This is a genomic window from Comamonas sp. 26 (assembly GCF_002754475.1).
Classification (GTDB): Bacteria; Pseudomonadota; Gammaproteobacteria; order Burkholderiales; family Burkholderiaceae_C; genus Comamonas.
Map to the genome: position 1 here is coordinate 516,060 of NZ_PEFL01000003.1, position 54,157 is coordinate 570,216.

Annotated in this window: 58 protein-coding genes (2 of these 58 only partly in view); 34 read left to right on the plus strand and 24 right to left on the minus strand. The window is 59.9% G+C overall.

From position 1 onward, the window contains the following. Window positions 1–49: the 3' end of an aldehyde dehydrogenase family protein gene (locus CLU84_RS20480; protein WP_099739835.1), read on the plus strand. The gene continues 1,400 nt to the left of window position 1, outside the view; only the last 49 of its 1,449 coding nucleotides appear in the window; the start codon falls outside the window, past its left edge; its stop codon occupies window positions 47–49. A gap of 100 nt (window positions 50–149) precedes the next feature. Here the strand turns inward: CLU84_RS20480 and CLU84_RS20485 are convergent, their stop codons facing one another. From CLU84_RS20485 to CLU84_RS20495, 3 genes are all read right to left on the minus strand, one after another. Next, complete coding sequence (locus CLU84_RS20485; RefSeq protein ID WP_099739836.1) at window positions 150–494, minus strand: DUF4148 domain-containing protein; 345 nt, start codon at window positions 492–494, stop codon at window positions 150–152. Between the two features lie 266 nt (window positions 495–760). Then, on the minus strand, window positions 761–1,456 hold the full coding sequence (locus CLU84_RS20490) for an LrgB family protein (protein WP_099739837.1): 696 nt from the start codon (window positions 1,454–1,456) through the stop codon (window positions 761–763). Window positions 1,457–1,459: 3 nt separating this feature from the next. Then, complete coding sequence (locus CLU84_RS20495; protein ID WP_099739838.1) at window positions 1,460–1,936, minus strand: CidA/LrgA family protein; 477 nt, start codon at window positions 1,934–1,936, stop codon at window positions 1,460–1,462. A 76-nt stretch (window positions 1,937–2,012) separates the two neighbouring features. Between CLU84_RS20495 and CLU84_RS20500 the strand changes: the two genes are divergently transcribed. Together CLU84_RS20500 and CLU84_RS20505 are read left to right on the plus strand one after the other, a co-directional pair. After that, window positions 2,013–2,927: a LysR family transcriptional regulator gene (locus tag CLU84_RS20500; RefSeq protein ID WP_099739839.1), complete on the plus strand. Its 915-nt coding sequence runs from the start codon at window positions 2,013–2,015 to the stop codon at window positions 2,925–2,927. An 86-nt stretch (window positions 2,928–3,013) separates the two neighbouring features. Next, the gene (locus tag CLU84_RS20505) at window positions 3,014–3,655 is read left to right on the plus strand and encodes a pseudouridine synthase (protein WP_099739840.1); all 642 of its coding nucleotides are present in this window, start codon (window positions 3,014–3,016) and stop codon (window positions 3,653–3,655) included. A gap of 6 nt (window positions 3,656–3,661) precedes the next feature. On the opposite strand, the gene CLU84_RS20510 is transcribed toward CLU84_RS20505, so the two are convergent. The 3 genes from CLU84_RS20510 to CLU84_RS20520 form a co-directional block, all read right to left on the minus strand. Continuing rightward, on the minus strand, window positions 3,662–4,756 hold the full coding sequence (locus CLU84_RS20510; RefSeq protein ID WP_099739841.1) for a hypothetical protein: 1,095 nt from the start codon (window positions 4,754–4,756) through the stop codon (window positions 3,662–3,664). Window positions 4,757–4,877: 121 nt separating this feature from the next. Beyond that, window positions 4,878–5,357 (minus strand): hypothetical protein, encoded by a 480-nt coding sequence (locus CLU84_RS20515; RefSeq protein WP_199173813.1) that lies wholly within the window; start codon window positions 5,355–5,357, stop codon window positions 4,878–4,880. A 96-nt stretch (window positions 5,358–5,453) separates the two neighbouring features. Further along, entirely contained in the window at window positions 5,454–6,092 is a 639-nt protein-coding gene (locus CLU84_RS20520; RefSeq protein WP_099739842.1) for an MBL fold metallo-hydrolase, read from the minus strand. Between the two features lie 338 nt (window positions 6,093–6,430). Between CLU84_RS20520 and CLU84_RS20525 the strand changes: the two genes are divergently transcribed. Both CLU84_RS20525 and pntB read left to right on the plus strand, forming a co-directional pair. Beyond that, window positions 6,431–8,044: a Re/Si-specific NAD(P)(+) transhydrogenase subunit alpha gene (locus CLU84_RS20525; protein WP_099739843.1), complete on the plus strand. Its 1,614-nt coding sequence runs from the start codon at window positions 6,431–6,433 to the stop codon at window positions 8,042–8,044. 21 nt (window positions 8,045–8,065) lie between these two features. Beyond that, complete coding sequence (pntB, locus tag CLU84_RS20530; RefSeq protein WP_099739844.1) at window positions 8,066–9,478, plus strand: Re/Si-specific NAD(P)(+) transhydrogenase subunit beta; 1,413 nt, start codon at window positions 8,066–8,068, stop codon at window positions 9,476–9,478. A gap of 111 nt (window positions 9,479–9,589) precedes the next feature. Here pntB and CLU84_RS20535 read toward each other — a convergent pair whose 3' ends face one another. Next, window positions 9,590–10,210, minus strand: coding sequence for a LysE family translocator (locus CLU84_RS20535; protein WP_099739845.1), 621 nt, complete (start codon window positions 10,208–10,210; stop codon window positions 9,590–9,592). A gap of 105 nt (window positions 10,211–10,315) precedes the next feature. Between CLU84_RS20535 and CLU84_RS20540 the strand changes: the two genes are divergently transcribed. Further along, window positions 10,316–10,771, plus strand: coding sequence for an Lrp/AsnC family transcriptional regulator (locus CLU84_RS20540; protein WP_099739846.1), 456 nt, complete (start codon window positions 10,316–10,318; stop codon window positions 10,769–10,771). Between the two features lie 161 nt (window positions 10,772–10,932). Here the strand turns inward: CLU84_RS20540 and azu are convergent, their stop codons facing one another. Continuing rightward, window positions 10,933–11,388, minus strand: a complete 456-nt coding sequence (gene azu / locus CLU84_RS20545; RefSeq protein WP_099739847.1) for an azurin — start codon at window positions 11,386–11,388, stop codon at window positions 10,933–10,935. A gap of 201 nt (window positions 11,389–11,589) precedes the next feature. Beyond that, window positions 11,590–12,393: an exodeoxyribonuclease III gene (locus CLU84_RS20550; RefSeq protein ID WP_099739848.1), complete on the minus strand. Its 804-nt coding sequence runs from the start codon at window positions 12,391–12,393 to the stop codon at window positions 11,590–11,592. Window positions 12,394–12,403: 10 nt separating this feature from the next. Between CLU84_RS20550 and pyrE the strand changes: the two genes are divergently transcribed. Beyond that, on the plus strand, window positions 12,404–13,105 hold the full coding sequence (gene pyrE, locus CLU84_RS20555) for an orotate phosphoribosyltransferase (RefSeq protein ID WP_099740086.1): 702 nt from the start codon (window positions 12,404–12,406) through the stop codon (window positions 13,103–13,105). A gap of 8 nt (window positions 13,106–13,113) precedes the next feature. Continuing rightward, a complete protein-coding gene (locus CLU84_RS20560) occupies window positions 13,114–13,788 on the plus strand; it encodes a DUF4124 domain-containing protein (protein WP_099739849.1) in 675 nt (224 codons plus the stop codon). Window positions 13,789–13,818: 30 nt separating this feature from the next. Here the strand turns inward: CLU84_RS20560 and CLU84_RS20565 are convergent, their stop codons facing one another. The 5 genes from CLU84_RS20565 to CLU84_RS20585 form a co-directional block, all read right to left on the minus strand. Further along, a complete protein-coding gene (locus CLU84_RS20565) occupies window positions 13,819–14,178 on the minus strand; it encodes a hypothetical protein (RefSeq protein WP_099739850.1) in 360 nt (119 codons plus the stop codon). Between the two features lie 95 nt (window positions 14,179–14,273). Beyond that, window positions 14,274–14,492, minus strand: a complete 219-nt coding sequence (locus tag CLU84_RS20570; RefSeq protein WP_099740087.1) for a hypothetical protein — start codon at window positions 14,490–14,492, stop codon at window positions 14,274–14,276. A 90-nt stretch (window positions 14,493–14,582) separates the two neighbouring features. Continuing rightward, complete coding sequence (locus CLU84_RS20575; RefSeq protein ID WP_233210323.1) at window positions 14,583–15,713, minus strand: HPP family protein; 1,131 nt, start codon at window positions 15,711–15,713, stop codon at window positions 14,583–14,585. A gap of 134 nt (window positions 15,714–15,847) precedes the next feature. Beyond that, the gene (locus CLU84_RS20580) at window positions 15,848–16,414 is read right to left on the minus strand and encodes a nitroreductase family protein (protein WP_099739851.1); all 567 of its coding nucleotides are present in this window, start codon (window positions 16,412–16,414) and stop codon (window positions 15,848–15,850) included. Window positions 16,415–16,506: 92 nt separating this feature from the next. Next, the gene (locus tag CLU84_RS20585; RefSeq protein WP_099739852.1) at window positions 16,507–17,538 is read right to left on the minus strand and encodes a hypothetical protein; all 1,032 of its coding nucleotides are present in this window, start codon (window positions 17,536–17,538) and stop codon (window positions 16,507–16,509) included. 262 nt (window positions 17,539–17,800) lie between these two features. Here CLU84_RS20585 and serA point away from each other — a divergent pair, with 262 nt between their 5' ends. Next, window positions 17,801–19,030: a phosphoglycerate dehydrogenase gene (gene serA / locus CLU84_RS20590; RefSeq protein WP_099739853.1), complete on the plus strand. Its 1,230-nt coding sequence runs from the start codon at window positions 17,801–17,803 to the stop codon at window positions 19,028–19,030. Between the two features lie 80 nt (window positions 19,031–19,110). On the opposite strand, the gene CLU84_RS20595 is transcribed toward serA, so the two are convergent. The 5 genes from CLU84_RS20595 to gatC form a co-directional block, all read right to left on the minus strand. Next, the gene (locus CLU84_RS20595; RefSeq protein ID WP_099739854.1) at window positions 19,111–19,914 is read right to left on the minus strand and encodes an alpha/beta hydrolase; all 804 of its coding nucleotides are present in this window, start codon (window positions 19,912–19,914) and stop codon (window positions 19,111–19,113) included. Window positions 19,915–20,535: 621 nt separating this feature from the next. Further along, window positions 20,536–21,231 (minus strand): excinuclease ABC subunit A, encoded by a 696-nt coding sequence (locus tag CLU84_RS20600; RefSeq protein ID WP_099739855.1) that lies wholly within the window; start codon window positions 21,229–21,231, stop codon window positions 20,536–20,538. Between the two features lie 148 nt (window positions 21,232–21,379). Continuing rightward, complete coding sequence (gene gatB, locus CLU84_RS20605) at window positions 21,380–22,837, minus strand: Asp-tRNA(Asn)/Glu-tRNA(Gln) amidotransferase subunit GatB (protein WP_099739856.1); 1,458 nt, start codon at window positions 22,835–22,837, stop codon at window positions 21,380–21,382. A gap of 25 nt (window positions 22,838–22,862) precedes the next feature. Further along, window positions 22,863–24,353 carry an Asp-tRNA(Asn)/Glu-tRNA(Gln) amidotransferase subunit GatA gene (gatA, locus tag CLU84_RS20610; RefSeq protein ID WP_099739857.1) on the minus strand — a complete coding sequence of 497 codons (1,491 nt, stop codon included), beginning with the start codon at window positions 24,351–24,353 and terminating at the stop codon, window positions 22,863–22,865. 27 nt (window positions 24,354–24,380) lie between these two features. Then, a complete protein-coding gene (gatC, locus tag CLU84_RS20615) occupies window positions 24,381–24,680 on the minus strand; it encodes an Asp-tRNA(Asn)/Glu-tRNA(Gln) amidotransferase subunit GatC (protein ID WP_099739858.1) in 300 nt (99 codons plus the stop codon). 212 nt (window positions 24,681–24,892) lie between these two features. On the opposite strand from gatC, the gene CLU84_RS20620 reads away from it, so the two are divergent. The 4 genes from CLU84_RS20620 (at window position 24,893) to mrdA (ending at window position 29,744) form a co-directional block, all read left to right on the plus strand. Beyond that, a complete protein-coding gene (locus tag CLU84_RS20620) occupies window positions 24,893–25,939 on the plus strand; it encodes a rod shape-determining protein (RefSeq protein WP_099739859.1) in 1,047 nt (348 codons plus the stop codon). Window positions 25,940–26,106: 167 nt separating this feature from the next. Beyond that, window positions 26,107–27,126 (plus strand): rod shape-determining protein MreC, encoded by a 1,020-nt coding sequence (gene mreC, locus CLU84_RS20625; protein WP_099739860.1) that lies wholly within the window; start codon window positions 26,107–26,109, stop codon window positions 27,124–27,126. After that, window positions 27,123–27,641 (plus strand): rod shape-determining protein MreD, encoded by a 519-nt coding sequence (gene mreD, locus CLU84_RS20630; protein ID WP_099739861.1) that lies wholly within the window; start codon window positions 27,123–27,125, stop codon window positions 27,639–27,641. The genes mreC and mreD overlap by 4 nt, the downstream gene beginning before the upstream one ends. A gap of 150 nt (window positions 27,642–27,791) precedes the next feature. Next, window positions 27,792–29,744: a penicillin-binding protein 2 gene (mrdA, locus tag CLU84_RS20635; protein WP_099739862.1), complete on the plus strand. Its 1,953-nt coding sequence runs from the start codon at window positions 27,792–27,794 to the stop codon at window positions 29,742–29,744. A 52-nt stretch (window positions 29,745–29,796) separates the two neighbouring features. On the opposite strand, the gene CLU84_RS20640 is transcribed toward mrdA, so the two are convergent. Further along, window positions 29,797–30,555: a TSUP family transporter gene (locus CLU84_RS20640; RefSeq protein ID WP_099739863.1), complete on the minus strand. Its 759-nt coding sequence runs from the start codon at window positions 30,553–30,555 to the stop codon at window positions 29,797–29,799. 578 nt (window positions 30,556–31,133) lie between these two features. Beyond that, entirely contained in the window at window positions 31,134–32,807 is a 1,674-nt protein-coding gene (locus tag CLU84_RS20645) for a GMC family oxidoreductase (RefSeq protein WP_099739864.1), read from the minus strand. Between the two features lie 335 nt (window positions 32,808–33,142). On the opposite strand from CLU84_RS20645, the gene CLU84_RS20650 reads away from it, so the two are divergent. From CLU84_RS20650 to CLU84_RS20670, 5 genes are all read left to right on the plus strand, one after another. Next, the gene (locus CLU84_RS20650) at window positions 33,143–34,270 is read left to right on the plus strand and encodes an ABC transporter permease (protein WP_099739865.1); all 1,128 of its coding nucleotides are present in this window, start codon (window positions 33,143–33,145) and stop codon (window positions 34,268–34,270) included. 124 nt (window positions 34,271–34,394) lie between these two features. Continuing rightward, window positions 34,395–35,255: an ABC transporter ATP-binding protein gene (locus CLU84_RS20655; RefSeq protein ID WP_369826892.1), complete on the plus strand. Its 861-nt coding sequence runs from the start codon at window positions 34,395–34,397 to the stop codon at window positions 35,253–35,255. Then, window positions 35,255–36,208: an MlaD family protein gene (locus CLU84_RS20660; protein ID WP_099739866.1), complete on the plus strand. Its 954-nt coding sequence runs from the start codon at window positions 35,255–35,257 to the stop codon at window positions 36,206–36,208. Before CLU84_RS20655 ends, CLU84_RS20660 begins: the two co-directional genes overlap by 1 nt. 27 nt (window positions 36,209–36,235) lie before the next feature. Then, a complete protein-coding gene (locus CLU84_RS20665) occupies window positions 36,236–36,913 on the plus strand; it encodes an ABC-type transport auxiliary lipoprotein family protein (protein ID WP_099739867.1) in 678 nt (225 codons plus the stop codon). A 171-nt stretch (window positions 36,914–37,084) separates the two neighbouring features. Next, window positions 37,085–37,585, plus strand: coding sequence for a hemerythrin domain-containing protein (locus CLU84_RS20670; RefSeq protein WP_099739868.1), 501 nt, complete (start codon window positions 37,085–37,087; stop codon window positions 37,583–37,585). A gap of 51 nt (window positions 37,586–37,636) precedes the next feature. Here CLU84_RS20670 and CLU84_RS20675 read toward each other — a convergent pair whose 3' ends face one another. Further along, entirely contained in the window at window positions 37,637–38,284 is a 648-nt protein-coding gene (locus CLU84_RS20675) for a MarC family protein (protein ID WP_099739869.1), read from the minus strand. Window positions 38,285–38,584: 300 nt separating this feature from the next. Between CLU84_RS20675 and CLU84_RS20680 the strand changes: the two genes are divergently transcribed. Further along, a complete protein-coding gene (locus CLU84_RS20680; protein WP_099739870.1) occupies window positions 38,585–39,277 on the plus strand; it encodes a dienelactone hydrolase family protein in 693 nt (230 codons plus the stop codon). 249 nt (window positions 39,278–39,526) lie between these two features. Here the strand turns inward: CLU84_RS20680 and CLU84_RS20685 are convergent, their stop codons facing one another. Together CLU84_RS20685 and hemB are read right to left on the minus strand one after the other, a co-directional pair. Beyond that, window positions 39,527–40,738: a magnesium transporter CorA family protein gene (locus CLU84_RS20685; protein ID WP_099739871.1), complete on the minus strand. Its 1,212-nt coding sequence runs from the start codon at window positions 40,736–40,738 to the stop codon at window positions 39,527–39,529. 131 nt (window positions 40,739–40,869) lie between these two features. Beyond that, complete coding sequence (hemB, locus tag CLU84_RS20690; protein WP_099739872.1) at window positions 40,870–41,880, minus strand: porphobilinogen synthase; 1,011 nt, start codon at window positions 41,878–41,880, stop codon at window positions 40,870–40,872. A gap of 131 nt (window positions 41,881–42,011) precedes the next feature. Between hemB and CLU84_RS20695 the strand changes: the two genes are divergently transcribed. The 15 genes from CLU84_RS20695 to rpsS all read left to right on the plus strand — a co-directional run. Then, entirely contained in the window at window positions 42,012–42,428 is a 417-nt protein-coding gene (locus CLU84_RS20695) for a CopD family protein (RefSeq protein ID WP_099740090.1), read from the plus strand. 72 nt (window positions 42,429–42,500) lie between these two features. Beyond that, complete coding sequence (locus CLU84_RS20700) at window positions 42,501–43,589, plus strand: VanZ family protein (protein WP_099740091.1); 1,089 nt, start codon at window positions 42,501–42,503, stop codon at window positions 43,587–43,589. A gap of 21 nt (window positions 43,590–43,610) precedes the next feature. Continuing rightward, window positions 43,611–43,967: a ferredoxin gene (locus tag CLU84_RS20705; protein ID WP_099739873.1), complete on the plus strand. Its 357-nt coding sequence runs from the start codon at window positions 43,611–43,613 to the stop codon at window positions 43,965–43,967. 162 nt (window positions 43,968–44,129) lie between these two features. Beyond that, the gene (locus CLU84_RS20710; protein WP_099739874.1) at window positions 44,130–44,768 is read left to right on the plus strand and encodes an alpha/beta hydrolase; all 639 of its coding nucleotides are present in this window, start codon (window positions 44,130–44,132) and stop codon (window positions 44,766–44,768) included. A 140-nt stretch (window positions 44,769–44,908) separates the two neighbouring features. Continuing rightward, window positions 44,909–46,081, plus strand: coding sequence for a D-alanyl-D-alanine carboxypeptidase family protein (locus tag CLU84_RS20715; RefSeq protein WP_099739875.1), 1,173 nt, complete (start codon window positions 44,909–44,911; stop codon window positions 46,079–46,081). A 207-nt stretch (window positions 46,082–46,288) separates the two neighbouring features. Then, entirely contained in the window at window positions 46,289–46,666 is a 378-nt protein-coding gene (gene rpsL, locus CLU84_RS20720; protein WP_012202325.1) for a 30S ribosomal protein S12, read from the plus strand. 167 nt (window positions 46,667–46,833) lie between these two features. Next, window positions 46,834–47,307, plus strand: a complete 474-nt coding sequence (gene rpsG / locus CLU84_RS20725) for a 30S ribosomal protein S7 (protein WP_099739876.1) — start codon at window positions 46,834–46,836, stop codon at window positions 47,305–47,307. Window positions 47,308–47,454: 147 nt separating this feature from the next. Beyond that, entirely contained in the window at window positions 47,455–49,563 is a 2,109-nt protein-coding gene (gene fusA / locus CLU84_RS20730) for an elongation factor G (protein ID WP_099739877.1), read from the plus strand. 177 nt (window positions 49,564–49,740) lie between these two features. After that, window positions 49,741–50,931: an elongation factor Tu gene (gene tuf / locus CLU84_RS20735; RefSeq protein WP_099739878.1), complete on the plus strand. Its 1,191-nt coding sequence runs from the start codon at window positions 49,741–49,743 to the stop codon at window positions 50,929–50,931. 24 nt (window positions 50,932–50,955) lie between these two features. Next, window positions 50,956–51,267 carry a 30S ribosomal protein S10 gene (gene rpsJ / locus CLU84_RS20740; RefSeq protein WP_003059431.1) on the plus strand — a complete coding sequence of 104 codons (312 nt, stop codon included), beginning with the start codon at window positions 50,956–50,958 and terminating at the stop codon, window positions 51,265–51,267. A 200-nt stretch (window positions 51,268–51,467) separates the two neighbouring features. After that, the gene (gene rplC, locus CLU84_RS20745) at window positions 51,468–52,142 is read left to right on the plus strand and encodes a 50S ribosomal protein L3 (protein ID WP_099740092.1); all 675 of its coding nucleotides are present in this window, start codon (window positions 51,468–51,470) and stop codon (window positions 52,140–52,142) included. Next, window positions 52,142–52,765, plus strand: coding sequence for a 50S ribosomal protein L4 (rplD, locus tag CLU84_RS20750; RefSeq protein WP_099739879.1), 624 nt, complete (start codon window positions 52,142–52,144; stop codon window positions 52,763–52,765). Before rplC ends, rplD begins: the two co-directional genes overlap by 1 nt. Continuing rightward, the gene (gene rplW / locus CLU84_RS20755) at window positions 52,762–53,076 is read left to right on the plus strand and encodes a 50S ribosomal protein L23 (protein ID WP_099739880.1); all 315 of its coding nucleotides are present in this window, start codon (window positions 52,762–52,764) and stop codon (window positions 53,074–53,076) included. Before rplD ends, rplW begins: the two co-directional genes overlap by 4 nt. Before the next feature lie 2 nt (window positions 53,077–53,078). Then, window positions 53,079–53,903, plus strand: coding sequence for a 50S ribosomal protein L2 (gene rplB, locus CLU84_RS20760; protein ID WP_099739881.1), 825 nt, complete (start codon window positions 53,079–53,081; stop codon window positions 53,901–53,903). A 10-nt stretch (window positions 53,904–53,913) separates the two neighbouring features. Next, window positions 53,914–54,157, plus strand: partial view of a 30S ribosomal protein S19 gene (gene rpsS, locus CLU84_RS20765; RefSeq protein WP_099739882.1) — the 5' portion only. The gene runs 32 nt beyond the window's last position; 244 of the gene's 276 nt are visible here — the first part of the coding sequence; its start codon is at window positions 53,914–53,916; its stop codon lies off the right edge, out of view.

Below are 54,157 nucleotides of genomic sequence, written 5' to 3' on the forward strand. Positions count from 1 at the left end.
TGCCCAGGAGTTCTACACCACGGTGAAGACGGCCTACACCCTGGCCTGAGTCTTCTCAAAGCCAAAAAAGCACCGCTTCCTCGTCTGGATTTGGTGCTTTTTCCGTTGCCCCTGCCACCCTACCAGTTAGGCCTTGGGGGCTGCAGCCATTAACCGGCCATGGCCCGGTTTCTAGCTTCACGCGCTGCTGGCGTTTCGTTGTGCAGTTCTCGGAGTACTTCTTCGCGCGTTTTGCTGGGTCCCGTGACGGTGGGAGGCATGGGTAAATTGCTTTCACCGAAGGACAGACGACCTTCTCGCATGGCGGCCTCTGTCTCAGCCTTGACCTGTTCGCGTGTTTTCTGGCTGATGAAATGCTCTGGATACACCGCAACGCCTGCTTCAGTGTTGGTCGGATGCTCGTAGGCCGCAGAAGCCATCCCGGGCAAAGCCAGGGCCAGCACGGCGCCAGCATTGGCGAGCAGCAAAGAAATGGACAGACGACGTTGGGACATGGCGCAATCTCCTGATGGAAGTGGATAAGACCTAACTCCCACATGCCTTGGCGATGGGTGAGTAGATGGCTTCATCGTAGAAACCCGAACCCAACAGAATCAGGACAGCGAGGTGATATTCCTGTCAGTTTTCATAGCGCAGGAAAGTTCTCGATACGACCATGAAAAAGGCAGCGCCTCTGGAGCAGGAAGCGCTGCCTTTTTTCTGAATATTTAGGTGTTTTCGGCCGCTAACGCAGACCGGATATACGCAAACAGCTCCTGTTTTAGAAAAACAGCAGGCGCACCCAAGGCGCTGCCATCACGTTCAGCGCACCGGCAATCATCATCACCAGCGAGGCCATTACGGCCTGAACCTCACCCGATTGGCGGGCACGGGCCACGCCGCTGCCGTGGGCGGCTCCGCCCCAGCTGGCACCGGTGGCGAGCTTGCTGCGAATGCGGGGCAGAACGCGCAGCACGGTTTCGCCCAGCAGCATGGCGCTGACGCCGGTCAGCAGCACAAACAGCGCGGCCAGATCGGTGGGGCCGCCCAGCACTTTTTCGGCCTCAATAGCGAAAGGTGTGGTGATGCTGCGCACGGCCAGACCTTTTTGCAGCGCCTCTGACAGGCCAAAGGCCTCGGCAAACGCAATGGTGGTGGAAATGGACACCACGCTGGCCACCAGCACACCGGTGGCAATCGACATCCAGTGCTTGCGCAGCAGGGCGCGGTTCTCATGCAGCGGCAGGGCAAAGGCCACGGTGGTGGGGCCCAGCAGCCAGACCAGCCAGTGCGTCTGGGCGATGTACTGCGGGTAGCTCACGTGTGTGAGCAGGGACAGGCCGATCAGCACCATGGGTGTGGCGACGATGGGCATCAGCAGCGGGTGCGGGTGCTTGCGGTAAAGGCGTTTGTTGACCCCGTAGCAGGCCACGGTGGCCAGCAGCGACAGCAAGCCAATCACTTCATTGGAGAGCATGGCTTACTCCTTGCCCTGCGCCGCAAAATCACGGCTGGATTTGCGCCGTGCCAGCCACAGCTCGAAGCGGTAGACGCGGTCCACGGCCAGTGCGGTCACGGCCATCACGCAGGCGGTGCTGGCCACGATGACGGCCAGAATGCGCAGGCCTTGATGGCGGATCAGGTCGGGGTACTCGGTTACCACCAGCATGGCGGGCACGAAGAACAGCAGCATCTCGGCCAGCAGCCAGTTGGTGCCGGTCTGCAGCCAGCGGGCCTTGACCAGGCCGCTGAAGAGACCCACGGCCAGCAGCGCAAAGCCGATCAGCCCGGCCGGCATGCTCCAGCCAAAACGCTGGCGCAGCACATCCATGGCAATCCAGATAGCGCTGAGCAAGGCGACTTGCAGCACGGCTTTGGCCATTTGCCAAAGTGTCTGCTGGAGGGTATGGCTGCTGCCCTGAGCGCTGGGGGCAGCAGCTTCGGAAATCGATGACATGGGTAAATTCTAGGGTTTTCACTCATATTCTTGAAATGACTTATTCTCATTTTTTGCATGCAAAAAAGGAATCTCTATGGACTTGCGTGCCCTGCGTTATTTCATTGAAGTCGTGCGCCAGAACGGCTTTACCCGTGCGGCTGAAGCCCTGCATGTGACCCAGCCCACCATCAGCAAGATGGTCAAGGCGCTGGAAGACGAATTCGGCGGCCAGTTGCTGCTGCGCGAAGGCCGTGGCGTGCAGCTGACCGATGCCGGACAGGTGGTGTACGACCGGGGGCTGGAGATCCTTGAGCAGGCTCAGCTGCTGCGCAGCCAGGTGGCCGAGGTGGACAACATTACGCGCGGCGACTTGTCCGTGGGCATCATGCCAACCGCCGGGCACTACATGGCCCCGGTGATTGCGCTGTTTCAGCAGCGCTATCCGGGTGTGAACCTGCAGGTCGACGAGCAGGGCGCACGTGCCCAGTACCAGTTGATTCAGGAAGGCAAGCTGGACATGGCGCTGGGCCTGTTCTCGGAACCCGATCCGGCACTGGAGCGCTACACCGTGGCACGCCAGAAAACCCGTGTGGTGCTGCCCGCCAACCGCGTGAGCGACCCTGAAGAGCCCATGCACTGGAGCGATCTGCGTGACCTGCCCTTTGTGCTTTACACCTCTGACTTTGCCCTGCACGAGCATGTGCTGCAGCAGTGCGAAGCGGCAGGTTTTACGCCCCAGGTCAAGCTGCAGACGCGTTACTGGGACTTCATCGGTCACCTTGTCGCCGCCAACGTGGGTGTGGGCGTGATGTTCGAGCATGTAATCGCGCACTACGACCCGCAGCGCGTGGCCAGCCGCCCGCTGGTGGGGCCAGAGATCACCTGGGATGTGGCCCTGATGTGGCGGCCAGGCTATCTGTCGCGTGCCGCGCAGGCATGGCTGGACTGCGTGCGCAAGGTGTATCCGCAGCCACTGGTGGGTGCGGCCATTCCTGAATTTCAAAATTGATAGCTGCTTGCGTTTATCCAGTAGGCGCTACAAAGATTTTTGACCTAAAGCGCAGGCCTGTGCCGCTGGCGCTAAGCTTCTGAACCATGCCCCGTCCGTTTTCATCCAATCGCCCCAGCACCGCAAAGCCCAATACGGCGCGCCGCAGCAACGTGGTGCGCCTGAGCGCGCCCCGGCCCGATGTGACTCGCCTGCTGTGCTTTCACAAGCCCTATGGAGTGCTGAGCCAGTTCACGCCCGAGGGCAAATGGCAGGGCCTTAAAGACTGGATAGATGTGCCCGGCGTGTACGTGGCGGGCCGGCTGGATGCCGACAGCGAAGGCCTGCTGCTGCTGACCAATGACGGCCAGTTGCAGGCGCGCATTGCGGACCCGCGCCACAAGATGGAAAAAACGTATTGGGTGCAGGTTGAGGGCACGCCCGACGAAGCTGCGCTGCAGCGCCTGCGCGATGGGGTGGAGCTGAACGACGGCAAGACCCTGCCCGCCAAGGCCCGCCTGATAGCGCCGCAGCCAGAAATGTGGCCGCGTAACCCACCGATTCGCGTACGCCAGAACATTCCTGATTGCTGGATAGAGCTCATCATCCGCGAAGGCAAAAACCGCCAGGTGCGCCGCATGACGGCGGCCATCGGCCACCCCACGCTGCGGCTGGTGCGCATGGCCGTGGGGCCATATTCCATCGAGGGGCTGGAGCCGGGACAGTGGGTGGATGTGCTGCCCACCTGAGGCGGCTTAGCGCAGGCTATCGAGCTTGAGCAGCTCGTCTTCGTCTTCAGGTAACTCCACGGCCTGCCAGTGTGGCCAGCTCAGCCACGGACGAAACACATCCCAGCCAAACTTGACCTGCTGCAGATTACCCTTGAGCAGGGGCAGCGCCGCATTGAGCGCAATCTGGCGGCTGTGCAGGCATTGCCGCAAGGCTTGCATGCTCTGCGAACCATGACCCAGAAAGCGCTGCCGTGCCAGCCACTGCGCTGAAGGCTGGCACTGGGCATAAGCCAGCTGTAGTCCGTCAATGCTTTGATTTTCGACAACGGCCACCAGCGCCTGCAGATGGCGCTGCAGCTGTGCTTCATCCATCAGCCCGCCCAGTCGCAGCTCCAGCACGCCAGCCTGAAAGCGGTAGCGTGCAGGCAAGGCTGCACGCAGGGTGTAGCTGCTGCCGCTGCGCGAGCTGGCGCGGTGGCTGAAGACCTGGCTGCCCTGCTCAAGCAGGGGCTGCACCAGCGTCAGCAGGGCTTGGCGGTGCTCTGCGTCATCGACCATCAGCGCAATATCAAGCTGAGTGCTGGCATAGCCGCGCAGCTCCTCGCGCAAGACCATCCAGCCTGCCGCATGGGGCGATGCGAACATCATCAAAGGCATGGAAATAAAGCCCAGAAAGCTGGCTGCGAGTCCCCATGCCTCGCGTGTTTGTGCGGCCTGCTGGGCAGGTTTTTTGGTGCTCAGCACATTGCCTGTGGTGTTGATAAAGGTACCCAGTGCAATCGCACATGCAATGCCTGAAGCCAGCGATAGCATGTCGGGCGAATACAGGCCGCGGGGCAGCAGCAAAAAGGTTGCCATGCCCGCCGCGCAGCCTGCCCAGATGACCAGCAGCGTCAGCAGATAGTGCATGGCAGGGTGCTGCTGCGCCGCCTGCCGCGAGTCCAGTGCCGGGTTCTGTGCCAGCTCGCGCATGACCTGTTTGCGCCGCCACAGGCGCAAGGACAGCCAAAGGGTGGCGCAGACGATGAGCCCGGCAGCGAGACTGATGAACAGCGCCGAAAACGCCCACATCAGCAGCAGTGCCACCAGTAGCATGCCAATCCCGGCAATCCAGTTCATCCATCTTCCTTTTCTATAGCGGGTAGCGCTTGATACATCAGTGCAAGAGTGTGTTTTAGCGGATCATAAAAAAGCGCCTGCTTTGGCAGGCGCTTTGGGGGCAAAGGTTTGAAACAGTCGTTCAGGAGCAGGTTTTGTTATTGGCTCCGTGCATGCCAGCAGCCTTGGCTTCGGCCTCACTCATGTACTTGCCGTTTTTGGTCTGGCCGTAATAGCGGGTTCCGGGGCAGTGGTAGACCTTGCTGTCTTCATTGGCCCAGACCTTGCCTGCTCCCCCACCAGGTGCGGCCATCTTGGCGCCCGCAGCGGCCTTGGCGGTTGCGTCCTGATCGATACCCTTGCGGCCCGAGCAGGCTCCCTTGGAGGAGGCAGCGCTCATGCTCGATCCATCCTTGCAGACAAAGGTCTGCATGTCTGGCTTGGCTGCCGCTGGGGCCGGTGCCGGAGCAGCCTTTGCTGCTGGCTCTGCGGCAGGTTTGGCGGGCATCGGTGCCGTTTTTGCAGCCGGGGCGGCAGGAGCCGTTGCCGGAGCTTGGGCGAAGCTGGCAAACGAGCTGCCGACCAAGGCTGAAGCCAGCCAGACTTTCCATGAGTTGCGCATACGAAGGCCCTCCGAGTGGTGTAGCGTCACAAAGAGCGTGACACGCGCATGCTGCTACGGAAGGAGCGAATCCGCAAGAGCCGAGCGCGTCAGGGCTCAGGTGCCGCTGACGTAGGGGTTCACCTTGCGCTCCCGGCCAAAGCTGCTTTCGGGGCCGTGGCCGGGGATGAAGACTGTCTGGTCGCCCATGGGCCACAAGCGCTGCACGATGGAGTCAATCAGCTGCTGGTGGTTGCCCTGGGGGAAGTCGGTGCGGCCAATGCTGCCGGCAAAAATCACGTCGCCCACAAAGGCGCGGTCAATCTGCGCCGAGTGGAAGACCACGTGGCCGGGCGTATGGCCGGGGCAGTGGCGCACGTTCAGCGCCTCGTTGCCAATCGTCACCGTATCGCCGTCATGCAGCCAGCGTGTGGGTACAAAGGGATCTGCATGTGGAAAGCCAAACATCGCGCCTTGCTGGGGCAGGCCGTCAATCCAGAACTGGTCACCTTCGTGCGGGCCGATGATGGGCAGGTTGTGCTTGGCCGCCAGCTCGCTGGTGCCGCCTGCGTGGTCAATGTGGGCGTGGGTAATCCACAGCGCTTTGAGGTTCAGGCCCAGGCGCTCGACTTCCCATTCGATCTGCTCGATATCGCCGCCGGGGTCAATGACGGCGGCGTCCATGGTCTGGTCGCACCAGACGATGGAGCAGTTTTGCTGGAAGGCGGTGACGGGAACGGTGTGGTATTGCAACATCTGTGACTTGTATTTTTCGTGGGATGACGTAGTCTCGCGCGACGCGAACCCCGCAAGCATGACACGGCAGAGCCGAGGCATCAAAAGTGCCCATTCAGATTTTGGCGTCATCCCTCATTTGAGCTAGCAAAAATGCGCGTGCCCTATTTTGGTGCGTGCTGCTAACGTATTTGTGCTGCAAGGCAACGGGTAATGGCTTCATGGGAAGCGGCCCGACCCAGTTTCAAGATCATTCCGGCCGTGCCCATGCCTGCGTAACGCACTGTCCTCCCACTGGAGGAGTGGTTAGGGGTGGGTGAGCGTCTGGAAAACCGTTTTCAAACTCCAGGAGACTTTTCATGTCTACCCCTGCCAACCAGTCGACCAGCGCCCAGCGCATCGGCATCCCACGGGAAACCTTCCCGCTGGAAAAGCGCGTGGCCACCGTGCCCGAAGTGGTCGAAAAACTCATCAAGCTGGGTTTTTCGGTCTCGGTCGAATCCGGTGCTGGCGATGCGGCCAATTTCAGCGATGACGCTTACCGCGCAGCTGGCGCGGAAGTGTTGCCTACCGCCGCCGCTGTCTGGGCCGCTGCCGACATCATCTTCAAGGTGCGTCCGCCCACCACGGAAGAAGTGGCGCTGATGCGCGAAGGCCAGATTCTGCTGGACTTCATCTGGCCCGCCCAGAACCCCGATCTGATGCAGCAGCTAGCCGCCAAAAAGGTCACGGTGCTGGCGATTGATTCGCTGCCCCGTACCTTGTCGCGTGCCCAGAAGATGGATGCGCTGACATCCATGGCCGGTGTCTCGGGCTACCGAGCCGTGATTGAAGCCGCCAACGCGTTTGGCCGCTACTTCAACGGCCAGATCACGGCTGCGGGCAAGGTGCCCCCGGCCAAGGTGTTTATTGCTGGCGCTGGCGTGGCTGGTTTGTCGGCGATTGGCACGGCAGCTAATTTGGGCGCCATCGTGCGCGCCAACGACACGCGGGCTGAAGTGGCCGATCAGGTCATCTCGCTGGGCGGCGAGTTCGTCAAGGTCGATTACGAAGAAGATGGCGCGGGCGGCGGCGGTTACGCCAAGGTGATGAGCGAAGGCTTTCAGGCCGCGCAGCGCGCCATGTACGCGCAGCAGGCCAAGGATGTGGACATCATCATCACCACGGCCCTGATTCCCGGCAAGCCCGCGCCCAAGCTGATTACGGCCGAGATGGTGCAGAGCATGAAACCCGGCAGCGTGATCGTGGACATGGCTGCCGAGCAAGGCGGTAACTGCGAGCTGACCGTGCCTGACCATGCGGTGGTGCGCCATGGCGTCACCATCATCGGCTACACCGACCTCGCGTCGCGCCTGGCCAAGCAATCGTCCACGCTGTACGCCAACAATCTGCTGCGCCTGACCGAAGAGCTGTGCAAGGCCAAGAACGGTGTGGCCGTGGTCAACATGGAAGACGACGCGATTCGCGGCCTCACGGTGGTGAAGAACGGTGAAATCACCTGGCCAGCTCCCCCGCTGGCGCAAGCGCCAAAGCCTGCCGCCAAGCCCGCTGAAGCGCCGGTGGTGCAGAAAAAAGGCGGCCACGGTCATGGCTCCAGCGGCCCGTTGCCTGCCAAGACGCTGGTCATCATCTTTGCGGTGGCGGCTGCGGTCTTCTGGTTGATTGGGGCTTATGCGCCAGCGGCCTTCCTGGGGCATTTCACCGTCTTCGTGCTGGCCTGCTTCATCGGCTATATGGTGGTGTGGAACGTGACGCCTGCGCTGCACACGCCGCTGATGAGTGTGACCAACGCCATCTCCAGCATCATCGCCATTGGTGCGCTGGTGCAGATTGCGCCGCCGGATACGGCAGGCACAGGCCGCCCTGATGAGCTGATCCGCTGGCTGGCGTTTGCCGCCGTGGTGCTGACGGCCGTCAACATGTTTGGTGGCTTCGCCGTGACCCGCCGCATGCTGGCCATGTTCCAGAAATAAGAAGAACGAGAGAGAAACACCATGTCCCAAAGTCTCGCAACGGTGGCCTACCTGGGCGCCGCTATTTTGTTCATCCTGAGTCTGGGTGGGCTGTCCAATCCCGAAACCTCGCGCCGTGGCAACCTGTTCGGCATGATCGGCATGGGCCTGGCCGTGCTGGCCACCATCTTTGGCCCTCGCGTCGGCCCCAACGGCATGGCGTGGATTGTGGGTGCGCTGGTCGTCGGCGGCGGCATTGGTCTGTACGCAGCCAAGGTCGTCAAGATGACCCAGATGCCCGAGCTGGTCGCGCTGATGCACAGCCTGGTCGGTCTGGCCGCCTGCCTGGTCGGTTTTGCCAGCTATGTCGATACATCCATCCAGCTGAGCGGTGCAGAAAAAGCCATTCACGAGGTGGAAATCTACGTCGGCATTCTGATTGGTGCCGTCACTTTCTCTGGCTCGCTGATTGCCTTTGGCAAGCTCAACGGCAAGATCGGCGGCAAGCCCCTGCTGCTGCCAGGTCGCCACTGGATGAATCTGCTGGCGCTGCTGGTGGTGATCTGGTTTGGCCGTGAGTTTGTGCGCGCTGAAACCATTGCCGAGGGCATGCTGCCCTTGATCGTGATGACGGTGATCGCTCTGCTGTTTGGCGTGCACATGGTCATGGCCATTGGCGGTGCCGACATGCCCGTGGTGGTGTCCATGCTCAACAGCTATTCGGGCTGGGCCGCAGCGGCTACCGGCTTCATGCTGGGCAACGACTTGCTGATCGTGACGGGCGCGCTGGTGGGCTCCTCGGGGGCCATCCTGAGCTACATCATGTGCCAGGCCATGAACCGCAACTTCATCAGCGTGATTGCCGGGGGCTTTGGCTCTGGGGCACCCGCCAAGAAGGGCGGTGCCGCTGCGGCTGAACCTCAAGGCGAAGTGACGCCCGTGAGCGCACAAGAAACCGCCGAGATGCTGCGCGACGCCAAGAGCGTCATCATCGTTCCCGGCTACGGCATGGCGGTGGCGCAGGCCCAGCACACCGTCAACGAAATCACCAAGACGCTGCGCGGTCAGGGCGTGAATGTGCGCTTTGCCATTCACCCCGTGGCGGGCCGCATGCCCGGCCACATGAACGTGCTGCTGGCCGAAGCCAAGGTGCCTTATGACATCGTGATGGAGATGGACGAGATCAACGATGACTTCCCCGAGACGGATGTCGCCATCGTCATCGGCGCGAACGACATCGTGAACCCCGCTGCCCAGGACGACCCCAGCAGCCCCATCGCGGGCATGCCGGTGCTGGAAGTGTGGAAGGCCAAGCAGTCCATCGTGATGAAGCGTTCCATGGCATCGGGCTACGCCGGTGTGGACAATCCGCTGTTCTACAAAGAGAACAACCGCATGCTGTTTGGCGATGCGAAGAAGATGCTGGATGAAGTGCTGGTCGCACTGAAGAGCTAATAACTCTTCATAAAAAGTAGAGCGGCTAGCGCTCGTCTTTCAGGGATTTCAGGTTTAAAACCATCTGAATCCCTTGATTGACAGGTGCTAGCCGCTCTTGTTTTGGTGCGATCAATGCAGTGCTATTTCGACCAGCAGCAGCGTGGCAAGGCCCAGCATCAGCGCGCCCGAGATGCGCGACACCAGCAAAGCGGCAGATGGCCTTGTGCGCAGCACCCTTTGCGATCCCCATCCCACGCCAAAGTACACCACGGCGCAACTGGCTGCATGCAAAGCGCCCAGCGCCATGATTTGCGCTGACACCGGCCAGCTGTCATCTGGCCGCACAAACTGCGGCAGCAGGGCCAGCAGGAGCAACAGCTGTTTGGGGTTGAGCCCGCTGACGCTGGCACCTTTCACCGTCCAGCGCCAACGCGCTTGTGGCTGCGCGTCGCTGGCGTGGCTGATGACGGCGGGGCTGCGCCACAGGCCTATGCCCATCCAGGCCAGATACAGCGCCCCGGTCGCCGTCAGTGCCGTCAGCAGGGCAGGGCTCTGCGCCACCAGCGCGCCCACACCGGCGGCGACCGCCAAGGTCGCCAGCAGTGCGCCGCAGGCTAAGCCTATGACGGCAGGCAGCACCAGGCGACGCCCGCGCAGGCCCGCTGAAATCGCGTAAGCCCAGTCCGCACCGGGGGTGAGAACCAGAAGCAAGGAGACGGCCCAGAATGCAGTCAAAGCGGCGAACGACACGGTATTCCCTCGAAAAGCGTTGATGCAGAGAGAATATGGAAGTGCTAAGAGAATGTGCTCTCATAAATCGCCTGATTGATGCTTTGAATTGGAAGAAATCACCTCGTGAACTCGCTGGATCGAAAAATTCTTGCTGCGCTGGAAAATGATGGACGCCTTACGGTGACCGAACTGGCCGAGCAGGTGGGGCTGAGCCTGTCGCCCTGCCACCGCCGCGTGCGGGCGCTGGAGGAGACGGGCGTCATCCGTGGCTACCGGGCCGAGCTGGCCCCGGCGGCGCTGGGGCTGGATTTTTCGTCGCTGGTGTTTGTCACGCTCAAGGACAGCAAGTCCGTGCCTGCCTTTGAGGAAGCCGTGGCCCAGCTGCCCAGCGTGATTCAGGCCCAGCGCCTATTTGGTGACCCGGACTATTTGCTGCAGGTGGTGGTGCGCGATCTGCCCGCCTACCAGCGGCTGTACGACGAGCGCCTGACCCGCCTGCCCGGCGTGTTGCGCATGACGTCCACGCTGGTGATGAAGCATGTGGTGATCAACCGCCCGCTGACTTCGGCTATGGAATAAAAAAAGCGCCGGTGACGCGAACCACTGGCGCTTTGAAAACGTTTTTCTGCTCCTGATATGAGATCTTCTATCGCTTGTTCTGCCTATGTTTTGAGATGAAAACTCTCTAAGAACATTGCGGATCAAGCGTTAGAAGCTTCTCTATCAATAGCGTGCTGAGATCAGGAACCCAGCTTGAGCGTGCCCTTCATCAGAGCCGAGTGGCCTGGGAAGGTGCAGAAGAAGACATAGTCGGTGCCAGCCTTGAGCTTGGTCACGTCGATGTCCATCTTGGTGGTTTCGCCGCCGCCGATGACCTTGGAGTGGGCCAGTACGCGAGCATCGCCAGCCTTCACGTAGTCAGCAGCTGCACCAGCGGCCATGCCGTCGGTGATGGCGCCTTGCATGTCAGCCGCTGTGCTGATAGCGATGTTGTGGCCCATGGCCGTCTTGGGCATCTTGCCCACATGCTTGAGCGTCACGCTGAATTTCTTGCAGGACTTGGGCACATCAATGTTCTTGACGTTGAACTGCATGGCATCGTTGCTTTCCACAACGGTTTCGCAGCCTGCCGCCATGGCGGGCGCGCTCAGAGCGCCAGCAGCACACAGGGCCAGGGTCATCAGAATCTTCTTCATTGGCTATTCCTTTTTTTAAAGCAAAACGGGAACCGGTGCGGCGCTGTCGCCTACTGGGTTCCGCGCTTCATTTTTCCAAAACAACAGCCATAAACCCAGTACAAATCATGCTCGCATGGGTTGCAGTGTTGCACCTTGCGCTAAAGCAAGAACTGGTGCATGTAGGTGTTTACCTTCGTTGGAGCCACTGCGGCCAGAGGTTTACATCGCGAAGTCGTAGCCGATGGTGATGGGCGCGTGGTCCGAGAATTTCTCACCCTTGTAGATGGACTCGGTACGCGCCAGCGCGGCGGTGGTCGGTGTGGCCAGGTGGTAGTCCAGACGCCATCCCACGTTGTTTGCATAGGCCTGGCCTCGGTTGCTCCACCATGTGTAGCAGGCGTCCGTGGTGTCGGGCTGTAACTGGCGGTACACGTCAATCAGACCGCCGGTAATTTCAGTTTTGTGCAACAACTTTGTCATCCACGCCCGCTCTTCGGGCGTAAAGCCGCTGTTCTTCTGGTTGCCACGCCAGTTTTTCAGGTCCGCCTGCTGGTGGGCGATGTTGATGTCGCCGCACAAAATGAACTCACGCTCGGACTTGAGCGCCATCAGGTGGGCGTGCATCTTGGCCAGAAAGCGGAACTTGGCCCCCTGGCGCTCTTCGCCCGAGCTCCCGCTGGGAAAGTAAGAGCTGATGATGGAGAACTTGCGGCTGGGCGTGTCAAAGCGGACTTCGACATAGCGGCCTTCGGCATCGAACTCTTCGGCATCAAAGCCGACGATGACATCGCTGGGCTCATGGCGTGTGTAAACGCCTACCCCCGAATAGCCTTTCTTTTCGGCAAACTGAAAGTAGCCCTTCATGCCGGCCAACACCTCGAAACGCCCGGCCATATCCGGGGCCTGGGCCTTGATTTCCTGGACGCAAATACAATCCGGCGCAGTGGCTTCGATCCAGGCGTGTACGCCTTTGGTCGTTGCAGAGCGGATACCGTTGAGGTTGAGGCTGGTTAATTTGAACAAGGATGAATCCATGGTGGTAGATAAGCAGCCATTGGACGGTGCAGACCGTCTGGCGCAGGATTTTGTGCAGTTTGCCGTTGATTCGGGCGTGCTGCGTTTGGGTGAGTTCAAGACCAAGGCCGGGCGTCTGAGCCCGTACTTCTTCAATGCAGGCCTGTTCGACGATGGGGCCAAGATGGCTCTTCTGTCTGAATTCTATGCAAAAGCCATTTTGGCCAGCGGCATGGAGTTTGATATGGTCTTTGGCCCCGCCTACAAGGGCATTCCTCTGGCTGCAACCGTGGCGGTGGAGCTGGCGCGCCAGGGCAAGAACGTGCCTTTCGCTTACAACCGCAAGGAAGCCAAGGACCACGGCGAAGGCGGAACGCTGGTCGGCGCTCCCCTCAAAGGTCGTGTGCTGATCATTGATGATGTGATGTCGGCTGGCACGGCCGCGCGCGAGTCCATTGCTATCATCAAGGCCGCTGGTGCTGAACCCCATGCCGTAGCGATTGCTCTGGACCGCCAGGAAATGGCGACCGAGAACGGTCAGGACGTGGCCCACAGCGCGGTGCAATATGTGCGCAACCAGCTGGGTATGCAGGTTTGTGCGATTGCCAAGCTGGCAGACTTGTTGCTTTATCTTGAGCAGCAAAGCAGCGGAGCCGGTGGTGAGCATCACGAACGCGTGCTGGCCTATCGCCAGCGTTACGGTGTAGAAGACAAGGAATAAACAGGCAAATGAAGCAGGCGTTACATGCAAAACTGGGTTTGTATGTGGTAGCTACCGTCTGGGTCGGGGCTATGCCCGCTTACGCCCAGGCGCCAGCCAATACTGGCGGTATCTACGCCTGCACGGATGCCAACGGGCGGCGCATTACTGCCGACAGGCCCATTGCCTCCTGCGTTGACCGTGAGCAGCGTGTGCTTGGCAACACCGGCGTTGAACTGCGCCGTGTCGCTCCTACGCTGACTGAGCAGGAGCGCAATGCGCTAGACGCCAAGCGCCGCCAGGAGCAGGCGGAGCAGGCGCGCATGCGTGAAGAACGCTCGCGTGATCGCGCCATACTGGCTCGCTACCCCAATCAGGCCGCACATGATGCCGCCAGAGCAGAGGCCGCAGGCCAGGTCGATGATGTGATTGGCGTGGCCCAGCAGCGTCAGGTCGAGCTGAAAGAGCGCCGCCGCAAGCTCAATACCGAGCTGGAGTTCTACCAGAATGACCCCAAGAAGGCCCCTGCCAGCCTGCGTCGCCAGCTGGATGACAACACCGAAACGCAGGCAGATCAGCAGCGCTTCATCAAGCAGCAGGATGAAGAAAAGCAGCGCATCAACCAGCGCTTTGATGCCGAGCTGCAGCAGCTGCGCAAGCTATGGAGCGAGCAGCAGCCTCCGGTAGCTCCGCGCTCGCACTGATGTACTGATTGAGTCGCTACAGAGCGAGTTTTAGTCCTGGTCCTCGTGGCCGCTTTTGTGCATTGCCATCACACGGCCCAGCAGCAGGGCCGCAATCCAGGCGATACCTCCGACGATCAAAGGCGCTTGCACCAGCAGCGGAGCTTGCGCCATCAGCATCAGTGCATCGGCCTGCCATAGCGTGCGGTAACTGGTGAGCAGGCCATAACCCAACCACAGCAGCAAGCCAGCACTGGCGATGGAGGCCATGGTGCGCATATTGCGCCCGTCACGGCTGCCTGCGAGCGTGCGCAAGGCAGCGCGCCACAGCCAGCCTATGGCGGACAGCACAAGAAGCACACAGGCACAAAGAGACAGCGGCAACCACAGGGAAAGAGGAATCAGCGACATGGCGCGGCACTTTAGCCCAGTTGTGTAATGTACCCATCGTCAGAAAACAAAATACCCACCGAAGTGGGTATGCCTGAAGTGCTCTCCAGGGACTTTCAGGCTGCGAGCCAGACTGCATGGTTGCCTGGCACAGGCTGAATGCCCAGCACTGCGGCATGGCGGGCCAGTAGCTCCTCAAACGTCTTGATGGATTCGCTGCTGGCAGCGCTGCCTTCGTATTCTGTAGCGACTTGCGTTGCGGTGAAGGAATGGGCTCCAAAGCTTTGCACGATATTGCGCAGCTTGTCGAGGTTGGGGGTGAACACAGCGTCCATGGCAGCAACTCCTTTTTCGGCAATCAAAGCTCTACGTTCCACAGTTTAGCGAGCAAGTCGTGCAGGGCAAGAGGAACTCTGCGCACAGGGCTAATGATTTAGCGAGAGCAGGGTGCGAATGACGTCAGAGCGGGTGATGACGCCCACCAGCGTCTTGCCCCGCAGCACTGCAATGAACTGCACGGTGTGCGATGCCAGCTCTTGCAGCAAATCGCCCAAGGGAGTGGCTTCCTGCACGCTCATCTCGGGGGCGCGCATCAAATCCTGTGCCACGGATTGCTCTTTCGATGGCTTGGCACGCAGACGTTGCCACAGGTTTTGCTGCTGCCGCGCGCGGTGGCCTTGCCACAACCAGTCAAACAGGTCGGCACGCAGAACGCGGCCAATCAGCTCGCCCTGTGCATCGACCACGGGCAGGCACTTGACGAGGTGGCGGTGAAACAGCTCGGCTATCTCTTCCAGCGGGGTTTGCGGGCTCACGCTCACAAGCTTGGCAGACATGACCTCGCCACAGCTCACGGCGCTCATGCGGCGCTTGATGGCATCTTCTTCGGCAGCAGCCAGCATCACGCCCAGATCTTCGGGCGAGAGGTTGTTGCTCTGGTCAAAGCGCTGCAGTAGCTGCTCCAGGTCCTGCTCGCTCAGCGCCAGTTGCGTGGCTGGGCGCTGGGCCTTGGCGATCTGGGGCGGCTGGTGCAGATAAGGGCGGCCGCAGGCGCGGTGGTAGAGCACACCCACCGCGACCAGCACCGCCGAGAGTGCGGCCATGGGCACCAGCAGATACCAGCCCATAGGCAGCAATTGCTCGGCAGAAAGCACCGTCAGCAAGGCCACGGCACCGCCCGGCGGGTGCAGCGCACGCATGGCCAGCATGATGGCTATGGCCCCCCCCACGGCCAGTGCAGCCATTGAGGTCTGGGAGAGTGTGGGAAATGCCCAGAGCAGCAGCAAAGAATAGAGCGCCGGCACGGTGTTGCCGACCACGCAGTTCCACGGCTGGGCCAACGGGCTGCTTGGCACGGCAAACACCAGCACCGCAGTCGCACCCAGTGGTGCGAACAGAAAGAGGGCATGGGGCAGGAAGTGATCGACCATGCCCACCAGCATGCCGGCCAGAGCCAGCCCCAGACCCGCGCCTATGCAGGAGCGAATCAACTCCTTCCACGATGCGCGGGAGGCCACAGGGCCCAGGCGTTGCCACAGTGTTTGAATGAGGGGCATATCTTTGTGCGGTTAGTTATCAAAAATGATAGCTTTCTGCGCAATGTTGTAGTTGTTATGCGGTGATTTTGACAAAAAAGCGCCACAGGGCGAGCGGTGGCGCTTTGTGCACAGATGTGCTTATCGTGCCTGTGTCAGGCGGCTGCGGGCACGGCCCCGGCGCTCAGCAACTCGGCCAGTGGCTTGCGCTGTGAGGGTACTTCACGCTCGCGCAGATCGTCGGGCAGGGTGGAGGCATCGGCACGGCGACCAACGGCAATCACGATCTCGGGCACCAGATGTTCGGGCAGGCCCAGCACCGTGCGGGCTTCATCGGCAGAGAAGCCGCCCATGGCATGTGTGGCAAGGCCCATGGAGTGGGCCTGCAGCGCCAGATAGCCCCAGGCGCAGCCCGCATCAAAGCTGTGCTTGGCGGATGCCTGCTTGTCCGACAGCAGCACAATCAGCGCGCCGGCATTCAGGCACCAGCGGCGGTTGAATTCATTGGGCAGCTGCGAGAAAGCCTGCCAGTTGGCATCGCCGCGCAGGGAGTAGGCAAAGTGCCAGGGCTGCTTGTTGCTGGCTGAAGGAGCCCAGCGGGCGGCTTCTGCCATTTGCTCCATCTGTGCGGTGCTCAGCGGCTCAGCCACAAAGGCGCGGGGCGACATGCGCTCCAGAAACTGGGGCTGGACGGGGGCGGTGCTTGTACGTGTGGTGCTCATCGTGATATCCGGAAAATGAAACAGGCCCGCTCCAGAAAGAGCGGGCCTGAAACCATAGCGCAAGCTGCAGTCTGTGTGCTGGAGTCAGGAGATCAGGACTTTTGACCAGCTTGCGCGCCGGTGCTGCGCATGTGGCGCTCGATGCGGATCATCACCAGCACCATCATCACCATGACCAGGCAAGAGATCAGCATGGTCGCAAATGCGGTGTCAATGCCCAGAAAGTCCCATTTCTCGGCATCGGGGTTGTCGCCGCGAATCTTCATGGCCGTGCGGTCAAACGACAGCGTGTAGTTGGTCAGCAAGGTGCTGACAATCTGCGCTGCCGGTTGCTGCTGCAGTTTTTTCGCCAGCTTTTCGTTGCCCAACACGGCTTGCAGCGCCGCAGGCAGGCCCTTGATATAGGCGGCATAAGCGCCTTCGCCATGTTCCATCTCGGCAGCCTGTGCGCGATCGTTGATTTCAGCAGTCAGGTTGACGGCGTCCGTCAGGAGCTCGTCCATGGCCTGCGCAGCGATTGCCGCAGCGGCATCGTCAGCCGCCTGCGCTGCGGCGCGGGCCAGCCGCTCTTCACGGGTGAAGGTGATGCGGCGCGCTGTCCAGGCCGCGTCGACTTCGGCAGCGGCTGCGTCGGCGGCCTCCTTGTCGCAGCAGGAGTTCTCACGCGCTTCGCGCATTTTGATCTGGCGGTTGACCTCGTCAGCAGACGGTATGGCATCGCCCTTGAGCAGGGGGTGAATCGGCTCCAGCCCCTGGCCGGAATTTTCCTGCTCGATGCGTTTGCGGGCAGCGGTATCTTTGTAGATAAAGCCGCGCAGCAGGCCGTCGGCCTTCTGGAAGTCCGGGCGCAGGGCGGGGTCGGCCAGACGCTTTTCCAGAGGTGTCGAATTGCTCAGGCTGCTGAGGTCGCGGCCTGTTTCATCCTCCATGAACTTGACGTCATAGGGCGCGTCCTTCCAGTTCAGCGCCGTGGGTGTGGTCAGGGCTGTATCGGGATTTTTGGGTTTGTAGTGATCCCAGAGCCAGTTGCCCATGCCGATGAGGACGAAGACAGAGAAGGCCAGAAGCACAAGGCGCAGAACTTGTATCAACAAGTCCTCAGCTCGGCGCAAGAGGGTCAACATAGGCAATAAATCCTTTTCAAAAGCTTGTGGCGTAAGCGCTTGCAACTATGAAATTGGAAGCGTTGGATGCCTGGAATTTTAGGAAATGAATCAGAAGGTCGTATTTTGTTACCAGCTTTCAAGCGCAGCAGACCATGGTGCCCTAGGGCGAGGCGCAAAACAGGGGTGGCAAGGGGCGCTCATCGCCAGACGATGCACCTAGTTGCTGTAACGAAATTCTGAAACCGCTGTAATAAGGGTTTGAAGGACTGGAGGCCACATCATGGGCAAGACATCGCTGGATAAATCGAAGATCAAGTTTCTGTTGCTCGAGGGAATTCACCCTTCCGCACTCAAAGTACTGCACGACGCGGGCTACACCAATATCGAAGCGCTGACCGGCGCGCTGGAGGGTGAGGAGCTGAAGGCCAAGATTGCCGATGTGCACTTTGTCGGCATCCGCTCGCGCACCCAGCTCACGGCCGATGTGTTTGCCGCTGCGCACAAGCTGGTGGCTGCCGGGTGTTTCTGCATTGGCACCAATCAGGTCGATCTGGGCGCCGCCCGGGAGCGCGGCGTGGTGGTCTTCAATGCGCCGTATTCCAACACCCGCTCCGTGGCCGAGCTGGTGCTGGCTGAAGCCATCTTGCTGCTGCGTGGCATTCCTGAAAAGAACGCCGTGGCCCACCGCGGTGGCTGGAAGAAGAGTGCCGACAACTCCTTCGAGGTTCGCGGCAAGACGCTGGGCATTGTGGGCTATGGCTCCATTGGCACGCAGCTGTCCGTGCTGGCCGAAGGTCTGGGCATGAAGGTCATCTTCCACGACGTGGTGACCAAGCTGCCACTGGGTAATGCGAGCCAGTCCAGCGGACTCAATGACTTGCTGGCCAGGGCTGATATCGTCACCCTGCATGTGCCCGAGCTGGCATCCACCAACGGCATGATGGGCGCGGCGCAGATTGCAGCCATGAAGCCCGGCAGCATTCTCATCAACGCATCGCGCGGCACGGTGGTGGATATTGATGCGCTGGCTGAGGCGCTGAAATCCGGCAAGCTGCTGGGCGCGGCGATTGATGTCTTCCCCGTCGAGCCCAAGAGCAACAAGGATGAATTCCTGTCTGCGCTGCGCGGCATGGACAACGTCATCCTCACCCCGCATATCGGCGGCTCCACCATGGAGGCCCAGGCCAATATCGGGCTGGAAGTGGCTGAAAAGCTGGTCAAGTACAGCGACAACGGCACAACCACCTCGGCCGTCAACTTCCCCGAAGTGGCGCTGCCCGAGCACCCAGGCAACAACCGCATCTTGCATGTGCACGAGAACCGCCCTGGCATTCTCTCGGCCATCAACCAGGTGTTTGCTGATAACGGCATCAACATCGCCGGTCAGTACCTGCGCACCGACGAGAAGGTGGGCTATGTGGTGATCGATATCGATGCCAAATCGTCCGCGCTGGCGCTGGAAAAGCTCTCGCAGATTGCCGGCACCATCCGCTGCCGCGTGCTGTTCTAAGGCAGTCCACCAAAAAGGAAGCTTCGGCTTCCTTTTTTCATAGCGGAAAGCGCTTTGCCTATAAGCGCTGTCCGGCTATTTCAGCTTGCGCTGCCGACAAAGTTCTCAATGGCCGTCCAGAAGCCTGCCGCGCGGAAGATGGTGGAGTGATTGGCCTGCGCAAAGGCCTGCACCTGCACCGCCTTGCCCTTGAGCTGCTGCAGCAAGGCGTCGGTACGCGCGGGCTCCACCACCTGATCGCGTCCGGCGCGCAGCACCAGAATCGGGCCGTGGTAGTCTTTCAGATGCGCGGCGGAGTCGAATGGATCTCTGAGCAGCAGCTCCACCGGCAGCCAGCCATACATGCCGCGCACCGTGTTCAAAATGCTGTCGAAGGGCGTGACCAACACCAGCTTGTCGGGCTGGCGCAGATCGGCCACGGCCGCAGCCACCCCTGTGCCCAGGCTGCGACCTATGACGGTAATGGGTTCTTGCGGGTGCAGCCGCCTGACCTCGTCAAACAGGGCAGCGGCATCCAGCTCCATCAGCTCCTGCGTGGGCTGGCCCTCGCTGGCGCCATAGCCCCGATAGGCCAGCATATAGATATCGCTGTGCGGCAGACTGCGCGCCAACTGCTCCCGCCGGTGCGCAATATTCTCGGCATTGCCGCCAAAGTAGATCACTGCATTGCGGGCCTTGCCGCCCTGGGGATGCCACTGCCAGCCGCGCAGCAGCACATCGCCGCGCTGCAGCGAGAAATTGGTGCTCTCCACCGCCACCCGCGTATCGCCACCCAGAAAAATCATGCTGCGCTGCTGCGCAAACATATAGCTGCAGATACAGACATAAACCGCCACGCACAGTGCGAGCAGCCAGAGCAGGGGCTTGAGCAGCTTGGAGAACATGGGAGCGCAAAAGTGTTGGGTTTGCGCCAGATTGTGCGCAGATTTGTGTGACTTTGGTGTGCGCTTTACCTCGGCTTTATGTAAGCGGCGGTTTTTGAAATTGATAGCGGGTGGCGCTTGATCGGCTTTGACTGGAGGCTGGTTTGGCTTGATGCTTTTGTTTTGGCGATATGCCTAATTTTTGGACAGAAGGCGGGTCTCGGCCCGCCTGCCGACCTACTTTCTTCTGCAAGAAAGTAGGCAAAGAGCGGCACCCCTACTGCCCACGACCCCTTTGCTGCGCTGCGGGGCAACCTGCGCCGTCAACCTCTTGAGGCTGTGCGGCAAAACTCACTGCGTGCTTGCAGCACTTCGTTCAAACAGGTTGCCGCAAGTCAGAGGTTGATGCGTCTGCACTCTGCGGTGCAGCCGCCCGCCCCAAGAGGCCGCTGTCGCAGGCGTGGGCACAAGGGACGATGCCGGATGCGGAATAGCTTCTTTATAAAATTGATAGCGGCTACCGCAATCATTAATTGGGTTTGAGTCTAATTTCATTACTAACTTGGCAGCTTGTTTGCTGGAGCGAAATCCCGGCCTCTAATGCGGACAAGAAAGCAGACGTTTTAGATAGCCGCTTGCGACTCACGCCCCCGGCAAAAAATACCCCGCCTTATGCTGATTCCGAGCACTGCTCACACACAGCTTCAACCGCGCCTCCATGTACTGCCGCACTTCAGAGCGATCACACATCTGCGCCAAATCTTCCCAATACAGCAAGCTGGTAAATGACGCCTTCGCCGGATCTGCGGCCTCGCCTTCAGTCGCTGCAGCGGCTGCCGGCAGGGGCGAAGGCACATAGATAGGCAGGTGCACCGGGGGGTAGTTGCGCACAGGGCGCTCGGCCACTTCTTCCTTGCGGCGGGAGGTCAGCAGAAAGTAATGCTGCTTGGCGTTTGCCAGATGGGGCTTTTTTTCGGCGTCAAACACCTTGTCCAGCCGTTCCACCCCTTTGGCCACATCGGCGGCGTAGGTCCAGTTGCTGAGGTACTTGGTTTCGATGAACAGAAAGGTCTGCCGCGCCGCGTCTGAGATGAGTACGTCGCTCAGCTTGCTGCGCAGGCGCTCGTGGCACAGGTAGGCGTGGGTGTCGAACGAGACGTTGGGGCTTTGCAGCACCAAGTCTTCGCGCCCTGTGACTTCCTGGATGTAGCGGTTGAAGTGGACGATGCGCTTGGCATAGCCGGCCGTGAATTCATTGAAAAAGTAGCCAGCAAAGAACTTGGTGCAGAGGTTGCGCTCTTTTTCGGATTCGATGAGGGTGGCGTTCGAGAAGATCACTGAATTTTTTCTGAGCTGGCTGCGCAGGGCCTGGAGACCGACGACGGGGATGACCGGAAAGAAACAAGGCCGCAGGCATGTACTACCTGCGGCCTTGAGCATTATCTGGGGACAGAGGCACGTCTTCAGGGACGTGCATGTAACAGAGTTAGGCCAGTTTGGCCTTCAGCACTTCGTTGACTTGGCCGGGGTTGGCCTTGCCCTTCGATGCCTTCATCACCTGGCCGACCAGGGCGTTGAAGGCCTTGTCTTTGCCTGCGCGGTATTGCTCGACGTTGCCGGGGTTGGCGGCGATCACTTCGTCGATGATGGTTTCCAGTGCACCGGTGTCGTTCATCTGCTTGAGGCCCTTGGCTTCGATGAGGGCATCGACGTCCTGGCCTTCGCCGGTCCACAGGGCTTCAAACACGGTCCGGGCGGCGTTGTTGGAGATGGTGCCGTCGGAGATGCGGGCAATCATGGCACCCAGCTGGGCGCTGCTGACCTTGACGGCATCCATGCCGATTTCTTCCATGTTCAGGCGGCGCGAGACTTCGCCCATCACCCAGTTGGAAGCCAGCTTGGCCTGCTTGCACACGGCGGTGGCGTCTTCAAAGTAGGCGGCCACGGCCTGGCTTTGGGTCAGGATGGTGGCGTCGTACTCGGGCAGGCCATAGCTTGCTACAAAGCGGGCAGCCATGGCGCGGGGCAGCTCGGGCATGGTGGCCTTGACTTCGTTGACCCAGCTCTCGGCCACGACCAGCGGGGGCAGGTCGGGGTCGGGGAAGTAGCGGTAGTCGGCCGCGTCTTCCTTGGTGCGCATGGCGCGGGTCTCGCCGGTGTCGGGGTTGAAGAGCACGGTGGCCTGCTGGATCTTCTTGCCGTCTTCGATTTGCTCGATCTGCCAGAGGATTTCGTAATCAATGGCGATTTGCATGTTCCTGAACGAGTTCAGGTTCTTGATCTCGCGGCGGGTGCCCAGGGGCTGGCCGGGCTTGCGCACGGAGACGTTGGCGTCGCAGCGGAAGCTGCCTTCTTGCATGTTGCCGTCGCAGATGCCGATCCAGGTGACGATCTTGTGCAGTTCCTTGGCGTAGGCCACGGCTTCTGCAGTCGAGCGCATGTCGGGTTCGGTCACGATTTCCAGCAGTGGCGTGCCGGCGCGGTTCAGGTCGATGCCGGACTGGCCGATGAATTCGTCGTGCACGGATTTGCCGGCGTCTTCTTCCAGGTGGGCGCGAACCAGTCGCACGGTCTTGAGGACGTTTTCCTTGCCTTCTTCCAGATAGAAGCTGACTTCACCGCCCTGGACGACCGGAATCTCGAATTGCGAGATCTGGTAGCCCTTGGGCAGGTCAGGGTAGAAGTAGTTTTTGCGGGCAAAAATGCTGCGCGGCGCAATCGTGGACCCCAGAGACAGGCCCAATTTGATAGCGCATTCCACCGCCTTTTTGTTCATGACCGGCAGGGTGCCGGGCAGGGCCAGATCGACGGGGCTGGCTTGCGTGTTGGGCTCAGCACCAAAGGCGGTGCTGGCACGGCTGAAAATCTTCGACTGGGTGGCCAGCTGGGTGTGGGTTTCAAAGCCGATGACGACTTCGTAGCCATTGATCAGTTTGACTGTCATATGTATCTAGTCCTTCCTGCGTCTCTTAAATACCGGCGGGGTTGCGCAGGTGGAAGTCGGTCGCTTGCTGGAAGCGGTGGGCGGCGTTCAGCAGCTTGGCTTCGCTGAAGTAGTTGCCGATTAGTTGCAGGCCCACGGGCATGCCGCCCTCTCCAAAACCGGCGGGCAGGCTCATGCCGGGCAGACCCGCCAGCGATGCAGGCAGGGTGAAGATGTCGGCCAGATAGTTGCTGACCGGGTCGGCCTTGGCACCAATGGCCCAGGCGGTGGTGGGTGCTGCCGCACCGGCGATGACGTCGCAGTCCTTGAATGCGGCTTGGAAGTCGTCGGCGATCATGCGGCGAATCTTCTGCGCCTGCAGGTAGTAGGCGTCGTAATAGCCTTCGCTCAAGACATAGGCACCCATCATGATGCGGCGCTTGACCTCGTCGCCAAAGCCTTCGGCGCGGGTCTTTTTGTACATGTCGTTGAGGTCTTCGTACTGGGCAGCACGGTGACCGAACTTCACGCCGTCAAAACGCGAGAGGTTGGACGAGGCTTCTGCGGGTGCGAGGATGTAGTACACGGGCACAGACAGCTCGGTGCGCGGCAGGGCCACGGGCACCAGCTTGGCACCCAGCTTTTCGTATTCCTTCAAAGCGGCATCGACGGCGGTGCGCACGTCAGCGCTCAGGCCTTCGCCAAAGAACTCGGCGGGCACGCCAATGCGCAGGCCTTCGATGCTGTCGTTCAGGCGGGCAGCGAAGTCTTCGGCAGGGTAGTCCAGGCTGGTGGAGTCACGGTCCAGATCGGGGCCGCACATTTCGGAGAGCAGCAGTGCGCAGTCTTCGGCGCTGCGGCCCATGGGGCCAGCCTGGTCGAGGGAGGAGGCAAATGCGATCATGCCGTAGCGGCTGGCGCGGCCATAGGTAGGCTTGATGCCGGTGATGCCGCAAAACGATGCGGGCTGGCGAATCGAGCCGCCGGTGTCAGTGCCGGTCACGGCTGGGGCCAGGCGCGCGGCCACGGCAGCGGCCGAGCCGCCCGACGATCCGCCGGGCACGCGATCCGTGTTCCAGGGGTTGCGCACGGGCTGGGCGCTGTCAAAACCGACCGGGGCCACAGCGGAGTTCTCATTGGCGCCGCCCATGGCGAATTCGTCGCAGTTGAGCTTGCCCAGGGTCACCACACCAGCGTCGGCCAGCTTCTTGACCACGGTGGCGTCAAACGGCGATTTGTAGCCTTCCAGCATCTTGCTGGCGGCGGTGGTGGGGAAGTCTTTGGTGACGAAGATGTCTTTGTGCGCAATGGGCACGCCGGCCAGCTTGCCGCCCTTGCCTTCAGCAATCAGGGCATCAGCCGCCCTGGCTTGCGCCAGCGTGGCATCTTCGTTGATGGACACAAAAGCGCCCAGGTTCTGATGCTGCTTGGCGCGGGCCAGAAAGTGCTGGGCGGCTTCGACGGAGGACACCTGCTTGGCGCGCAGTTGCGCGGCCAGCTCGGCCACGCTCAATTGGTGGAGTTCGGTTTGGCTCATTGTTCTTTGCTTCTCGCGCGTTTACTTTTACTCGATGACCTTGGGCACCAGGAAGTAGCCGTTTTCGGCCGCCGGTGCGTTTTGCATGTTGGCGTCGCGGTTATTGGTCTCACTTACCAAATCGTCACGTAGCCGTAAGGCGATGTCCTGAATGGCTGCTACGGGGTGTGACAAAGGGCTGACGCCTGAGGTATCCACAGCCTGCATTTTTTCGACGATGCCGAAAAAGTTGTTAAGTTGAGATAGCATGCGCTCACTCTCACCTTGAGACAGTTCAAGGCGAGCCAAGTTCGCGATACGCGCAATATCTTGTTCGTTCAATGCCATAGAAATCTTTTAAGAGGTCAGCCACGTGTAAAGCAGTGTTTCTGACCAGGACAGTAGAAGTTATTCACAGGGGATACGGTATTATCTCGGCTTTGCCGCAATACCCTCATTGAGCTGGTCATTGTGCAAAAAAAGCCCACCCACCCAGACTCCCTTACCCATACCCCGGCGACGGCCCGCCGATGCGCTTGCCGTGCCTGAGAGGACCTTGAATGTTCGGAGCTTTCCGTCGGTACTTCTCCACCGACCTTGCCATTGACCTTGGCACTGCAAACACCCTCATTTTCGCCCGTGACAAGGGCATTGTCCTTGACGAACCTTCGGTCGTAGCCATTCGCCATGAAGGCGGCCCCCACGGCAAGAAGGTGATTCAGGCCGTTGGCCGCGAAGCCAAGGCCATGCTGGGCAAGGTTCCCGGCAACATCGAAGCCATCCGCCCCATGAAGGATGGCGTGATTGCAGACTTCGTGATCACCGAACAGATGATCAAGCAGTTCATCAAGATGGTGCATCCCCGCTCGGTGCTGACTCCCAGCCCGCGCATCATCATCTGCGTGCCCTGCGGCTCGACCCAGGTCGAGCGCCGCGCTATTAAAGATGCGGCCGAAGCGGCTGGCGCGACTGCGGTGTACCTGATTGAAGAGCCTATGGCTGCCGGTATCGGCGCGGGTCTGCCCGTGTCTGAAGCCTCGGGCTCCATGGTGGTGGACATCGGCGGCGGCACCACCGAAGTGGGCGTGATCTCGCTGGGCGGCATGGTCTACAAGGGCAGCGTGCGTGTGGGTGGCGACAAGTTTGATGAGTCCATCATCAGCTACATCCGCCGCAACTACGGCATGCTGATCGGCGAGCCAACCGCTGAAATGATCAAGAAGCAAATTGGCTCGGCCTTCCCTGGCTCTGAAGTCAAGGAGATCGAAGTCAAGGGTCGCAATCTATCTGAAGGCGTGCCACGCAGCTTCACCATCTCTTCTAACGAAGTGCTGGAAGCGCTGACCGATCCTCTGAACCAGATCGTCTCTGCCGTGAAGAACGCACTGGAGCAGACGCCTCCCGAGCTGGGCGCTGACATTGCCGAGCGCGGCATGATGCTGACCGGTGGCGGTGCGCTGCTGCGCGATCTGGATCGCCTGCTGGCCGAAGAAACGGGTCTGCCTGTGCTGGTGGCCGAAGAGCCTCTGACCTGTGTGGTGCGTGGCTGCGGCATGGCGCTGGAGACCATGGACCGTCGTCAGGGCAGCATCTTCACCAGCGATTAATCGCTGCGCACTGTGGTGTCTTGCAGTACGCGGCATAGTGAGCGTACTGCACCCACTTATCCACAAACAGGGCTTGAGTCCGTGATACGCCTGCATACCGCGCTCTCTTTTTGCATTCCTCCTGATCTAGGAGGCTGTGCGTACACGGCTATTGCCCAGAGGCGCGCATGAGCCTGGAAACTCTTGATCACCGCGCTCCATCACTGTTCAAGCAACAGGCCTCGCGCACTTCCCAGCTTGCCCTCTACAGCGCCTTGGCGCTGTTTTTGATGGTGGCCGATGCGCGCTTCAAGATCACGACGCCGGTGCGCTCTGCTGTATCGGCGGCGCTTGCGCCCGTGCAGTGGGTGGTGGCCCAGCCTGTGCTGGCTTACCAGAATGCCAGCCGCTACGCCGAGGTGCAGCAGCAGGCGGTGGCCCGCGAAGACGCCGCCCGCAAGGAATTGGTCGTCATGGCCCAGCGTGCCGAGCTGGCCGATGAGTTGATTAAAGAAAACGAGCACCTGCGCTCCATGCTGGAGCTGCGCGAACGCAGCATCACGCCGGGGCAGGTGGCCGAGGTGGTTTATGACAGCCCCGACCCATACACGCGCCGCGTGGTGATTGACAAGGGGCAGGTGGACAAGATTGTGCCAGGCTCGCCCGTGCTGGATGAAAAAGGCGTCATCGGCCAGGTCACACGCGTCTATCCCACCCGCGCTGAAGTCACGTTGCTGATCGACCGCGATCAGGCCATTCCCGTCTTCAATCCACGTACGGGTGCGCGCAGCGTGGCGTATGGCGATGCGTCTTCGCTGCGTTCTGGCGGGCTTGAGCTGCGCTTTATGCCCAGCAATGCCGATGTGCAGGTGGGCGACTTGCTGACCACCAGCGGTGTGGATGGGCTGTACCCTTCTGGCCTGCCTGTTGCCAAGGTTGTGACCGTGGACCGCCGTGCTGATTCGGCCTTTACCCGCATCTACTGCGAGCCCGTGGGCCGGGTGCAGGGCGTGCGCCATGTGATGGTGCTCACGCCGCAAGGCCGTACTGAACACCCCGAAGCCGCCAATATGCAGGTACAGGTGGATGCCGAAAAGGCCGATCGTGCCGCTAAGGCGCGCAGCAAGAACGAGCAAGCGGCTGCCGAAAAGAAGGCGGCTGAAGCCAGGGCTAACAAGCCTGAAAAGCCCGCAAAGGACCCCGCATGATCATGCCGCGCGGCCAGCAGTTGTTGCTGCCGGTCAATCCTCTGTTCATTGTTACCACCGTGCTGATTGGCCTGGCCATCAACATGCTGCCGCTGGGCCGCATCGTCTGGCTGCCTGACATGCTGATGGTGCTGCTCGCCTTCTGGAGCCTGAACCAGCCCCAGCGCATAGGTCTGGGCATTGCCTTTGTGCTGGGCCTGATCATGGATGTAGACCGGGCCTCTTTGCTGGGCCAGCACGCGCTGGCCTATACGCTGCTGGTGTATATCACGGGCTGGATGAGCCGCCGCCTGCTGTGGTTCTCTAGTCCGGTGCAGGCCCTGCACCTGTTGCCGCTGTTTGCCTTGGCGCATGGCATTCAGGTGCTGCTGCGCGTGGCGACAGGGGGTATTTTTCCTGGGCTGGAGTTTTTGCTGGCCCCTGTTTTTGAAACCTTGCTGTGGCCCCTCGTCAGCGTGGCCCTACTGGCTCCGCAGCGCCGTGCGCCGGATAGTGATGAAAACCGGCCGCTTTGATATGAAGCTCCCCCTGAGTCGCTTTGCACCGTCCCCCTCTCTTGCTATGCGAGAGGAGGTCGACACCATCGCTGCGCGGCGGCGCTTGCTTGATGCCTCTGGCAGGGGCCGTGCATCGCGGCAGGCTGAGCGTCAGCCGACAGAGGCTGCCTGATGGAAATTCGTAACACTGAAGTAGAGCTGCAGCGTTTTCGGATGCGCGCAGCAGTGATGTGCTGCGTGGTGTTTCTGGCTTTTTGCCTGCTGGTCTGGCGTTTGTTGATGCTGCAGGTGGTGCGCCACGAAGAGTTTGCCGAGCGTGCCGAGAGCAACCGCACGGCGGTGGTGCCCATCGTGCCCAACCGGGGCCAGATTCTGGACCGCAACGGCGTGGTGCTGGCCACCAATTACTCGGCCTATACGCTGGAGATCACACGCTCCAAGGTCGATGGTCTGGATGACACCATCGACGAACTGAGCGAGATTATCGATATCACCCCGCGTGACCGCCGTAAATTCAAGCGGCTGGTGGATGACTCCAAGAGCTTCGAGTCCATCCCCATTCGCTCGCGTCTCAGTGATGAAGAAGTGGCCAAGTTCACGGCCCAGCGCTATCGTTTTCCGGGTGTGGATATCAAGGCACGCCTTTTTCGGTCCTACCCTTTAAAGGAAGTGGGTGCTCACCTGATTGGATACATTGGCCGTATCAATCAGCGTGAAAAAGAAGACATTGATGACTCCGACGATGCGGCTAACTATCGCGGCACCGAAGTCATTGGCAAGCTGGGCGCTGAAAAAAGCTACGAGCTGCAGCTGCACGGTCAGACAGGCTGGGAGGAAATGGAAACCTCCGCCGGTGGCCATGCTGTGCGTCGCCTGGGTAGCCGCCCCGCCACGCCGGGCCACAGCCTGCAGTTGTCGATCGACATCAAGCTGCAAAAGATGGTGGAAGACCTCTACGGCAGCCGCCGCGGCGTCGCCATTGCCATTGATCCGCGCAACGGCGAGCTGCTGGCCATGGTCAGCAAACCCACCTACGACCCAAATTTGTTTGTAGATGGTATCGACCAGGAAAACTGGAAGGCGCTCAACGAATCGCTGGACCGTCCCTTGCTCAACCGCTCCATGCGCGGCACTTACCCCGTAGGCTCGACCTACAAGCCCTTCATGGGGCTGGCCGGCATCGAGACCGGCAAGCGCACGCCGGGTACCGTGATTCAGGACGGTGGCTCCTGGACCTTTGGCGGTCACACCTTCCGCTCGGGTCATGCGCTGGGGCCGGTGGATCTGGCCCGTGCCATCCAGCATTCCAGCAACGTGTATTTCTACACGCTGGCCAATGAAATGGGCGTGGATGCGATTCACGACTTCATGAAGCCACTGGGCTTTGGCCAGATCACCGGCATTGACCTGCCCGGCGAAGTGCGCGGCGTGCTGCCCAGCAAGGAGTGGAAGCGCAAGACCTACAAGCGCGCCGCCCAGCAGCAGTGGTTTGGCGGTGAGACGATTTCTCTGGGCATCGGTCAGGGCTACAACAACTTCACCATCCTGCAGCTCTCGCATGCGCTGGCCTCGCTGGTCAACAACGGTATGAGCTATACGCCCCATGTGGGCAAGGAGCTGATTGATGCCGTATCGGGCACACGTACAGCCATTGTTCAGCCAGCCCCCGTGAACCTGGGCTACAAGCAGGCCAATGTCGATGCCGTCAAGCGCGGCATGGTGGGCGTGGTGACGGGCGGCACGGGTCGCGGTGTGTTTGGCAGTGCCAGCTATCTTTCGGGTGGCAAGACGGGTACGGCGCAGGCCGTGTCTGTGGGTCAGAAGGAAAAGTACAACGCTTCTCGCCTGACCGAGTACCAGCGCGACCATTCGCTCTACATTGCCTACGGCCCGGCCGAGAACCCCAAGGTGGCAGTCGCTGTGATTGTGGAAAACGCAGGCTTTGGTGCGGCCGCCGCCGCCCCCATTGCGCGCCGCATTCTGGATTACTGGCTGGTGGGCAACTACCCCAGCGAGGCTGATATTGCCGCTGTGCGCGTCGGCAAGGCGGGTGCACCCATTGGAACGCCCCGCCGTGCGGCAGATATTTCGGTACTGGCGGACGACGAGACTGCGCCTTAGAGCGTAAACGCGTTCTTAAAAATAATAGCTGCTGACGCTTATCTGATAAGCGTTAGCGCAGAAAAGCGTCGTAGCCCGTTTTCAAAATCAACAGGCTGACTACGCCGATGAAAATGCTGCGCACAAAGCCCGTTCCGTGGCGTAAGGCCATCCACGTGCCCAGCATGCTGCCCAGCACATTGGCCACAGCCAGCGGAACCGCAAAGTGCCACCACACATGGCCTTTGAGCGAGAACAGCAGCAGCGCAGCGGCGTTGGATGCCAGGTTCAGCAGCTTGGCGTTGGCCGAGGCATTGAGAAAGTCATAGCCCAACAGGCGCACGAACAAAAACACGAAGAAGCTGCCTGTGCCGGGGCCAAAGAAGCCATCGTAAAAGCCAATGAGCAGGCCGATGGCGCTGGCCGTCAGCATCTCGGTGCGGCCCGCCAGTCGCGGCTCATGGTCGCGGCCCAGCTCTTTTTTGGCCAGGGTATAGCACAGTACGCCCAGCAAGATGATGGGCAGCAGCTTGCGCAAAAAGTCTGGCGAAATCTCTGTCACCGCCCACGCCCCGGCAAACGCACCGATCAGCGTGGTGCCAATGGCCGGTAGCAGCGTGGCCCAGGTGATTTGAACGCGCTTGCTGAACTGCCATGCCGAAATGCCCGTGCCCCAGACGGCAGCGCTCTTGTTGGTGCCAAACAAAGTGGCGGGCGTGGTGGTGGGGAAGGCGGCGAACATGGCCGGCACCAGAATGAGGCCGCCACCGCCCACGATGGCATCAACAAATCCGGCCAGAGCCGAGGCGAGGGAAACAAGAATCCATTCCATGGGGTGCTGCCTGCAATTGGTGCATGCCGTGAGCGACGACGGGTCTGCTGGCGAGTGTCACTGGGTGATGCGGGTGTCTGAACGAGAGGGCCGCCTTGAAGACGGCCGGGCATTGTCGCACCGCAGCATCCCGCCTGTGAGCGGACATAAAAAAAGCGCCCCGAGAGGGGCGCTTTTGAACGCATCTTTGATGCTTTTATATGTATTAGTCTGGTTGTGTCGAGTTGTCTCCTCGGCCCTCCATGCCACTTCGTAGAGCAGCGAGAGTGACGAGAATGTAAGGGCTGCACCTTCGTGGTGCATTGGGGAATTCCCTTGGATGATGTAGAAATTGTCTTACAAGCCAAACTGATTGTTACTGACCGTATTTTTTTGTTTTTGCGAAATGTCAAAAACAATAGCGTCATATCTATATGAAAAAACATTCTTAGGTTGATTTGTAGGGGGGTGAAATGGGTCAAGAATGCAAAGCCATCTATCGCACGAAAAAAGTGCGTAGGCCTAGAAAATATGACTCAGTTCAGCGCTTGATTTTGCGTTCCTTGAGTAATTTTGTCGGCCTTTTGCAGGCTGCACTGTTACGGCGTTGCCTGAATCCAGCCCGCAGCCTTCTCGGCCATCATCAGTGTGGGGCTGTTGGTGTTGCCGCTGGTGATGCTGGGCATGGCTCCGGCATCAATCACGCGCAGACCTTGCACGCCGCGCACCTTGAAGCGGCTGTCCAGCACGGCCATGGGATCGTCCTCGCGGCCCATCTTGGTGGTGCCCACAGGGTGAAAGATGGTGGTGGCAATGTCGCCCGCCAGCCGGGCCAGATCTTCATCGCTTTGGTACTGAGTCCCGGGCTTCCATTCCTCTGGCTTGAATGGCGCGAGCGCAGGCTGGGCCACGATGCGCCGCGTCACGCGCAGACTGTCGGCTGCGACCTGGCGGTCTTCGGGCGTGGAGAGGTAATTGGGCGCAATCGCCGGTGCTTTGCGGAAGTCTGAACTTTGCAGCTGCACCGTGCCTCGGCTTGTGGGGTTGAGGTTGCAGACGCTGGCGGTGAAGGCAGCAAAGTCGTGCAGTGGCTCGCCAAAAGCATCCAGCGACAAGGGCTGTACATGATATTCAAGATTGGGGTGGGCGAGCGACGGGTTGCTGCGCGTAAAGGCACCTAGTTGCGACGGCGCCATGCTCATGGGGCCGCTGCGCTTGAGCGCGTATTCAAGCCCGATAGCGGCCTTGCCCCAGAGGCTGCTGGCCATGGTGTTGAGTGTTTTGGTGTTCTGAACTTTGTAAACCGAGCGAATCTGCAAATGGTCTTGCAGATTCGCGCCCACGCCGGGCAGGTCGCGCCGCACGGTAACGCCGCGCTGCTGCAGCAAGTCGCCAGGGCCTATGCCCGAGAGTTGCAGAAGATGCGGCGAGTTGACAGCGCCTGCGCACAGCAGCACCTCGCGCGTGGCCTGCACGGTAACCATTTCATCCCCAGTCCAGACTTCGGCGCCTGTGCAGCGCTGGCTGCCATCGGGCAGGTCTTGCAGAATCAGGCGACTGACCTGGGCGCGCGTCCACATCTCGAAGTTGGGGCGGCCGTAGCAGGTGGGGCGCAAAAAGGCCTTGGCCGTGTTCCAGCGCAGGCCGGCCTTCTGGTTGACTTCAAAGTAGCTCACGCCTTCGTTGCAGCCCTGGTTGAAGTCGTCGGTGGCCGGAATGCCTGCCTGTTGCGCGGCCTGAGAAAAGGCATCGAGGATGTCCCAATGCAGGCGCTGCTTTTCCACACGCCATTCGCCGCTGCCGCCGGTGCTTTTGCTGCCGTGCATCTGCTTGAAGGCGTCGCTTGTATTGGCGCTGTGTTCTGCATCCAGTCGCCAGTGGTCTTCATGCTGGCGAAAGGCGGGCAGCACCTGATCCCATTGCCAGGTGTCGTCGCCCGTGAGCTGTGCCCACTGTGCATAGTCGCGGGCCTGGCCGCGCATATAGATCATGCCGTTGATGCTGGAGCTGCCGCCCAGCGTCTTGCCGCGCGGGTAGCGCAGGCTGCGCCCGTTGAGGCCTGCGGCGGGCTCGGTCTGATAGAGCCAGTCAGTGCGCGGGTTGCCTATGCAGTAGAGGTAGCCAACGGGGATGTGAATCCAGTGGTAATCATCCTTGCCGCCTGCTTCTATCAGCAGAACCCGGTGATTTTTGTTGCGGGTAAGACGGTTGCACAGCAGCGAACCTGCTGTGCCGCCGCCGATGACGATGTAGTCAAACTGGGTGTCACTCATGGGCAGATCAAAGGCCAAGTACGGGCCGGGTACGAGTTTGCGGGCAGGCCAAACCTTCAGGGGTCATAGGCAAAAAGGCTGATTCATTAAGTGCGATGGAGCAGGTGGTGTCGATAGGGAAAGCGCTTGAGTACTCCTCTTTTTGAAGCAGCTAACGCAATACTGGTTTCGGCTTTCGCGATTATTTGATAAAAATTGCAGCGGTATCATGGTGTGCTCATGCGGCAGCGGCCTACGCGCTGCGTTTGGCATGCTCTGTGCGTGTATACGGGCTGGCGCGTTATGCTGACCTCCTCTGGTTAGCCAGCCTCCCTCATGTCTTAGGAAGCGTTTCTTTGTCCAGCTCAGACCAACTACCTCAATGTCCGCTGCAGACCCGTGACGGTCAGCAATGGGCCGTGCCTATGGGCCGCTGGAGTGCTGCGGAGCTGGGCGATCGTCATATCTGGCGTCAACTGGCCCCGCAGATCAAGGCCGTCCCCAAGGGTGCCGCCTGGGACCTGCAGCAAGTGGTCAGGTTCGACCATATCGGCGCGCAGCTGCTGTGGGAGCAGTGGGGAAAGGTCTGGCCTGCTCAGTTGCTGACCACCGCCAATCAGCGCTCCATGCTGGAGCGCGTGGCCAAGTTCAGCGATGTGCCTGTGCCCAAGCCTGAGCCCTCGGGATGGATGTGCGAGGTCAATCAGCTGGGGCAGATGGTGATTGGTGCCTGTGGGCATTTCACAAAGCTGATTGGGTTGATTGGTCAGCTGCTGCTGGACTGCATTCGCCTGGTGCGCAATCCGTTTCGCGGCCCCTGGCGCGATATTTCGGGCCATCTCTATGCCACGGGTGCCACGGCCTTGCCCATCACGGCGCTGGTGGGCTTTTTGATTGGCGTGGTACTGGCCTATCTGATGGCGCTGCAGTTGCGCCAGTTCGGTGCCGAGTCCTTTATCGTCAATATTCTGGGCATCTCGCTGATACGTGAGCTGGGGCCGCTTCTGGCGGCGATTCTGGTGGCGGGGCGAAGTGGCTCGGCCATCACGGCCCAGATCGGCGTGATGCGCGTGACTGAGGAGCTCGATGCCATGCAGGTCATGGGTATCTCCAAGGGCTATCGCCTGGTCATGCCGCGTGCAATGGCTCTGGCTGTGTCCATGCCGCTGGTGGCGCTGTGGACGATTCTGGCTGCGCTGGCGGGCGGTATGGTGGCGGCAGACCTGACTATGGATATCACGCCATCCTACTTCCTGCAGTCCTTGCCTGCGGCCGTGAAAGTCGGCAATCTGGCGCTGGCCATGGGCAAATCCATTGTGTTTGGCGTGCTGATTGCGCTGATTGGTTGTCACTGGGGTCTGCAGGTGGAACCCAATACCCAGAGCCTGGGGCGCGGCACCACAGCCTCGGTGGTGTCGTCTATCACCATGGTCATCATCGTGGATGCGATCTTCGCCATCCTCTTCAGAAATGTGGGGTTTTAGAAAATGACATACCCCCTGAGCAGCTTCGCTGCTTTCCCCTGGAAGGGGGACGACACCTTCGCTGTGGGGCGGCCCTTGCTCGGTGTCCCTGACATGGAGCAGGCCGGTTTTGGAGGGCGCGCGAATGGCTGAGGCGATGCAAAACCGCCAGATCAAGGGTGCGGTGGGTGGCTATGTGCCGCCGCAGGATGTGGCACCACTGGTGCAGGCCAAGGATTTGTGGACCGAGTTCGGTGAGGGTGAATCGCGCTTTGCCGTGCACCAGGATTTGAATTTCGATGTTTACCCGGGTGAAATCCTCACCCTGGTGGGCGGCTCGGGTACGGGCAAGACCGTGCTGCTGCGCCAGATACTGGGCCTGCTCTCGCCATCGCGTGGGACCGTCACGGTCAGCGGCCGCCCCTCGCGTGAAGTCATCAGCGGCGAGCTGGCCGCGAGTCAGGTGGGCATGCTGTTTCAGCAGGGCGCGCTGTACTCGGCCTTCAGCGTGCTGGACAACATTGCTTTTGCGCTGAACGAGCAGGGCACGCTGCCTGATGCCGTGGTGCGCGATGCGGCCATGGTCAAGCTGCAGATGGTGGGCCTCAAGCCCGAGCATGCGACGCGCATGCCAGCCGACCTGTCGGGCGGCATGATCAAGCGCGTGGCGTTGGCGCGCTCGCTGATGATGGACCCGCCGCTGCTGCTGCTGGACGAGCCTACCGCCGGGCTGGATCCCAAGGGTTCGGACGAATTTTGTGAGCTGCTGCGTGATATTCATGCTGAGCTGGGCCTGACCGTGATCATGGTCACCCACGATCTGGATACGTTGTTTGCATTGTCAACGCGCGTGGCCGTGCTGGCCGAGAAGAAGGTGCTGGTGACCGGCGCACCACGCGATGTGGCTGAGGTCAAGCACCCGTTTATCGAACACTTCTTCCAGGGAGAACGTGGCCGCCGTGCCATGGCCCCGGTGCAAGGCGGCCCTGCCGCAGAGGAACGCTGATGGAAAACAAGTCCCACGCCATGGCTGCCGGCATCTTTGTGCTGGTGGTTGCAGCCCTGCTGGCAGGGCTGGCCGTCTGGCTCACGCGCGATAACCGCGAGTACCAGCTCTATGAAATGTCCACCAAGGACGGCGTCAGCGGCCTGCAGCCGCAGGCCACGGTGCGCTACAAGGGCGTGCCTGTGGGCAAGGTAGTACGCATTAGCTTTGACCCGCAGATTCCCGGAAATGTACTGATTCGCGTGGCGGTGGGCGAGGACACGCCCGTAACCCCCGCCACCTATGCCCAGCTGGGCTACCAGGGCGTAACGGGCCTGGCCCACATTCAGCTCGATGATGATGCCAAAGCGCCGGAGGAGATCAAGCCCGGCCCCAGCGGCTTGCCGCGCCTGCGCATGAAGTCTTCGCCGTTGAACATGCTGGCCGACCAAGGCCCGGTGCTGCTGGAGCGGGTTGATGAAATTTCACGCCGCTTCAACGCCATGCTGGGCGAAGACAACCAGAAGCACATGAGCGAGGCGCTGCAGAACATTGCCGCCGCTGCGGGCAGCGTCAATCAATTGGCTGGCACTATGAACAAGGCCGCTGCTGGCTTTCCGCAAATTACCGCGGATGCACATCAGACCCTGGAGTCGCTGACCAAGGCTGGTAACGCCGCCACCGGCGTAGCCAATGGCCTGCAGGAAACGGTGCGTAAGATCAACGCCCCCGATGGCCCGCTCAAACAAATTGCCGACGGCACGCAGGCGCTGGCTCAGGCTGCAGACTCCATGGGCCGCAACACGCTGCCACGCGTGAACCGCGCCGCCGATGATTTCTCGCGCGCTTCGCGCAGCCTGAGCAATATGGCCAGCCGCATCGGCGACAACCCGCAGTCTGTCATCTATGGTGCTGGCGTGGGTCAGCCCGGCCCGGGTGAGACTGGTTTTGTGGCTCCGGCAGCCGCGCATTGATCTGACGAAACCGTCACAGGAACCGATATGGCAAAACCTCTCCATTTTTCGTCTGCTCTGCTGCGCGCTGCCACTCTGTCTGCTGCGGCGCTGGTGCTGGCTGCCTGCTCGGCGCTGCCCACGGCACCCACCCAGCCTGTGCGCTATGACCTGGGGCTGACCGACACTGCAGTGCCGCAGGCCAACGCCGCTGCGCCCAGCGTGGCCCCACCTCCGCTGGTGCTGGCGGAAGTGCAGACGCCTGCAGGTGCTGACAACTCCACGGCCATGCTTTACCGGCTGGCCTATGCAGACCAGCAGGAGCAACGCGCCTATCAAGGTGCTCGCTGGAGCCTGCCGCCTGCGCAGATGCTGGAGCAGCGTTTGCGCACCCGCCTGGCGCTGGAGCGCCCGGTGCTGACGGAAAAAGACAATCTCAGCGCCAACCCCAATGACCAGCGCCCGCTGGGTCTGCTGCGCCTTGAAGTGGTGGAGTTCAGCCAAGTGTTTGACAGTGCCCAGAGCAGTCAGGCCGTGGTGCGCATCCGCGCCAGTCTGATTGCCCAAGACCGTCGCGGCGGCAATGTGCTGCTGGGCCAGCAATTGTTCAGCGCCCAGACCCCGGCTGTGACTGGTGATGCCGCCGGTGGCGCACGGGCAATGGCTGCCAGCGTCAACAACTTGGCCAATCAGCTCAGCAGCTGGTTGCAGAAATACGGCCGATAAGTTTTCTGTGCTCTCACATCACAAAGCCCTGCCATGCAGGGCTTTGTTGATTCTGGGCAAGCTTCTGGCGTAGGTGGGCGAGGCTTTTCTGATGTGCGTCAATGGCCGGGAGCTGCCTTCTTTTTAAGCTGCAGAGTCCTCAAATCCGACCACCACGCACAAGGAACTGCCATGGCCAGCCTCGAATGGAATGCCGCTCTCATCCTCGATTTTCCCGTCATGGACGAGGTGCATGAAGAGTTTGTCACCCTGCTGGCGCAGGTCGAAGCGGCTGGTGACGAGCAGCTGTGCGCGTTGTGGGATGCGCTGATTGCCCACACCCAGCACCACTTCGACCAAGAAGACCGCTGGATGCAGGCCACGGGCTTTGCCACAAGCAACTGCCACAGCCAACAGCACAAGGTGGTGCTGGCTGTGATGCGCGAAGGTGCAGTCAAAGGCGAGCAGGGCGACCTGGGCTCGATTCGCCACATGGCGGGCGAGTTGGGCCCCTGGTTCAGCCACCACGCACAAAACATGGATGCCGCGCTGGCCCTGCATATGCGCAGCGCAGGCTTTGATCCGATTACGGGAGCTGTGCTGACCCCTGAGGCTTTGCCTCAGGAGCCCATTACGGGTTGCGGCGGTGCTTGCGGCAGCAGCGAAAAGATGCAAGGGCAGATTACTGCCTGAATGATGCTCAAGCGCCCTTGGGTAAAGCGCTTTAAGCTATGAAATTAATTATCATGGGTAAATCGCGGGGGAGGCCAGGATAGGGAAGATCTTGACCAATCCGCCCGCCATCACTTCAATGGCCAGCGCCGCCAGAATCAGCCCCATGAGCCGGGTCATCACATTGATGCCGGTTTTTCCCAGCACACGGGCAATCGGGTTGGCCAGCGAAAAGCACAGCATGATGGCCGCCGCCACCACCACGCCATAGCCCACCAGTGCCACATGCTGCCAGACGGTGCGCGCCTGATCGGCATAGATCACCACGGTGGACATGGCTGCAGGCCCCGTCAGCAGCGGAATGGTCAGCGGCACCACAGCAATGCTGTTGCCCTCGGCGGCTTTTTCCGCACCGGCTTCCAGTGTGCCGTTATTGGGCCGGTCTTCTGCTGGCCGCGAGTTCAGCATGTTCATGGCGCTGAGCAGTAGCAGCAGGCCGCCACCGACCTGAAAGCTTTGCAGCGAGATATTGAAGAACTGCAAAATCTGCAGGCCCAGCAGGGCACACACTGCAATCACGCAGAACGCCGCAAATGCTGCGGTGCGAATGGTCTGCCAGCGCTGCTCTGCGCTGAAGCCTGCCGTGTAGTGGATGAAAAACGGAATGATGGCCAGCGGGTTGATGATGGCAACCAGTGTGATGAGCGGCTTCAGGTCCATGGCGAGGGGCTTCCGGTGGCTTGATCGATTTGTCAGTGCATCAGTGCAGGCAAGCAGGGCTTGAGGCGCTGCCCGGCTATGGGCAGGGAGCCGTCCATCGCAGCGCAGAAATTTTTCTGAACCATCCGCGGGTGGACAATGGACCGCAGTATGTCTGTGGAGGGTGAACCGCCGGGCAAGCGAAAAATGCGAGTTCAGCGGGTTAACTCAGGCATTACAGCATTCATTAGGCAAAGATAATGAAATCCGTTGTCGATGCTTTTCGGGCTTACGATGAGTGCAACAAATATAGGAGCATATATGGGTAGCTTTGTTGAACTGACCGCCGTAGATGGTGTCAAGACTTCTGCCTATGTGGCCATGCCTGAGGGCAAGCCGCGCGGTGCCGTTGTGGTGCTGCAGGAGATTTTTGGCGTGAACTCGCATATCCGCTCCGTGGCCGATCGCTATGCCGCTCAGGGCTATGTGGCCGTGGCTCCGGCCATGTTTGCGCGCGTCAAAGCCAATGTAGAGCTGGGCTATACCGAAGAAGACATGAAGACGGGCTTCGCCCTCAAGGGTGCTGTGGAGGCCCTGCCAGAACCCGGCGCGCTGCGTGATGTAGAAGCGGCCGTTGCCCATGCGGCCACGCTGGTGCCTGGCGGTAAGGTCGGCGTGGTGGGTTTTTGCTGGGGCGGTTTGATGACCTGGCGCGCAGCTTGCACGCTACCCAGCGTTTCTGCGGCAGTCTGTTACTACGGCGGCGGCATGACGGGTGAGCAAGAAGCCAGCCGTCAGGCGCTGTGCCCGGTGCTGGCTCACTTTGGTAGCAAAGATCACTACATCTCGCTGGAGTCTGTAGAGGCCTTCAAGCTGGCCCAGCCCAAGGTGCAGGTCTATGTCTACGAGGCCGACCACGGCTTTAACTGCGGCCAGCGCGGCTCTTACAGCGCAGCCGCCGCAGCGCAGGCCATGGAGCGCACTCTGGCCTTCTTCGGCGAACATCTGGCTTGATGTGAAGAGTCGCTAACAGGGCTCAGTCAATCCAGGCTTGCGGTTGAGAAGAGGCTTCGCGCCGAAGTACCAAGGGTTTGTTTTGGCGAGTCTAAAACCATAGCTGCTAGCGCTTTATAGATAAGCGCTGGCAGCTTTTTTATCTAAAGCCCGTTGCCGCTGGGCGTTCCCCAGCAGAGACATCAAGCAAGCGCCGCCGCGCAGCGAGGAGTCGCCCCCATGGGGGAAGGCGCGGAAGCGGCTCAGGGGTCACTCTTTCTCTTCGCTCTCCAGATAGCGCCTGCGCCAGAAGTACGCCACCAGCACCACGGTGATGACGACCATGGCCAGCAACGCCCAGATAAAGCCGTCTTTTTTGTGCACGAAGGGGATGAACTCGAAGTTCATGCCGAAGATGCCAGCAATCAGGTTCAGCGGCAGAAAGATGGCCGTCACCGTGGTCAGCGTGCGCATGATGTCGTTGGCGCGGTTGCTCTGCGCCGAAAAGTGCATCTGCACAGCCGTTTCGGCGCTTTGCTCCATGCGGTGAATATGGTGGGTCACGCGCTCTATGTGCTCCAGCACGTCGCGTGAGCGCACGCGCAGCAGCTCGCGCTCATGCTGGCGCGCGGGGGTGTGCTCGGGCGGCCAGCCTTCCAGCGCCTCTGTCCAGTCCTGCATGGCTGCGCGCTGGTCTTCACAGATTTCATCGAGCTGGTGCAGCGCCAGGCGCACATCCAGTACGCTGGCCCAGTTGCTGAAGCGCTTATGGGGCTTGAGCAGCGCGACCTGCCAGTGATCAATCTGCCGCGTCAGCGTGCGGCGCAGGTCCAGATAACCGTCCACCATGCCGTTGACCATGCGCAGCATCAGATCGGCGGGCTCGACGGGCATTTTGGCGGTGACGGGGCGGCTGTCATGTTTGGTTGGGCCGGCCATCAGGCGCTGCCAGAAGTTTTCCAGCACAAAGCAGTCGTCGGGGTGTACGGACAGCAGAATCTGGTCATACAGGGCAAAGCCCACAGGCTGGGTTTCCACGCGCTGCAGCACCGGTGCTTCGCGGTCTTTTTGCGCCGCATGGGCTGAGTGATGCGATGGAGGCGGCGCATTCACCGCAGGTGCATGGGGGGCTGCAGCCATGGCGGGTGGGGTGAGCGCCGGTGCGGTGCTGGCTGCGGGGGCTGTGGCATGCGAGCCGTTCAGCGGCGGCAGGTGGGCATTGGCCAGGCGGCGAAATACCAGCACGTCATACACCGAGGTGTAGTCGTAGTTGGAGGGGATGGCCGGGTTGAGCAGGTCGGAGACATGCAGATCGACCAGCGGTGAGCCGCCCAGCTTCGTCAGCATGGCCTGTATGGCGGGCAGTTGCGATTCCAGTTCGGAGCGCGCGCAGGAAACCCAGTAGAACCCGGTGGTGGCGGGCTGCGTGGGCAGGCCTTCAACAGGCTGGGCATAAAGCGGGGAGATATGCAGCACGCGCATGGGTAACAACACCTTGGGTAGCGGGATACGTAAGCGGATACAAGAACGGCCCAGAAGCAGCTTCTGGGCCGTTGGATCATGCCTTAATTGGCTTCAAGCGCAAGTTAGTAAAGCGCTTGCAGCTATCAAATTCATAGACCGCGCAGCTTCTTGGCGGCGTCAATGGCAAAGTAGGTCAGGATGCCATCGGCACCAGCGCGCTTGAAAGCGAGTAGGGCTTCCATCATCACCTGGTCATGGTCCAGCCAGCCATTGGCGGCAGCGGCCTTGATCATGGCGTATTCGCCAGACACCTGGTAGGCGAAGGTGGGCACCTTGAACTCGTCCTTGACGCGGCGCACCACGTCCAGATACGGCATGCCGGGTTTAACCATGACCATGTCTGCGCCTTCGGCGATGTCCAGCGCCACTTCGCGCAGGGCTTCGTCGGTGTTGGCGGGGTCCATCTGGTAGACGTTTTTGTCGGCCTTGCCCAAAGCACCACGGGTGCCCACGGCATCGCGGAAGGGGCCGTAGAAGGCGCTGGCGTACTTTGCGCTGTAAGCCATGATGCGGGTGTGAATGTGGCCTTGCAGCTCCAGCGCTTCACGGATAGCGCCAATGCGGCCGTCCATCATGTCGCTGGGGGCGACCATGTCCACACCGGCTTCTGCATGGGCCAGAGCCTGGCCGACCAGCATTTCGACGGTGTCGTCGTTGATGATGTAGCCGCTTTCGTCCAGGATGCCGTCCTGGCCGTGGCTGGTGTAGGGGTCCAGCGCCACGTCGGTCATCACGCCCAGCTGGGGAAATTCTTGTTTCAGCGCGCGGATGACGCGGGGAATCAGGCCGTCGGGGTTCAGCGCTTCCTTGCCGTCGGGTGTCTTCAGGCTGGCGTCAATGGCGGGGAACAGGGCCAGATAAGGAATTTCCAGCTTCACGCACTCTTCGGCCACGGGCAGCAGCAGGTCCAGGCTCAGGCGGTCAACGCCGGGCATGGAGGGCACGGCCTCGCGCTTGTTGCTGCCTTCGTGCACAAACACGGGGTAGATGAAGTCGTGGGACGTCAGCACGTTCTCACGAACCAGATTGCGGGTGAAAGCATCGCGGCGCAGGCGGCGCGGACGATTCTGGGGAAAAGGAGTGGGGCTGGACAAATGCATGGGGAAAATTGTGCCCCATTCGCCATGGCTTGGTGGGTCGCTGCATGACTATTCCATGACGGCAGTCGCATTGCAGGTAAAGACAGCGCTTGCGGCGGGCGATGCGTGGCAGCGGCCCTTACACTGGCTCCATGCTATGGGTCAAAGCTTTTCATATTGTTTTCGTGGCCAGCTGGTTTGCTGGTTTGTTCTATTTGCCGCGTATCTTCGTCAATCTGGCCATGGTCACGCCCGGCTCGGTGGCTGAGCGCGAGCGTCTGCTGCTGATGGCGCGCAAGCTGCTGCGCTTTACCACTCTGCTGGCCGTGCCCGCGCTGGGACTGGGTCTGTGGCTGTGGCTGGGCTGGGGCTTCAAGGGTGGCTGGCTGCATGCCAAGCTGGCCGTGGTGCTGCTGGTCATCGGCTACCACCACAGCTGCGCCGTGCTGCTGCGCAAGTTGGGGGACAACACCTGTCATAAAAGCCACCGCTGGTTTCGCTATTACAACGAAGTGCCTGTACTGCTCTTGATCGCCGCCGTAATTCTGGTGGTGGTCAAGCCCTTCTAGTCGTGACCGGAACAAGGGACTGTTGTGTCTGAACCTGCGGTGACTCAGGCTGCCGGGCTGCCGGTGATCTCCATGCGCCACACCTCGGCCTGGCCGCTGGCGCTGGTGTATTCCATGCTCATTGTGTTTGCCAGCCTGTTTCCGTTTGATGGCTGGCGCGCTCAGGGGATTGATCCCCGCGTTTTTCTGTTCGCCAAAATCCCGCCGCCTTACTGGACCTGGTTCGACGTCAACACCAATATCGTTGGCTATGCGCCGCTGGGCTTTTTTCTGGCGCTGGCGCTGATGCGCTCGGGCAAGCCACGGCTGGCCGTGCCGCTGGCTTTTCTGGCGGGCACTTTGCTGTCGCTGTGCATGGAGTTTTTGCAGATCTACCTGCCGCGCCGCGTACCGTCTAACCTTGATTGGGTGCTCAACTCCGGCGGCACGTTGATTGGTGCGCTGCTGGCCGCTTTGCTGGAAAAGCTGGGTGCACTCTCGCGCTGGAGTGCTTTTCGCAGCCAGTGGCTGGGCGAAGGCGGGGCAGGCGTGCTGGTGCTGCTGGCACTGTGGCCGTTTGCGCTGCTGTTCCCGGCGGCTGTGCCGTTCGGGCTGGGGCAGGTGCTGGAGCGGCTGGATGAAACCTTGCAAGACTGGCTGCTGAACACCCCGTTTGAAGACTGGCTGCCGCTGGGCGACTTTGCGATGACGCCGCTTTCCATGGTGACGGAGATGTTCTGCGTCACGCTGGGGCTGTGGGTGCCTTGCCTGCTGGCCTATTGCGCCGTGCGCCACATGGGGCGCCGAGTCTTGGCGGCTTTGCTGCTGCTGGGGGCGGGAGTCAGCGTCACCGCGCTGTCAGCAGCGCTCAGCTGGGGGCCTGCTCACGCATGGGAGTGGGTGGATTTGCCCGTGCGCCTTGGTATCTGGGGTGGCCTGGGCCTTGCTGTGATTGCGCTGCCTGCCTCGCGCCGCATCTGCGCCGTGCTTTTGCTGCTAGTGCTGGTGCTGCACCTGAGTATCCTCAATCAGGCGCCCACTAATGTGTACTTTGCCCAGACGCTGCAGGCCTGGGAGCAGGGGCGTTTCATCCGCTTTTACGGACTGGGCCAGTGGCTAGGCTGGCTCTGGCCTTACGTGACGCTGGCGTATGTAGTGGTTCGCGTTTCCAGGCGGCAATAGCCTGCCTAGAATGACCGCACTATGAGTGACACCCAGAACCAAGCCAATGCCGATGGCTACTACCAGCGCCATATTTTCTTTTGCTTGAATGAGCGCCCCAATGGTGAGGACTGCTGTGCCCTGCATGGTGCCAAAGCAGGCTTTGACCATTGCAAGCGCCGTGTGAAGGAAGAGGGCCTGGCTGGCAAGGGTCAGGTGCGCGTGAACAAGGCGGGCTGCCTTGACCGCTGCGCTGGTGGCCCTGTGGCCGTGGTCTACCCGGAAGGGGTCTGGTACACCTTTATTGACGACAGCGATATCGACGAGATCGTTGAATCCCACCTCAAGAATGGCAAGGTGGTTGAGCGTCTGGTGCTGCCTGAGAACGTAGGTCGCTGAACTCCAGCGACTCTCAAAAATGCAGGGCACTTCCTTTGGGTGGTGCCGGTTAAAACTGGCGCGTCTCTAAAGGAGGCGCCAAGCAAGGCCGCCCCGCAGCGAGGGTGCCGTCCCCGTGGTGGAGTGGCAAAGCCGCTCCGGGAAAAAATTAGGATAGCAACCGTGAACTCCCAGACTGAACGACTGACGCTGACCGGCGGTGCCGGCGTGATTGAAGCCCTGCGTGACCCGGCCCAACTGGCCGACGGGCAAAGCCCCAAGGGCGTGGCCATCATTGCCCATCCGCACCCGCTGTTCGCTGGCACCATGGATAACAAGGTGGTGCAGACGCTGGCACGTGCCTTTGTGCAGTGTGGCTATACGGCGGTGCGTTTCAATTTTCGCGGCGTGGGTGCCAGTGCGGGCGAATATGACGCGGGCAAGGGTGAGCTGCAGGATTTGCTGGCGGTGATACGTCAGGTCGCGCCTGAGGGGCCGATTGCATTGGCAGGCTTCTCCTTCGGCGCTTTTGTCACCAGCCATGCGCTGGCTGCGTTGTGGGATGAAGGCCGAGTGGCCAAGGCCGTGCTCGTCGGCACCGCTGCCAGCCGTTTTGAGGTCGCGCCCGTGCCCGCTGCAGCCCATGACAGCACGCTGGTCATTCACGGCGAGGCCGATGACACTGTCGAGCTGTCTTCCGTCATGGACTGGGCCCGCCCGCAGATACTGCCTGTTACCGTGATTCCGCAGGTGGGGCATTTCTTTCACGGACAATTGCCTCTGCTCAAGAGCTTGGTCGTGCGCCATCTGAAGTCGCAGTAAGCACTTCCTTTTTGAACCCTGACGCACTGGTCTTGGTCAATCCCCTTTTCATAGCACCAAGCCAAGGTATATCCTTGGCTTTGGCTGTTTTTGATGGTGAATCACCGTCGCCTACCTTTGCTTTAGCGAGAGTTTTCTTCATGAAGCCCATTTATTCCACGCTGCGCGTTCTGGCTGTTGCTGCCGCAGTCGCACCTGTTTTTGCCATGGCTCAGGTGGCGGCCCCCGTTCCTCCCGAGATTGCTGCCCGCAATTACCTGCTGGTGGATGTCACCGCCGGTCAGGTGCTGGGTGCCAAGGATGTCGATGCCCCCGTCGAGCAAGCCTCGCTGACCAAGCTGATGAGCGCCTATGTGGTGTTTGACGCCCTGCGTGCCAAGAAGATCACGCTGGAGCAGACCATGCCCGTGAGCGAGCGCGCCTGGAAGATGCCTGGCTCGCGCATGTTCATCGACCCAAAAATGCAGGTGCCGGTCAACGACTTGGTTAGCGGCATGATCATCCAGTCGGGCAATGATGCGACTATGGCCTTGGCAGAAGCCGTGGGCGGCACGGCGGAAAACTTCGTCAAGATGATGAATGACCAGGCCAAGGCCCTGGGCATGAAAAACACCAGCTACAAGAACCCCGAAGGTCTGACCGAGCCCGGCCATCTGACCACGGCACGCGACCTGTCCATCCTGGCGCAGCGCCTGATGCATGACTTCCCCGAGTACATGCATTACTACGCTACCAAGCACTATGCCTACCCGGGCACGCCTGCCTCGAATGGCAACAACCGCAACTCGCTGCTGTTCCGCGATCCGACCGTGGACGGTCTGAAAACCGGCCACACCAACGCCGCAGGCTACTGCCTGGTGGCCACGGCCAAGCGCGACCTGCCCAATGTGGGTCAGCGCCGCCTGCTGTCTATCGTGCTGGGCACTGCCAGCGAGAAGGCTCGTGCCAACGAAAGCCAGAAGCTGCTGAACTGGGGCTATACCGCCTATGACGCAGTCAAGCTGTTTGATGCGGACCAGCCTGTGGCCACGCCCGCCGTCTGGAAGGGGGCGGCCAATGCGGTCAAGATCGGCAAGGCCGATGGCGCTGTGGTGGTGACCGTGCCCTCGGGCACTGGCGGCAAGCTGACCACCGAAGTCGTTCGCCAGGACCCGCTGATTGCTCCAATCGCCAAGGGCCAGGTCATGGGCGTGCTTAAGGTCAAGTCGGGCGCTGATGTCGTTGCTGAAGTGCCACTGGTCGCTCTTGAGGCGGTTGAGCAGGCAGGCTTCTTTGGCCGTCTGTGGGACACCATTCGCCTCTGGATCAAGTAAGACTCCTCGCTGGCACGGGGGCAATCCTTTGCCAGCTGCGGGAGCCTGACGTATGCGCTTGAGAAAATTGGCAAGTTGCGGGGCTATTGCGCCGCAGCAGTTGTGCGATTTTTCTCAAGCTGGTACATTCGAGGGCTTTTCGGAATTTCCGAAGGGATTCACGTTTTCGCTTTTCACGAAGCAAATTCACGTTTAGGGACGTTATTAATGCCAACCATTAACCAACTCGTGCGTCAGGGCCGCACGGTAGAAGTTGTTAAATCCAAGAGCCCTGCTATGGAAAACTGCCCCCAACGCCGTGGCGTGTGCACTCGCGTGTACACCACCACACCTAAGAAGCCTAACTCGGCTCTGCGTAAGGTGGCTAAGGTTCGTCTGACCAACGGTTTCGAAGTTATTTCGTACATCGGCGGTGAAGGCCACAACCTGCAAGAGCACAGCGTTGTGCTAGTGCGTGGCGGCCGTGTGAAGGACTTGCCCGGTGTGCGTTACCACATCGTGCGCGGTTCTCTTGACCTGCAAGGCGTCAAGGACCGTAAGCAGTCCCGCTCCAAGTACGGTGCCAAGAAGCCTAAGGCTAAGTAATCAGCCCTGGTTTTTTGAAAACAAACGGTGTTTGATTCGCCTGACTGGCGCGATCGAACGTAGTGACCCGAAGCACAAATTTTTGTGTGGGTCGAGTAAGTGAGAGTTTTGAATAGCTCTCGCGGTATCTGAAAAGATGCCAACTGAAGCAAAGATAGAGGTAAAAAATGCCACGTCGTCGCGAAGTCCCCAAACGTGAAATTCTGCCGGATCCAAAGTTCGGCAATGTAGAGCTGTCCAAATTCATGAACGTGATCATGGAAGGCGGCAAGAAGGCGGTTGCTGAGCGCATTATTTATGGTGCTCTGGACCTGATCGAGAAGAAGCACCCCGGTAAGGATCCTCTGGAAGCCTTCGTGGTTGCTATCAACAACGTCAAGCCCATGGTCGAAGTGAAGTCCCGCCGCGTTGGTGGTGCTAACTACCAAGTGCCCGTTGAAGTGCGTCCCGTCCGTCGTCTGGCTCTGGCCATGCGCTGGATCAAGGAAGCTTCCCGCAAGCGTGGCGAGAAGTCCATGGCTCAACGTCTGGCTAACGAGTTGCTGGAAGCAACCGAAGGCCGTGGCGGCGCCATGAAGAAGCGTGACGAAGTTCACCGCATGGCCGAAGCCAACAAGGCATTCAGCCACTTCCGCTTCTAATCGGAATCTCGCTCGAGATACAGGGCCGCATGCAAAAAACTTGCTGCGGCCTTGTGTCGATTCTGAGCGCCCCCATATAGAACTGCTGCTCCCAGCGCACAAGGCGGGGCAAGGCAGTACTCCCATACGATCAAGCAAGGATCCATCATGGCTCGCAAGACTCCCATCGAGCGCTACCGCAATATCGGTATCTCGGCTCACATCGACGCAGGTAAGACAACTACCACCGAACGTATCCTGTTTTATACCGGCGTGACCCACAAACTGGGTGAAGTGCACGACGGCGCTGCTACCACCGACTGGATGGAGCAAGAGCAAGAGCGTGGTATCACCATCACTTCCGCTGCAGTGACCTGCTTCTGGAAGGGCATGGACCTGTCCTATCCCGAGCACCGCTTCAACATCATCGACACCCCCGGCCACGTGGACTTCACCATTGAAGTGGAGCGTTCCATGCGCGTGCTCGACGGTGCTTGCATGGTGTATTGCGCTGTGGGTGGCGTGCAGCCCCAGTCGGAAACTGTGTGGCGTCAGGCTAACAAGTACAAAGTGCCTCGTCTGGCCTTCGTGAACAAGATGGACCGTACCGGCGCCAACTTCTTCAAGGTCTATGACGGCATGAAGGCTCGCCTGAATGCGAACCCCGTGCCTGTGGTGATCCCAATCGGCGCTGAAGACAAGTTCGAAGGCGTTGTGGACTTGGTCAAGATGAAGGCCATCATCTGGGATGAAGCATCTCAGGGCATGAAGTTCGAATACCAAGAGATTCCTGCTGAGCTGGTGGAGTCCGCCAACAAGTGGCGTGAAAACCTGGTCGAGGCTGCTGCTGAAGCCAACGAAGAACTGATGAACAAGTACCTTGAAGAAGGTTCTTTGTCTGAAGAAGAAATCAAGGCGGGTATCCGTGCTCGTACATTGGCTGTAGAAATTCAGCCCATGCTGTGCGGTACAGCGTTCAAGAACAAGGGTGTTCAGCGCATGCTGGACGCCGTGATCGACTATCTGCCTGCTCCAGTGGACATCGACGACGTGACCGGTACTGATCCGGACGACGAAGAGAAGAAGCTGTCGCGCAAGGCTGACGATGCTGAGAAGTTCTCGGCTCTGGCATTCAAGCTGATGACTGACCCGTTTGTGGGCCAACTGACTTTCGTGCGCGTTTACTCCGGCGTGCTGAGCAAGGGCGAAACCGTCCTGAACTCGGTCAAGGGTAAGAAAGAGCGTATCGGCCGTATCGTGCAAATGATGGCCAACGACCGCGTTGAAGTCGAAGAAATTCGCGCAGGCGACATCGCTGCTTGCGTGGGCTTGAAGGACGTGACCACCGGCGAAACGCTGTGTGCTCTGGACGCTCCTATCGTGCTGGAACGCATGGTCTTTCCTGAGCCCGTGATTGCACAGGCCGTGGAACCCAAGACCAAGACTGACCAGGAAAAGATGGGGATCGCCCTGTCGCGCCTGGCTGCTGAAGATCCTTCCTTCCGCGTGCGTACTGACGAAGAATCCGGTCAGACCATCATCGCCGGTATGGGCGAGCTGCACCTGGAAATTATCGTTGACCGCATGAAGCGCGAATTCAACGTGGAAGCCAACGTGGGCAAGCCCCAGGTTGCCTACCGCGAAACGATTCGCCAAAAGGTTGTGGACGTGGACGGCAAGTTCGTTCGTCAGTCCGGCGGTAAGGGTCAGTACGGTCACGTGGTGTTCACTGTCGAACCTCAAGAAGCCGGTAAGGGCTTTGAGTTCGTGGACGCCATCAAGGGCGGTGTGGTTCCTCGCGAATACATCCCTGCGGTGGAAAAGGGCGTGATCGAAGCCCTGACTTCCGGCGTGCTGGCGGGTTATCCCGTTGTGGACGTGAAGGTCACTCTGACTTTCGGTTCGTACCACGATGTGGACTCGAACGAAATGGCGTTCAAGATGGCCGCTATCTTCGGTTTCAAGGAAGCTGCTCGCAAGGCCAGCCCCGTCATCCTCGAGCCAATGATGGCTGTGGAAGTGGAAACGCCTGAAGACTACGCCGGTACTGTGATGGGTGACTTGTCTTCCCGTCGCGGTATGGTGCAGGGCATGGACGACATGGTTGGTGGCGGCAAGGCCATCAAGGCCGAAGTGCCTTTGTCGGAAATGTTCGGCTACGCCACGTCGCTGCGTTCCATGACTCAAGGTCGTGCCAGCTACACCATGGAATTCAAGCACTACGCTGAAGCTCCTCGCAACGTGGCTGAAGCCATCGTTGCAGCCCGCGCCAAGTAATTGACGCAGGTTTGACGAATCCGTCATAATCTCGGGTTCTGATCGCGACAACTCTTTGTGGGTTGTCGCGATTTTGCCGGTCTGCGATCTCATGCCGTTCTGTTTCCTGTGCAGAGCGAATCAGCAATGGGGTGCAGACCTTAAACATCACACAGGTTTTTGCTCTTTGGAGAAATCATGGCAAAAGAAAAATTCCAGCGCACAAAGCCCCACGTTAACGTGGGCACCATCGGTCACGTTGACCACGGCAAGACCACTCTGACTGCTGCTATCGCTACCGTGCTGTCCAAGCACTTCGGCGGCGAAGCTAAGGATTACTCGCAGATCGACAACGCTCCCGAAGAAAAGGCTCGTGGTATCACGATCAACACTTCGCACGTTGAGTACGAAACTGCTGCTCGTCACTACGCTCACGTTGACTGCCCCGGTCACGCTGACTATGTGAAGAACATGATCACTGGTGCGGCTCAGATGGACGGCGCTATCCTGGTTTGCTCCGCTGCTGACGGCCCCATGCCCCAGACTCGCGAGCACATCCTGCTGTCGCGTCAAGTTGGCGTTCCTTACATCATCGTGTTCCTGAACAAGGCCGACATGGTGGACGACGAAGAACTGCTGGAGCTGGTCGAAATGGAAGTGCGCGAGCTGCTGTCCAAGTACGACTTCCCCGGTGATGACACTCCTATCATCCGTGGCTCCGCCAAGCTGGCTCTGGAAGGCGACCAATCCGAAAAGGGTGAACCCGCTATCCTGCGTCTGGCTGAAGCTCTGGACACATACATCCCCACTCCCGAGCGTGCTGTCGACGGCGCCTTCGTGATGCCTGTGGAAGACGTGTTCTCGATCTCCGGTCGCGGCACTGTGGTGACTGGCCGTATCGAACGCGGCATCATCAAGGTCGGCGAAGAAATCGAAATCGTCGGTATCACAGATACACAGAAGACCATCTGCACTGGCGTGGAAATGTTCCGCAAGCTGCTGGACCAAGGTCAAGCTGGCGATAACGTTGGCCTGCTGCTGCGCGGCACCAAGCGTGAAGACGTTCAGCGCGGCCAAGTTCTGGCCAAGCCCGGCTCCATCAAGCCCCACACACAGTTCACTTCCGAAGTGTATGTGCTGTCCAAGGACGAAGGCGGTCGCCACACTCCTTTCTTCAACAACTACCGCCCTCAGTTCTACTTCCGTACAACTGACGTGACCGGCTCCATCGAACTGCCAGAAGGCAAAGAAATGGTGATGCCTGGTGATAACGTGTCGATCACTGTCAAGCTGATCGCTCCTATCGCCATGGAAGAAGGTCTGCGCTTCGCTATCCGCGAAGGTGGTCGTACTGTTGGTGCCGGTGTGGTTGCCAAGATCATTGCTTAATTCTTAGCAAACTAGGAATTATCAATGTCCAAGCAAAAAATCCGCATCCGCCTGAAGGCTTTCGATTACAAGTTGATCGACCAGTCCGCAGCCGAAATCGTTGACACTGCCAAGCGCACCGGCGCGATTGTCAAGGGTCCCGTGCCCCTGCCAACACGCATGAAGCGTTTCGACATTCTGCGTTCGCCTCACGTCAACAAGACCAGCCGCGATCAGTTCGAAATCCGCACGCACCAGCGTCTGATGGATATCGTTGATCCAACTGACAAGACTGTTGACGCTTTGATGAAGCTGGACCTGCCCGCAGGTGTGGATGTCGAAATCAAGCTGCAATAAGAGTTTTGAAAGTCTCGAAAGAGGCTTTTAAGGTCTTTGTTTAACGCGAACTTGCTTGAAAAAGCAGTTCGCGTTAAAATTTGGAGCTTCGCCTTTGATGCGAAGTTTTATTAACCTTCTTTTGTGTGCTAAGCCTTATGGGCAAAGGTGCAACGCTGAGCCAATTGCAGTTTCAGCGGCAAAAGTTTTGGAGCAAACAAATGAGTCTGAGCAACTCCCTGGGGTTGCTGGGTCGCAAGGTGGGCATGATGCGTCTGTTTACTGATGATGGGGACTCCGTGCCTGTCACAGTGGTGGATGTGTCTAACAACCGCGTTACCCAGGTCAAAACCCAAGAGAACGATGGCTACGTGGCCCTGCAGGTCACGTTCGGTGCACGCAAGGCCTCTCGCGTGACCAAGCCAGCTGCTGGCCACCTCGCTAAGGCGGGCGTCGAAGCCGGTGAAGTGACCCGCGAATTTCGTGTAACTGATGAAACCGCTGGCAAGTACGCCGCTGGTGCTGTTCTGCCTGTGGCCGAACTGTTCAGCGTTGGCCAGAAGGTGGACGTGCAAGGCACATCCATCGGTAAGGGTTTCGCCGGTACGATCAAGCGCCACAACTTCTCGTCGCAGCGCGCATCGCACGGTAACAGCCGTTCGCACAATGTTCCCGGTTCTATCGGTATGGCACAAGACCCAGGTCGCGTGTTCCCCGGCAAGAAGATGACCGGTCACATGGGTGACGAAACCATCACTACTCAAAATCTCGACGTGGTTCGTATTGACGAAGCACGCCAACTGCTGTTGATCAAGGGTGCAATTCCCGGCGCTAAGGGTGGCTTTGTCTCCGTGCGTCCAGCGATCAAGGCTAAAGCTTCCAAAGGAGCGAACTAATGCAGCTCGAACTCCTGAATGAACAAGGCCAGGCTGCATCGAAGTTCGATGCTCCCGAGACTGTGTTCGGTCGTGAATTCAACGAAGATCTGGTCCACCAGCTGGTGACTGCCTACCGTGCTAACGCACGTCAAGGTACTCGCGCTCAGAAGGACCGTGAGCAAGTGCGTCACACCACTGCCAAGCCTTTCAAGCAAAAGGGTACTGGTCGTGCACGTGCTGGTATGTCCTCTTCGCCTCTGTGGCGTGGCGGCGGCCGCATCTTCCCAAATCTGCCTGAAGAAAACTTCGCGCAGAAGATCAACAAGAAGATGTACCGCGCTGGTATGGCTTCCATCCTGTCTCAGCTGGCCCGCGAAGGTCGTCTGGCAGTTGTGGATTCCCTGACTCTGGATACCCCCAAGACCAAGGTGCTGGCTGACAAGTTCAAGGCTATGAACCTGTCTACGTCGGTAATGGTGATCGCCGAAGAAATCGACGAAAACCTGTACCTGGCATCCCGCAATCTGAAGAACGTGTTCGTGGTTGAGCCGCGCTATGCTGACCCCGTGTCACTGGTGCACTACAAGAAAGTGCTCATCACCAAGGGTGCGATCGACAAACTCAAGGAGATGTTCGCATGAGCACTACCAAGTTTGACGAAGGTCGTCTGATGCAAGTGCTGGTCGCTCCCATCGTGTCCGAAAAGGCCACCATGGTTGCTGAAAAGTCCAATGCTGTGACGTTCAAGGTGCTGCAGAGCGCTACCAAGCACGAAATCAAGGCCGCTGTGGAATTGATGTTCAAGGTTGAAGTGGCTGGCGTTTCCGTGGTGAATACCAAGGGCAAGACCAAGCGCTTTGGCAAGACCGTTGGCCGTCGCGACAATGTTCGCAAGGCTTACGTGATGCTCAAGCCCGGTCAAGAGCTGAACCTGTCTGGGGAGGCTGCGTAATCATGGCTGTTATTAAGCTCAAACCTACGACTCCCGGCCAACGTGGCGCGGTCAAGATTTCTCGCGACCACCTGCACAAGGGTGAGGGCTTTGCCCCCCTGCTGGAACCTCAGTTCCAGAAAGCCGGTCGTAACAACAACGGTCACATTACTGTTCGCCACAAGGGCGGTGGTCACAAGCACCACTACCGCGTGGTTGACTTTACGCGTACCAAGGACGGTATCCCCGCCAAGGTCGAGCGCATTGAATACGATCCAAACCGTACGGCTCACATCGCTCTGGTGTGCTATGCCGACGGCGAGCGTCGCTACATCATTGCTCCTCGCAACCTGGAAGTGGGCGCTACGATTGTCAGTGGTTCCGACGCGCCTATCCGCGTTGGTAACACACTGCCAATCCGTAACATCCCCGTGGGCTCGACTATCCACTGCATCGAACTGAAAATCGGTGCCGGTGCTCAGATCGCTCGCTCGGCTGGTACCTCTGCCACTCTGCTGGCTCGCGAAGGCATCTACGCTCAAGTGCGTATGCGTTCGGGTGAAGTCCGTAAGGTGCACATTGAGTGCCGCGCCACTATCGGTGAAGTCGCCAACGAAGAACACAGCCTGCGCCGTCTGGGCAAGGCCGGTGTGAAGCGCTGGATGGGTATTCGTCCTACCGTTCGCGGTGTGGTGATGAACCCTGTGGATCACCCACACGGTGGCGGTGAAGGCAAGACCGGTGAAGGTCGTCATGCAGTTGACCCATGGGGCAACTTGACGAAGGGCTACCGTACCCGTAACAACAAGCGCACACAGACAATGATTGTGTCGCGTCGTAAAAAGTAAGGGGTAGCAAATGACACGTTCTCTCAAAAAGGGCCCATTTGTTGACCATCACTTGCTGGCTAAGGTTGAAAAAGCCGTTGCCACCAAGGATAAGAAGCCAGTGAAGACTTGGTCGCGCCGTTCGATGGTTCTGCCCGATTTCATCGGTCTGACCATTGCTGTGCACAACGGCAAGCAACACGTGCCAGTCTATGTGACAGACCAGATGGTCGGTCACAAGCTCGGTGAATTCGCGCTGACTCGTACCTTCAAGG

Bases quoted from the DNA above. Each gene is read 5' to 3' on its own strand.
- CLU84_RS20485 (WP_099739836.1), bottom strand. From the start codon at position 494: ATGTCCCAACGTCGTCTGTCCATTTCTTTGCTGCTCGCCAATGCTGGC.
- CLU84_RS20490 (WP_099739837.1), bottom strand. From the start codon at position 1,456: ATGCTCTCCAATGAAGTGATTGGCTTGCTGTCGCTGCTGGCCACCGTG.
- CLU84_RS20495 (WP_099739838.1), bottom strand. From the start codon at position 1,936: ATGTCATCGATTTCCGAAGCTGCTGCCCCCAGCGCTCAGGGCAGCAGC.
- CLU84_RS20500 (WP_099739839.1), top strand. From the start codon at position 2,013: ATGGACTTGCGTGCCCTGCGTTATTTCATTGAAGTCGTGCGCCAGAAC.
- CLU84_RS20505 (WP_099739840.1), top strand. From the start codon at position 3,014: ATGCCCCGTCCGTTTTCATCCAATCGCCCCAGCACCGCAAAGCCCAAT.
- CLU84_RS20510 (WP_099739841.1), bottom strand. From the start codon at position 4,756: ATGAACTGGATTGCCGGGATTGGCATGCTACTGGTGGCACTGCTGCTG.
- CLU84_RS20515 (WP_199173813.1), bottom strand. From the start codon at position 5,357: ATGCGCAACTCATGGAAAGTCTGGCTGGCTTCAGCCTTGGTCGGCAGC.
- CLU84_RS20520 (WP_099739842.1), bottom strand. From the start codon at position 6,092: ATGTTGCAATACCACACCGTTCCCGTCACCGCCTTCCAGCAAAACTGC.
- CLU84_RS20525 (WP_099739843.1), top strand. From the start codon at position 6,431: ATGTCTACCCCTGCCAACCAGTCGACCAGCGCCCAGCGCATCGGCATC.
- pntB (WP_099739844.1), top strand. From the start codon at position 8,066: ATGTCCCAAAGTCTCGCAACGGTGGCCTACCTGGGCGCCGCTATTTTG.
- azu (WP_099739847.1), bottom strand. From the start codon at position 11,388: ATGAAGAAGATTCTGATGACCCTGGCCCTGTGTGCTGCTGGCGCTCTG.
- pyrE (WP_099740086.1), top strand. From the start codon at position 12,404: ATGGTGGTAGATAAGCAGCCATTGGACGGTGCAGACCGTCTGGCGCAG.
- CLU84_RS20560 (WP_099739849.1), top strand. From the start codon at position 13,114: ATGAAGCAGGCGTTACATGCAAAACTGGGTTTGTATGTGGTAGCTACC.
- CLU84_RS20565 (WP_099739850.1), bottom strand. From the start codon at position 14,178: ATGTCGCTGATTCCTCTTTCCCTGTGGTTGCCGCTGTCTCTTTGTGCC.
- CLU84_RS20570 (WP_099740087.1), bottom strand. From the start codon at position 14,492: ATGGACGCTGTGTTCACCCCCAACCTCGACAAGCTGCGCAATATCGTG.
- CLU84_RS20575 (WP_233210323.1), bottom strand. From the start codon at position 15,713: ATGCCCCTCATTCAAACACTGTGGCAACGCCTGGGCCCTGTGGCCTCC.
- CLU84_RS20580 (WP_099739851.1), bottom strand. From the start codon at position 16,414: ATGAGCACCACACGTACAAGCACCGCCCCCGTCCAGCCCCAGTTTCTG.
- CLU84_RS20585 (WP_099739852.1), bottom strand. From the start codon at position 17,538: ATGTTGACCCTCTTGCGCCGAGCTGAGGACTTGTTGATACAAGTTCTG.
- serA (WP_099739853.1), top strand. From the start codon at position 17,801: ATGGGCAAGACATCGCTGGATAAATCGAAGATCAAGTTTCTGTTGCTC.
- CLU84_RS20595 (WP_099739854.1), bottom strand. From the start codon at position 19,914: ATGTTCTCCAAGCTGCTCAAGCCCCTGCTCTGGCTGCTCGCACTGTGC.
- gatB (WP_099739856.1), bottom strand. From the start codon at position 22,837: ATGACAGTCAAACTGATCAATGGCTACGAAGTCGTCATCGGCTTTGAA.
- gatA (WP_099739857.1), bottom strand. From the start codon at position 24,353: ATGAGCCAAACCGAACTCCACCAATTGAGCGTGGCCGAGCTGGCCGCG.
- gatC (WP_099739858.1), bottom strand. From the start codon at position 24,680: ATGGCATTGAACGAACAAGATATTGCGCGTATCGCGAACTTGGCTCGC.
- CLU84_RS20620 (WP_099739859.1), top strand. From the start codon at position 24,893: ATGTTCGGAGCTTTCCGTCGGTACTTCTCCACCGACCTTGCCATTGAC.
- mreC (WP_099739860.1), top strand. From the start codon at position 26,107: ATGAGCCTGGAAACTCTTGATCACCGCGCTCCATCACTGTTCAAGCAA.
- mreD (WP_099739861.1), top strand. From the start codon at position 27,123: ATGATCATGCCGCGCGGCCAGCAGTTGTTGCTGCCGGTCAATCCTCTG.
- CLU84_RS20640 (WP_099739863.1), bottom strand. From the start codon at position 30,555: ATGGAATGGATTCTTGTTTCCCTCGCCTCGGCTCTGGCCGGATTTGTT.
- CLU84_RS20645 (WP_099739864.1), bottom strand. From the start codon at position 32,807: ATGAGTGACACCCAGTTTGACTACATCGTCATCGGCGGCGGCACAGCA.
- CLU84_RS20655 (WP_369826892.1), top strand. From the start codon at position 34,395: ATGGCTGAGGCGATGCAAAACCGCCAGATCAAGGGTGCGGTGGGTGGC.
- CLU84_RS20660 (WP_099739866.1), top strand. From the start codon at position 35,255: ATGGAAAACAAGTCCCACGCCATGGCTGCCGGCATCTTTGTGCTGGTG.
- CLU84_RS20665 (WP_099739867.1), top strand. From the start codon at position 36,236: ATGGCAAAACCTCTCCATTTTTCGTCTGCTCTGCTGCGCGCTGCCACT.
- CLU84_RS20670 (WP_099739868.1), top strand. From the start codon at position 37,085: ATGGCCAGCCTCGAATGGAATGCCGCTCTCATCCTCGATTTTCCCGTC.
- CLU84_RS20675 (WP_099739869.1), bottom strand. From the start codon at position 38,284: ATGGACCTGAAGCCGCTCATCACACTGGTTGCCATCATCAACCCGCTG.
- CLU84_RS20680 (WP_099739870.1), top strand. From the start codon at position 38,585: ATGGGTAGCTTTGTTGAACTGACCGCCGTAGATGGTGTCAAGACTTCT.
- CLU84_RS20685 (WP_099739871.1), bottom strand. From the start codon at position 40,738: ATGCGCGTGCTGCATATCTCCCCGCTTTATGCCCAGCCTGTTGAAGGC.
- hemB (WP_099739872.1), bottom strand. From the start codon at position 41,880: ATGCATTTGTCCAGCCCCACTCCTTTTCCCCAGAATCGTCCGCGCCGC.
- CLU84_RS20695 (WP_099740090.1), top strand. From the start codon at position 42,012: ATGCTATGGGTCAAAGCTTTTCATATTGTTTTCGTGGCCAGCTGGTTT.
- CLU84_RS20700 (WP_099740091.1), top strand. From the start codon at position 42,501: ATGCGCCACACCTCGGCCTGGCCGCTGGCGCTGGTGTATTCCATGCTC.
- CLU84_RS20705 (WP_099739873.1), top strand. From the start codon at position 43,611: ATGAGTGACACCCAGAACCAAGCCAATGCCGATGGCTACTACCAGCGC.
- CLU84_RS20715 (WP_099739875.1), top strand. From the start codon at position 44,909: ATGAAGCCCATTTATTCCACGCTGCGCGTTCTGGCTGTTGCTGCCGCA.
- rpsL (WP_012202325.1), top strand. From the start codon at position 46,289: ATGCCAACCATTAACCAACTCGTGCGTCAGGGCCGCACGGTAGAAGTT.
- rpsG (WP_099739876.1), top strand. From the start codon at position 46,834: ATGCCACGTCGTCGCGAAGTCCCCAAACGTGAAATTCTGCCGGATCCA.
- fusA (WP_099739877.1), top strand. From the start codon at position 47,455: ATGGCTCGCAAGACTCCCATCGAGCGCTACCGCAATATCGGTATCTCG.
- tuf (WP_099739878.1), top strand. From the start codon at position 49,741: ATGGCAAAAGAAAAATTCCAGCGCACAAAGCCCCACGTTAACGTGGGC.
- rpsJ (WP_003059431.1), top strand. From the start codon at position 50,956: ATGTCCAAGCAAAAAATCCGCATCCGCCTGAAGGCTTTCGATTACAAG.
- rplC (WP_099740092.1), top strand. From the start codon at position 51,468: ATGAGTCTGAGCAACTCCCTGGGGTTGCTGGGTCGCAAGGTGGGCATG.
- rplD (WP_099739879.1), top strand. From the start codon at position 52,142: ATGCAGCTCGAACTCCTGAATGAACAAGGCCAGGCTGCATCGAAGTTC.
- rplW (WP_099739880.1), top strand. From the start codon at position 52,762: ATGAGCACTACCAAGTTTGACGAAGGTCGTCTGATGCAAGTGCTGGTC.
- rplB (WP_099739881.1), top strand. From the start codon at position 53,079: ATGGCTGTTATTAAGCTCAAACCTACGACTCCCGGCCAACGTGGCGCG.